This is a genomic window from Salimicrobium halophilum (assembly GCF_900100295.1).
In the GTDB taxonomy this organism is placed as follows: Bacteria; Bacillota; Bacilli; order Bacillales; family Halobacillaceae; genus Salimicrobium; species Salimicrobium halophilum.
In genome coordinates this window covers 1-47,223 of record NZ_FNEV01000012.1, presented here as the reverse complement: position 1 = coordinate 47,223, position 47,223 = coordinate 1, and the positions used below count along the sequence as shown (strand labels likewise).

Annotated in this window: 49 protein-coding genes, 2 tRNA genes and 3 rRNA genes; 4 read left to right on the top strand and 50 right to left on the bottom strand. The window is 47.3% G+C overall.

Translation table 11 applies throughout. From position 1 onward, the window contains the following. From BLQ44_RS14865 to spoIIE, 12 genes are all read right to left on the bottom strand, one after another. A 16S ribosomal RNA gene (locus tag BLQ44_RS14865) occupies window positions 1-113 on the bottom strand; the annotation flags it as partial. A 366-nt stretch (window positions 114-479) separates the two neighbouring features. Further along, window positions 480-1,964, bottom strand: coding sequence for a lysine--tRNA ligase (gene lysS / locus BLQ44_RS14860; RefSeq protein WP_093194682.1), 1,485 nt, complete (start codon window positions 1,962-1,964; stop codon window positions 480-482). A gap of 132 nt (window positions 1,965-2,096) precedes the next feature. Further along, the gene (gene folK, locus BLQ44_RS14855) at window positions 2,097-2,588 is read right to left on the bottom strand and encodes a 2-amino-4-hydroxy-6-hydroxymethyldihydropteridine diphosphokinase (protein ID WP_093194681.1); all 492 of its coding nucleotides are present in this window, start codon (window positions 2,586-2,588) and stop codon (window positions 2,097-2,099) included. Beyond that, the gene (gene folB, locus BLQ44_RS14850; RefSeq protein ID WP_093194680.1) at window positions 2,588-2,950 is read right to left on the bottom strand and encodes a dihydroneopterin aldolase; all 363 of its coding nucleotides are present in this window, start codon (window positions 2,948-2,950) and stop codon (window positions 2,588-2,590) included. Before folB ends, folK begins: the two co-directional genes overlap by 1 nt. Then, entirely contained in the window at window positions 2,943-3,773 is an 831-nt protein-coding gene (gene folP / locus BLQ44_RS14845; protein ID WP_143004726.1) for a dihydropteroate synthase, read from the bottom strand. The genes folB and folP overlap by 8 nt, the downstream gene beginning before the upstream one ends. 108 nt (window positions 3,774-3,881) lie before the next feature. Next, entirely contained in the window at window positions 3,882-4,808 is a 927-nt protein-coding gene (gene cysK, locus BLQ44_RS14840; RefSeq protein ID WP_093194679.1) for a cysteine synthase A, read from the bottom strand. Window positions 4,809-4,907: 99 nt separating this feature from the next. Further along, window positions 4,908-5,795 (bottom strand): Hsp33 family molecular chaperone HslO, encoded by an 888-nt coding sequence (hslO, locus tag BLQ44_RS14835; protein WP_093194678.1) that lies wholly within the window; start codon window positions 5,793-5,795, stop codon window positions 4,908-4,910. Continuing rightward, window positions 5,792-6,592 carry a type III pantothenate kinase gene (locus tag BLQ44_RS14830; RefSeq protein WP_093194677.1) on the bottom strand — a complete coding sequence of 267 codons (801 nt, stop codon included), beginning with the start codon at window positions 6,590-6,592 and terminating at the stop codon, window positions 5,792-5,794. The genes hslO and BLQ44_RS14830 overlap by 4 nt, the downstream gene beginning before the upstream one ends. A gap of 461 nt (window positions 6,593-7,053) precedes the next feature. After that, a complete protein-coding gene (ftsH, locus tag BLQ44_RS14825) occupies window positions 7,054-9,090 on the bottom strand; it encodes an ATP-dependent zinc metalloprotease FtsH (protein ID WP_093194676.1) in 2,037 nt (678 codons plus the stop codon). A gap of 84 nt (window positions 9,091-9,174) precedes the next feature. Beyond that, a complete protein-coding gene (hpt, locus tag BLQ44_RS14820) occupies window positions 9,175-9,720 on the bottom strand; it encodes a hypoxanthine phosphoribosyltransferase (protein ID WP_093194675.1) in 546 nt (181 codons plus the stop codon). Next, window positions 9,713-11,101, bottom strand: a complete 1,389-nt coding sequence (tilS, locus tag BLQ44_RS14815; protein ID WP_143004725.1) for a tRNA lysidine(34) synthetase TilS — start codon at window positions 11,099-11,101, stop codon at window positions 9,713-9,715. Before tilS ends, hpt begins: the two co-directional genes overlap by 8 nt. A 306-nt stretch (window positions 11,102-11,407) precedes the next feature. Further along, on the bottom strand, window positions 11,408-13,792 hold the full coding sequence (spoIIE, locus tag BLQ44_RS14810) for a stage II sporulation protein E (RefSeq protein WP_093194673.1): 2,385 nt from the start codon (window positions 13,790-13,792) through the stop codon (window positions 11,408-11,410). Between the two features lie 223 nt (window positions 13,793-14,015). On the opposite strand from spoIIE, the gene BLQ44_RS14805 reads away from it, so the two are divergent. Continuing rightward, window positions 14,016-14,089, top strand: a tRNA-Met gene (locus BLQ44_RS14805). 5 nt (window positions 14,090-14,094) lie between these two features. Next, a tRNA-Glu gene (locus BLQ44_RS14800) sits at window positions 14,095-14,166 on the top strand. A gap of 209 nt (window positions 14,167-14,375) precedes the next feature. On the opposite strand, the gene BLQ44_RS14795 is transcribed toward BLQ44_RS14800, so the two are convergent. The 24 genes from BLQ44_RS14795 to metG all read right to left on the bottom strand — a co-directional run bounded on the left by BLQ44_RS14795 (window position 14,376) and on the right by metG (window position 37,737). Further along, window positions 14,376-14,765, bottom strand: a complete 390-nt coding sequence (locus tag BLQ44_RS14795) for a S1 domain-containing RNA-binding protein (protein ID WP_093194672.1) — start codon at window positions 14,763-14,765, stop codon at window positions 14,376-14,378. A 77-nt stretch (window positions 14,766-14,842) separates the two neighbouring features. After that, entirely contained in the window at window positions 14,843-15,220 is a 378-nt protein-coding gene (locus BLQ44_RS14790; protein WP_093194671.1) for an FtsB family cell division protein, read from the bottom strand. A 64-nt stretch (window positions 15,221-15,284) separates the two neighbouring features. Beyond that, window positions 15,285-15,737, bottom strand: a complete 453-nt coding sequence (yabQ, locus tag BLQ44_RS14785) for a spore cortex biosynthesis protein YabQ (protein WP_093194670.1) — start codon at window positions 15,735-15,737, stop codon at window positions 15,285-15,287. Then, on the bottom strand, window positions 15,734-16,018 hold the full coding sequence (yabP, locus tag BLQ44_RS14780; protein WP_093194669.1) for a sporulation protein YabP: 285 nt from the start codon (window positions 16,016-16,018) through the stop codon (window positions 15,734-15,736). The genes yabQ and yabP overlap by 4 nt, the downstream gene beginning before the upstream one ends. A gap of 55 nt (window positions 16,019-16,073) precedes the next feature. Then, complete coding sequence (locus tag BLQ44_RS14775; protein ID WP_093194668.1) at window positions 16,074-16,337, bottom strand: RNA-binding S4 domain-containing protein; 264 nt, start codon at window positions 16,335-16,337, stop codon at window positions 16,074-16,076. Next, window positions 16,334-17,785 (bottom strand): bifunctional methyltransferase/pyrophosphohydrolase YabN, encoded by a 1,452-nt coding sequence (gene yabN / locus BLQ44_RS14770; protein WP_093194667.1) that lies wholly within the window; start codon window positions 17,783-17,785, stop codon window positions 16,334-16,336. The genes BLQ44_RS14775 and yabN overlap by 4 nt, the downstream gene beginning before the upstream one ends. After that, on the bottom strand, window positions 17,786-19,297 hold the full coding sequence (locus BLQ44_RS14765) for a putative polysaccharide biosynthesis protein (RefSeq protein ID WP_093194666.1): 1,512 nt from the start codon (window positions 19,295-19,297) through the stop codon (window positions 17,786-17,788). Between the two features lie 440 nt (window positions 19,298-19,737). Next, the gene (locus tag BLQ44_RS14760; protein WP_093194665.1) at window positions 19,738-20,274 is read right to left on the bottom strand and encodes a stage V sporulation T C-terminal domain-containing protein; all 537 of its coding nucleotides are present in this window, start codon (window positions 20,272-20,274) and stop codon (window positions 19,738-19,740) included. Between the two features lie 61 nt (window positions 20,275-20,335). Then, window positions 20,336-23,869 carry a transcription-repair coupling factor gene (mfd, locus tag BLQ44_RS14755; RefSeq protein ID WP_093194664.1) on the bottom strand — a complete coding sequence of 1,178 codons (3,534 nt, stop codon included), beginning with the start codon at window positions 23,867-23,869 and terminating at the stop codon, window positions 20,336-20,338. Between the two features lie 79 nt (window positions 23,870-23,948). Further along, window positions 23,949-24,179, bottom strand: coding sequence for an anti-sigma-F factor Fin (locus BLQ44_RS14750; RefSeq protein ID WP_093194663.1), 231 nt, complete (start codon window positions 24,177-24,179; stop codon window positions 23,949-23,951). Between the two features lie 80 nt (window positions 24,180-24,259). Further along, the gene (pth, locus tag BLQ44_RS14745; RefSeq protein ID WP_093194662.1) at window positions 24,260-24,817 is read right to left on the bottom strand and encodes an aminoacyl-tRNA hydrolase; all 558 of its coding nucleotides are present in this window, start codon (window positions 24,815-24,817) and stop codon (window positions 24,260-24,262) included. A gap of 281 nt (window positions 24,818-25,098) precedes the next feature. Beyond that, entirely contained in the window at window positions 25,099-25,749 is a 651-nt protein-coding gene (locus tag BLQ44_RS14740; protein WP_093194683.1) for a 50S ribosomal protein L25/general stress protein Ctc, read from the bottom strand. A 61-nt stretch (window positions 25,750-25,810) separates the two neighbouring features. Continuing rightward, entirely contained in the window at window positions 25,811-26,767 is a 957-nt protein-coding gene (locus tag BLQ44_RS14735; protein WP_093194661.1) for a ribose-phosphate diphosphokinase, read from the bottom strand. 15 nt (window positions 26,768-26,782) lie between these two features. After that, entirely contained in the window at window positions 26,783-28,162 is a 1,380-nt protein-coding gene (gene glmU, locus BLQ44_RS14730; RefSeq protein WP_093194660.1) for a bifunctional UDP-N-acetylglucosamine diphosphorylase/glucosamine-1-phosphate N-acetyltransferase GlmU, read from the bottom strand. A gap of 269 nt (window positions 28,163-28,431) precedes the next feature. After that, entirely contained in the window at window positions 28,432-28,725 is a 294-nt protein-coding gene (gene spoVG / locus BLQ44_RS14725) for a septation regulator SpoVG (protein WP_093194659.1), read from the bottom strand. Window positions 28,726-28,843: 118 nt separating this feature from the next. After that, complete coding sequence (purR, locus tag BLQ44_RS14720) at window positions 28,844-29,665, bottom strand: pur operon repressor (RefSeq protein WP_093194658.1); 822 nt, start codon at window positions 29,663-29,665, stop codon at window positions 28,844-28,846. Between the two features lie 59 nt (window positions 29,666-29,724). Beyond that, window positions 29,725-30,594, bottom strand: a complete 870-nt coding sequence (ispE, locus tag BLQ44_RS14715) for a 4-(cytidine 5'-diphospho)-2-C-methyl-D-erythritol kinase (protein WP_093194657.1) — start codon at window positions 30,592-30,594, stop codon at window positions 29,725-29,727. Window positions 30,595-30,671: 77 nt separating this feature from the next. Further along, window positions 30,672-30,935: a biofilm formation stimulator Veg gene (veg, locus tag BLQ44_RS14710; protein WP_093194656.1), complete on the bottom strand. Its 264-nt coding sequence runs from the start codon at window positions 30,933-30,935 to the stop codon at window positions 30,672-30,674. Between the two features lie 89 nt (window positions 30,936-31,024). Continuing rightward, window positions 31,025-31,900: a sporulation peptidase YabG gene (yabG, locus tag BLQ44_RS14705; RefSeq protein WP_093194655.1), complete on the bottom strand. Its 876-nt coding sequence runs from the start codon at window positions 31,898-31,900 to the stop codon at window positions 31,025-31,027. 46 nt (window positions 31,901-31,946) lie between these two features. Next, on the bottom strand, window positions 31,947-32,825 hold the full coding sequence (gene rsmA / locus BLQ44_RS14700) for a 16S rRNA (adenine(1518)-N(6)/adenine(1519)-N(6))-dimethyltransferase RsmA (RefSeq protein ID WP_093194654.1): 879 nt from the start codon (window positions 32,823-32,825) through the stop codon (window positions 31,947-31,949). After that, window positions 32,815-33,378: a ribonuclease M5 gene (gene rnmV, locus BLQ44_RS14695; protein WP_093194653.1), complete on the bottom strand. Its 564-nt coding sequence runs from the start codon at window positions 33,376-33,378 to the stop codon at window positions 32,815-32,817. The genes rsmA and rnmV overlap by 11 nt, the downstream gene beginning before the upstream one ends. 122 nt (window positions 33,379-33,500) lie before the next feature. Then, a complete protein-coding gene (locus BLQ44_RS14690) occupies window positions 33,501-34,730 on the bottom strand; it encodes a G5 and 3D domain-containing protein (protein ID WP_176757539.1) in 1,230 nt (409 codons plus the stop codon). Between the two features lie 208 nt (window positions 34,731-34,938). Continuing rightward, window positions 34,939-35,709, bottom strand: coding sequence for a TatD family hydrolase (locus tag BLQ44_RS14685; protein WP_093194651.1), 771 nt, complete (start codon window positions 35,707-35,709; stop codon window positions 34,939-34,941). Between the two features lie 84 nt (window positions 35,710-35,793). Next, window positions 35,794-37,737 carry a methionine--tRNA ligase gene (gene metG / locus BLQ44_RS14680; RefSeq protein ID WP_093194650.1) on the bottom strand — a complete coding sequence of 648 codons (1,944 nt, stop codon included), beginning with the start codon at window positions 37,735-37,737 and terminating at the stop codon, window positions 35,794-35,796. 290 nt (window positions 37,738-38,027) lie between these two features. Here metG and BLQ44_RS14675 point away from each other — a divergent pair, with 290 nt between their 5' ends. Then, window positions 38,028-38,306, top strand: a complete 279-nt coding sequence (locus BLQ44_RS14675) for an AbrB/MazE/SpoVT family DNA-binding domain-containing protein (protein ID WP_093194649.1) — start codon at window positions 38,028-38,030, stop codon at window positions 38,304-38,306. A gap of 62 nt (window positions 38,307-38,368) precedes the next feature. Next, entirely contained in the window at window positions 38,369-38,569 is a 201-nt protein-coding gene (locus BLQ44_RS16405) for a hypothetical protein (protein WP_143004724.1), read from the top strand. A 28-nt stretch (window positions 38,570-38,597) separates the two neighbouring features. Here BLQ44_RS16405 and rsmI read toward each other — a convergent pair whose 3' ends face one another. The 14 genes from rsmI to BLQ44_RS14605 all read right to left on the bottom strand — a co-directional run. After that, window positions 38,598-39,464 carry a 16S rRNA (cytidine(1402)-2'-O)-methyltransferase gene (rsmI, locus tag BLQ44_RS14670; protein WP_093194648.1) on the bottom strand — a complete coding sequence of 289 codons (867 nt, stop codon included), beginning with the start codon at window positions 39,462-39,464 and terminating at the stop codon, window positions 38,598-38,600. Further along, window positions 39,391-39,717, bottom strand: a complete 327-nt coding sequence (locus BLQ44_RS14665; RefSeq protein ID WP_093194647.1) for a GIY-YIG nuclease family protein — start codon at window positions 39,715-39,717, stop codon at window positions 39,391-39,393. Before BLQ44_RS14665 ends, rsmI begins: the two co-directional genes overlap by 74 nt. Beyond that, entirely contained in the window at window positions 39,710-40,450 is a 741-nt protein-coding gene (locus BLQ44_RS14660; protein ID WP_093194646.1) for a tRNA1(Val) (adenine(37)-N6)-methyltransferase, read from the bottom strand. Before BLQ44_RS14660 ends, BLQ44_RS14665 begins: the two co-directional genes overlap by 8 nt. Before the next feature lie 220 nt (window positions 40,451-40,670). Beyond that, on the bottom strand, window positions 40,671-41,012 hold the full coding sequence (gene yabA, locus BLQ44_RS14655) for a DNA replication initiation control protein YabA (RefSeq protein WP_143004727.1): 342 nt from the start codon (window positions 41,010-41,012) through the stop codon (window positions 40,671-40,673). A gap of 16 nt (window positions 41,013-41,028) precedes the next feature. After that, entirely contained in the window at window positions 41,029-41,856 is an 828-nt protein-coding gene (locus BLQ44_RS14650) for a PSP1 domain-containing protein (protein ID WP_093194644.1), read from the bottom strand. A gap of 6 nt (window positions 41,857-41,862) precedes the next feature. Then, the gene (gene holB, locus BLQ44_RS14645) at window positions 41,863-42,852 is read right to left on the bottom strand and encodes a DNA polymerase III subunit delta' (protein ID WP_093194643.1); all 990 of its coding nucleotides are present in this window, start codon (window positions 42,850-42,852) and stop codon (window positions 41,863-41,865) included. A 12-nt stretch (window positions 42,853-42,864) separates the two neighbouring features. Further along, window positions 42,865-43,305: a YaaR family protein gene (locus tag BLQ44_RS14640; protein ID WP_093194642.1), complete on the bottom strand. Its 441-nt coding sequence runs from the start codon at window positions 43,303-43,305 to the stop codon at window positions 42,865-42,867. A 21-nt stretch (window positions 43,306-43,326) separates the two neighbouring features. Beyond that, on the bottom strand, window positions 43,327-43,656 hold the full coding sequence (locus BLQ44_RS14635; protein ID WP_093194641.1) for a cyclic-di-AMP receptor: 330 nt from the start codon (window positions 43,654-43,656) through the stop codon (window positions 43,327-43,329). A 51-nt stretch (window positions 43,657-43,707) separates the two neighbouring features. Next, window positions 43,708-44,328, bottom strand: coding sequence for a dTMP kinase (gene tmk / locus BLQ44_RS14630; RefSeq protein ID WP_093194640.1), 621 nt, complete (start codon window positions 44,326-44,328; stop codon window positions 43,708-43,710). A 6-nt stretch (window positions 44,329-44,334) separates the two neighbouring features. Continuing rightward, a complete protein-coding gene (locus tag BLQ44_RS14625) occupies window positions 44,335-45,762 on the bottom strand; it encodes an aminotransferase class I/II-fold pyridoxal phosphate-dependent enzyme (protein ID WP_093194639.1) in 1,428 nt (475 codons plus the stop codon). A 60-nt stretch (window positions 45,763-45,822) separates the two neighbouring features. Beyond that, a complete protein-coding gene (locus BLQ44_RS14620) occupies window positions 45,823-45,993 on the bottom strand; it encodes a sigma factor G inhibitor Gin (protein WP_093194638.1) in 171 nt (56 codons plus the stop codon). Between the two features lie 130 nt (window positions 45,994-46,123). Further along, window positions 46,124-46,660: a hypothetical protein gene (locus BLQ44_RS14615; RefSeq protein WP_093194637.1), complete on the bottom strand. Its 537-nt coding sequence runs from the start codon at window positions 46,658-46,660 to the stop codon at window positions 46,124-46,126. A 309-nt stretch (window positions 46,661-46,969) separates the two neighbouring features. Then, window positions 46,970-47,084 (bottom strand): 5S ribosomal RNA (rrf, locus tag BLQ44_RS14610). A gap of 51 nt (window positions 47,085-47,135) precedes the next feature. Then, window positions 47,136-47,223: ribosomal RNA gene (locus BLQ44_RS14605) — 23S ribosomal RNA — on the bottom strand; the annotation flags it as partial.

The window sequence follows — 47,223 nt, the reverse complement described above, 5'->3', positions numbered from 1 at the left end:
TCGTTCCACGAGCGTCCGCCCCGAAGGGCTTCAGCTCGCTTCCCGCGCTCGACTTGCATGTATTAGGCACGCCGCCAGCGTTCGTCCTGAGCCAGGATCAAACTCTCCATAAGAGTATTGATTAGCTCAATAGTAATTTTAAAAAAATTGACGCATGGCATAAAACATTGTTCAGTTTTCAAAGATCTACCGTGTCGCTCTCAAAACAGCGACTTAATTAATATATCATGTTGGTGTGTTTTCCGTCAACAACTTTTTATATTCTTTTTCGCTTTCGGTTTGCCGTGAATGGCTTTCCTCAATGCGACGTTTAATAATGTACCATGATTATTCAGGGTGTGCAATAGGTATAAAATTAAAAAATTTTTCTGATAATATCCTTCTTATCATCAACCTTGTTCACACCCTGCTGTGATAGTGTCTATCGATATGATAAAAGAGCAAGTCGCCTATACATAAGCAACTTGCTCCTGGATCATTTATTGTTTCTGTTTCATTTGCGGGAATAGCAATACATCGCGGATCGATGCTGAATTTGTCAAAAGCATCACAAGACGATCGATGCCGATTCCAAGTCCACCTGTAGGAGGCATTCCATATTCGAGGGACTCGAGAAAATCTTCATCCATTAAGTGTGCTTCATCATTTCCTGCTTCCCTTTCTTCTACTTGTGCTTCAAAACGTCTGCGCTGGTCGATCGGATCATTCAACTCAGAAAAGGCATTCGCATGCTCTCTTCCTACGATGAATAACTCGAAACGATCCGTGAATCGTTCGTCTTCCGGATTCTGTTTCGCCAGTGGAGAAATTTCGATCGGGTGACCATAGACGAAGGTAGGTTGAATAAGCTTCTCTTCCACTTTCTGTTCGAAGAATTCATTCATGATGTGACCGAACGTCATATTGTCGTCGACCTCTACTCCGTGCTCATCTGCAAGGCGCTTCGCTTCTTCATCACTCATCTGCTGCCAGAAGTCTACACCCGTTTCCTCTTTAATGGCATCTGCCATATGGAGACGAGCCCACTTCGGCTCCAGATCGATCTCTGTTTCTTCATAAGAAACCTTCGTCGTTCCAAGTACATCTTTAGCGATATGAGCAATAAGCTCTTCCGTGAGGTCCATGATGTCATGGTAGTCCCCGTATGCTTCATACAATTCAAGCATCGTAAATTCAGGATTGTGACGTGTGGATACTCCTTCGTTACGGAAGACTCGTCCGATTTCATATACTTTCTCCAGACCACCTACAATCAACCGCTTCAAGTGCAGCTCGATAGCGATACGCATGTAGAGCTCTGTATCAAGAGCGTTGTGGTGGGTGACGAATGGACGCGCCGCAGCACCACCCGGGATACCGTGCATCATCGGTGTCTCTACTTCAAGGAAACCGAGACCGTCGAGATAACGACGCATCGATTGGATGATTTTACTGCGGGTGATGAACGTTTCCTTACTGTCCGGGTTCGTAATGAGATCGAGGTAACGCTGGCGATAGCGTTGCTCTACATCTTTCAAACCATGGAATTTCTCAGGCAACGGGCGAAGGGATTTCGTAAGCATATGGAATTTCTGCGCTTTAACAGAAAGCTCCCCTACGTTCGTTTTGAACATGACCCCTTCCACACCTACGATATCTCCCATATCTGCAGATTTGAAAAGTTCGTAGTTCTCTTCCCCGATTTCATCCTTACGTACATAAAGCTGGATTTGTCCACTGAGGTCCTGGATATGAGCAAAGCCCGTCTTTCCTTTTCCGCGCTTAGTCATAATTCTGCCGGCTACGATAGCAGGCGCCTGCTGCTCTTCCAGGTCTTCCTTGGAGATCTCTCCGTATTGTTCATGAAGATCTTCAGCCAGATGGGTGCGTTCAAACTTATCACCAAAAGGATCGATCCCCTGTTCTCTATAGCTGTTCATTTTGTCGAGACGGACTTGCATATATTCATTCATCTCTTCAGCCATGTTCTCTCACTCCGTTCTATGTTTGATTTTGCCGCTTCAACGAAGAAAACTGCCAGCATAGCACACTGGCAGTATCGTACTATTGATTAGTATAGAAAAGACGTTCCCGGGTGTCAACGATTAGTACCTTGTTTATAGATACCTGCGAACCGCTGCTACTTCTTCTTTTGAAAGGTCTTCTACCAAAGAATCAACAGTCCTTCCCTCCGGGGGAACACACAGGTCTCTGTTCACATCAGCCAGAGGAACAAGCACAAATGCCCGTTCGTACAGATAAGGGTGAGGCAGCACCAAACGCTCTGTGTTCATCTCTGCGCCTTCAAAAATCAGAATATCAAGGTCTATCGTACGCGGTCCCCATCTAATGCTCCTCACCCGTCCCAATGAATCTTCTACTTCCTGACAAGCATCCAGGAGTGCAAGAGGAGAAAAGGAGGTATCTACCGCAATGACCATATTCAAAAAATCGTCCTGCTCTACGTAACCCACCGGATCCGTTTCATAAATGAAAGACTGCCCGTCCACCGAAATGGCCGGATTCTCTTCAAGGAGGCGGATCGCTTCCTGCAGATACCTTTTCCTCGGAGAGATGTTGGAACCGAGCGCAATATACGCCCTCTGCATCAGCTCTTACTCCGGTAAATTTCAATCGATACGGAATCGTAATGTCCTGGAATCGGTGGGTGAAGCTTATTCACACGTACGAGACATGCTTCAAGCATTCCGAATTCTTCAAAAAGCTTGGCTGCAATTTCTTCTGCCACGGTTTCCACCAGGTTCCGTGCCGGTCCCTCTACAATTTTCTTCGTCACCTCGTGAACCGCTCCATAATCGATCGATTTCGTCATATCGTCGGTTGCGGCTGCTTCCTTCAACTCTGCCTCGAGTTCCAAGTCGACGGTAAAATGCTGACCAAGCTTATTCTCCTCCGGGAACAAGCCGTGATATCCGTAAAACTTCATGCTGTTCAAATATATCTTATCCATCCTGTGTACTCCTTCCCATCATTGCATCCATCATTTTTGTCATGCGCACGATTTCTTTCACATCGTGCACCCTCGCGATTTGAACACCTTGCGCCACTCCATAACACACCGTGGCTCCAGTACCTTCCATTCGTTCAGCCGTTTCCACCTCAAGAACATCTCCGATGAATCGTTTCCGCGATGTTCCGAGCAGAATCGGGTATCCCAGTTCATGAAAATCGGATAGATGGCGCATGACACGAAGATTGTCTTCCTTCGTCTTCACAAACCCTATCCCGGGGTCGAGAATGATGTTCTCTTCCGGCACGCCAGCTTTTCGAGCAATGTGCACGCTCTCTCTAAGGTCCGTTTTCATATCCTCTATAAGGGAGGAATAATTCTTATCCTTGCGGTTGTGCATGAGAACAATCGGTACGTTCAGGCGAGCTGCCACGGAAGCAATTTCGGGATCATGCTTCGCCCCCCATACGTCATTGATCATATCAGCGCCGGCTCTCACCGCCTCTTCAGCAACATTCGATTTATACGTATCAATCGAAATCGGTACAGATACGTGTTTCTTCACTTCTCTTATCACAGGAATAACGCGGGCAATTTCTTCTTCTGCTGCTACCGGTTCATGACCGGGGCGGGTCGATTCTCCCCCGATATCAATGATATGCGCTCCGTCCTTTTCCATCTGAACGGCATGAGATATGGCACGCTCTATCTCATTGTAGTGCCCTCCGTCGGAAAAAGAGTCGGGTGTAACGTTCAAGATCCCCATCACTAACGTTTCTTTATCCAAGGAGTAGTGTTTATTTCCAACTTGTAATACGTTCATTAGATTCACCTGACTTTTCCCGTTTTCTATATCGATAATAACTGATTCAGAAGCAAAAGAAAACTGCATTCCCCTGAAAGGAATGCAGTTATCGCACTTCGGTTGTGCTTACTTGTCGTCGAATTGATATAAAGGAGTAGACAGATATCTCTCCCCATTACTCGGAATGATCGCAAGAACTTTCTTCCCTTTTCCGAGACGCTTTGCGACCTGTTTCGCTGCGTAGATTGCCGCTCCGGAAGATATCCCTCCGAGGATGCCATCTTTCCGGGCAGCTGCTCGCGCTTCCTCGAACGACTGTTCCGTAGTCACCTTAATGATCTCATTATAGATATCCGTATCCAGGATCGATGGAACAAAACCGGCTCCGATCCCCTGGATTTTATGGGGTCCCGGATTACCACCTGAAAGGATCGGGCTATCCTCCGGTTCGACGGCTACGATTTCGATATCTTTGTATTTATCTTTGAGTACTCGGCCGGCACCTGTAATCGTACCTCCTGTACCGATACCAGCAACAAACGCATCAAGCTGATCACCCATCTGTTCCACGATTTCAGGGCCCGTCGTGTTGGCGTGGACTTCTACGTTCGCCGGATTGTCGAACTGTTGAGGCATGAAATAGCCGTGAGCTTCACTCAGCTCCGCAGCTTTTTTGATTGCCCCTTTCATTCCTTCAGGACCAGGCGTCAGTACTAGTTCAGCTCCGTAAGCACGCAAAAGATTGCGACGCTCCTGACTCATCGTGTCCGGCATGACAAGTTTCGCCTGATAGCCTTTGGCAGCAGCAATCATCGCAAGGCCTATTCCCGTGTTACCACTTGTAGGCTCGACAATGATGTCGCCTTCTTTCAATTTCCCTTCTTTTTCTGCCGCTTCGATCATAGCAAGAGCAATCCTGTCTTTCACAGAACTTCCGGGGTTCATATATTCAAGTTTTAAGTAAATGTCTGCGTGGTCTTCTTCTGCACTTCCGTTCAACTTCACTACAGGGGTCTTTCCCACAAGTTCGGTTACGTTATCAGCAATTCTCATCTAACCACTCCTAATTCCCAGTATTTTAATAGGGTTTGACTCTAATCTAAACAAAAAGTCCTTCCATGTCAATTTTTATGTATGAAAAAAAGCAGAGAATTATTCTCTGCTTTCGGAAGTAGACTGGAGATCTCTCAAATCATCAGCTGTGAGCTGGTAGACTTCGTTGCAGAAATGACAGGTCGCTTCCGCCCCTCCATCTTCTTCGATCATTTTATCGATTTCTTCATCACCGAGACTGGCAATCGCCGTTTCGATACGTTCCCTCGAGCAATGGCACTCGAACTCTACCGGAAGAGAGTCGAGGACATTCACATTGTCAGAGCTCAGAATCGTATTGAGCAGTTCTTCCGGTGTCTTTCCTTCTTTTACAAGAGTCGAAACAGGCTTCATCTCAGAAAGTCTGCGCTCGATTTCCCCGATCGTTTCATCCGTTGCTCCCGGAAGCATCTGGATGATGAATCCGCCGGCTGCCATGATCGTGTAGTCTGTATCCACGAGAACACCTGCACCTACAGCGGAAGGCACCTGCTCCGAATTGGCGAAGTAATACGTGAAATCTTCGGCAATTTCACCGGAGACGATAGGAACCTGACCCGTAAAGTAATCTTTCAGTCCAAGATCTTTCACGACGCTGATCGAGCCGCTTGTGCCGACTGCCCGTTTCACATCCAATTTGCCGTGTTCATTGGAATCGAAATCAATGTGAGGGTTCTGGATATACCCACGCACGTTACCATTGGATGCCGCATCTACAATAATGGCACCAGCCGGTCCGTCCCCTTCCACCTTGATCGTCATCTTGTCGTCGCCTTTCATCATCGCTCCCATCATGGAACCGATCGTAAGCGTACGTCCAAGTGCTGCAGAAGTCGTCGCCCATACATCATGACGGCGTCTCGCTTCTTCTACGATATCTGTCGATTGAATAGCGTAAGCACGTACCTGTCCATCAAACGCTGTCGCTCGAATTAAATGGTCTTTCATTGTTTACCTCCTCGGAATATTTCTTTATCCTTGTTTCTATTATAAATGACGTTCAATCCTCTTAATGTCAGGAAAGGATCGACGTGATCGATGGTCCGCGATTCATTGGCTATCAGGTTCGCCAGCCCTCCTGTAGCAATTACGACAGGCTCTTCTCCCTGTGCCGATTCCTTCATTCTGCGAACAACTTCATCCACCTGACCTACATATCCGTAAAACACGCCGGACTGCATAGCTTCTACCGTGGACTTCCCGACGACGTCCTCCGGCTGTTTCATCTCTATTTTCGGCAATTTAGCGGCTTTGGCATACAAAGCTTCCATGGAAATATTGATCCCCGGAGCAATAGCCCCACCGGTATAGCGGCCCTTTTCATCCACATAGCAGTACGTAGTCGCCGTACCGAAATCGATGATTATTGCGGGCGTCGAATAATCCTCGATGGCTCCGACCGCGTTCACGATACGATCCGCCCCTATCTCCGCAGGATTCGGATACGTCATCTCCAATCCTTCTACGACTTGCTCGGCTCCGATGACAATCGGTGTTTTATGAAAATATTTCTCCGCCACAAGTTCAAGCGAATACATAATCGGTGGGACGACGGAAGAAATCGTCACCCCTTCTATATCTGAAAACTCGAGACCTTCATAAGCAAATAAAGACTGGATCAGCATTCCGTACTCATCTTCTGTTTTATGACGGTCCGTCTTGATCCGCCAATGATATTTTAAATCATCTTCATCGAAAACACCTAATACTGTGTTTGTATTCCCTACATCGAGCACAAAGTTCATCGAAAAAGCCTCCATCATTTGTCATTCGGCTCTTATAATATCATAAGGGTATAAAAAGCGGAACCATCCCGCTTAAAAGCTCTGGGCTAAGCAGACCGGTCAGACAAAAGTGCTCTTTCTTTTTTCTGATCCAGTCTGCTTAGACCACGGGATTTTGGATGGTATAGCCAGATTGTTTGAAAAGTGGAATCACCCCGCTTAGAAACACTGGTCATAAGCCTTTGAGAGAGCGCTTCAGGGAGAACTCCCTGGCAGCTTATGAGGCATTTCTGAAAGCTTGACCTGAAAAAATGTCTTATATTTATAGCAATCAGGCATTTCCAGTATGGATATAGGATGAAAATGGATGATAACTTCAATTATGGAACATTTTCTTAAGGAAGATCCTCTTTATTACCTCAAATCTCTCCTACATCCAAAAAGAAAGCTGCACCAAAGGCGCAGCTTCCTGAAATCACACTCTATTCTTTACGCTTATCTTCATCCGTAGACTCATCGCTTGTTTCTTCTGTACCTTGTGTTTCTTCCACAGATTCAGAAGTCTCCTCGTTTGAAGTCTCTTCTTCTTTCGATTGGACGTTCACTTTCATGTCGTCACTCTCTTCAAGAGAAGCGGACTTATGAAGATCAGAGTTGTTCTTCTTAGCCAGTTCTTCCATTTCTTCCTCAGTAGGCATACGACCTTCTTCGAACAGATACTTGATTTCTGTGGCATCCAACGTTTCCACTTCGAGAAGCGTTTGCGCCATCAATTCAAGCTTATCTTTGTTCTCTGTAAGAATATTCTTAGCACGGTCATAGCAATAATTGATGAAGTTCTGAATTTCCCTGTCGATTTCAAAAGCGATCTGATCGCTGTAGTTCTGTTCATTCTGGATGTCACGTCCAAGGAAGACCTGACCACCCTGACTGGAACCGAACTGAAGCGGTCCGAGTTTTTCACTCATACCGTACTCTGTCACCATGCTGCGAGCAATGCTTGTCGCACGTTGGAAATCGTTATGAGCTCCAGTGCTGACCTCACCGAACATAATCTCTTCAGCAACACGTCCGCCAAGCAGACCGGTGATCTTGTCGAAGAGTTCCGGTTTCGTCATGAAGTAACGATCTTCTCTCGGAAGCATTACGGCATAACCGCCCGCCTGTCCGCGTGGAACGATCGTAACCTTATGAACCATATCCGCATCATCAAGCACCATGCCGATAATGGTGTGTCCACTTTCGTGGTGCGCGACGATATCGCGTTCTTTTTTCGAAATGACACGACTCTTCTTCGCAGGACCTGCAATGACGCGGTCGATCGCTTCATCCACGTCCTCCATCTCGATTTTTTCTTTATCCGTACGAGCCGCTACGAGAGCTGCTTCGTTAAGAAGGTTCTCAAGATCCGCTCCGGAGAAACCTGGCGTACGAAGGGCAATCGTCTTCAGATCGACATCTGTTCCCAGAGGCTTATCCTTAGCGTGAACACCAAGTACTGCCTCACGACCTTTCACATCCGGGCGGTTAACCGTAATCTGACGGTCGAAACGTCCCGGGCGAAGAAGGGCAGGGTCAAGGATGTCCGGGCGGTTGGTAGCGGCAATCATGATGATTCCTTCATTCGCTCCGAACCCATCCATTTCTACAAGCAACTGGTTCAACGTCTGTTCACGCTCATCGTGACCGCCGCCGAGTCCGGCACCACGTTGACGACCAACAGCGTCCATTTCATCGATGAAAATGATACATGGCGCATTCTTCTTCGCATTCTCGAACAAGTCACGAACACGGGAAGCACCGACACCGACGAACATCTCAACGAAGTCGGAACCACTGATGGAGAAGAATGGCACTCCTGCTTCTCCCGCTACAGCACGCGCAAGAAGCGTCTTACCTGTACCTGGAGGTCCTACAAGCAGAACCCCTTTCGGAATACGGGCGCCGACTTGCGTGAACTTACGAGGATCTTTCAGGAAGTCGACGACCTCGACAAGTTCCTGTTTCTCCTCGTCTGCACCTGCGACATCTTTGAATCGTACTTTCTTCTTATCATCACTGTACATCTTCGCTTTACTCTTACCGAAGTTCATGACCTTGCTTCCGCCGCCCTGAGACTGGTTCAGCAGGAAGAAGAATAGAATGAAGATGATGACGAATGGAATAATTCCTGTAAGGAATGTCACCCATGCGCTAGGCTGTTCTTCCTCTTCGACGTTCAGGATACTTTGACTCGTAGCCGTCTCCGTCACTTGAGAAATGAACTGCTCGTTCGCAGGAAGGTGCACACTGAAGGAGTTATCTTCCCCTCCGCCTTCTAGTTGACCTTTCGCTACGTACACGTTGTTAACAGGCTGTAAGGTCAGTTCCTGGATTTCTCCATTATCGAGTCTATCTAAAAATTGGTTCACAGAAAGGGTTTCCTGTGGCTCACCTTGACCTCGAAACAGGCTTAGTATGCCGATGATAACGAGGAAGATAAGTAAGTAAAAAATTGTATTTCTGAATATCCGATTCATTGCCTACCTCCTCCTATAGAGAGAAAACTACAGTAAATAGTACCATACTGAATTCGCTTCCTACAAATAATACCTATTGACAGTTTAATTATCTTCCCCGCCATAAATCTCAGGCTTCAACACACCGATGTAAGGCAGGTTTCTATATTTCTCATTGTAGTCGAGGCCATACCCCACCACGAACTCATCCGGCACTTCAAAACCGATGGTATCAGCCTTGATGTCGGCATTGCGCCCTGCAGGTTTATCCAGCAATGTCACAATTTTGATGGAGTTCGCTTTTCTGTATTTGAACAGATCGACGAGATAGCTGAGAGTACGTCCACTATCAATGATATCTTCGATGATCAAAAGGTCGCGGCCTTCCACTTGCGTATCCAGGTCTTTTTCGATTTTCACTTCTCCTGTAGAACGCATTCCTGCATAGCTCGATACATCCATGAAATCCATTTCCAAATGGATATCCATACGCTTTACGAGATCTGACATGAAAGGCATGGCGCCTTTCAGCACACAAATAGCCAAAGGAAAGCGATCCTCATATTCCTTCGATAGTTCTTCTCCTATTTCTCTGCATTTATCCTGTATCTCTTCTTCGGAAATCAAAATCCGTTCAATCTCATTATGCATTACCGTTCCTCCTACCAGATCTGTTGTACTTCAAACGCACCAGTGAATCACAAGAGACTTCCACTGCCGCTTTTTTCACTCCCGGAATCCATAGAATCACACCATCACTATCAGTAACAATCGGCCAGTGATCCCTTTCCTTAGCCGGAATCTTCTGATCGATAAAAATATCCTTTATCTTTTTCGTGCCCTTCATTCCTACAGGCTTCATACGATCCCCGTGCTGCCTCGTCCTTATAAGAAGAGGGAACGTCACGTGAGTTGTATCACATATGAATTCATACAAAGAAGTACCGCCCACCTCTGAAGTTCTCTCCGCGGAAATCTCGGCCCCGCCCCACCAGGCGACACTTTCGTCCGGATAAAGTTCACTAGAAAGGGGGAGATCCCGCTCAGGTCTTGCAAATGTGAACGATACTTGATCGTATGCCCTCGTAATCATAAGCCCTTTCGGAAAATCCAGGGAACTGTTTACGCGACCACCATCCATTAATTGTAAAAATAAATCTTCGTGAATGTAAGTAATATCTTCCACTTGATCATTGTACAGATAGTTTAATATTAGATGAAAGGCTCTTCTTTGTAAAGCAATGGGATGACGTTTGAACGATTTGATGGAAAGGGTAGCTTCCTTATCGGAAACATCCACTTCTTCCATGAGTTCTCCGGCTTTCTCTGTAAGAAACGCTTCCTCTTCGTACCTCCGCTCACTGTAAGCCTGGATATGCTCGTGAAGCTTCGGATTCTGACCTTTCAGGAAAGGGAGAAGCGAGTGTCGGAAAGCGTTCCTGGTGTAGACCGTTTCTTCATTGGAAGGATCGTACCTCGGATTTATCTTCCGGCTCCTGCAGTAAGCCTCGATTTCATCTTTGGTAAGAGGAAGGAATGGACGGATGATGCGCCCTCCTGCGAACTCTCTCGCCACCGGTATACCCGTCACACTCTGAGGGTTCGCTCCTCGCACGAGCTGCATGAACAACGTCTCAGTCTGATCGTCTCCGTGATGACCGAGAGCAAGCGAGTCCGCTCCATACTTGCGCATCACACCCGCGAGCGCTTCATACCTAAGCTCCCGCGCCGCTTCTTGAGTACCTATTCCCTTATCCCGTTTATGTAACTCCACATCAAGAGTGATTTGTTCGAAAGGAAGAGAAAGCTGTTCACATACATTCTCTACATATTCACAATCTCTCCGCGACCCTTCGCCCCGCAATCCGTGATCCACAGAAGCTGCGACTACCGTAAGCGGGGATACCTTTCTCCATTCATTAAGATAATGAAGCAGTGCAAGCGAATCCGGCCCTCCGGAAACCGCGACAACTATCGTGTCCCCTTCTGAAATCAACCCATGTTTCCCGATAAACGCAGCCACTTTTTGCACGTCTGTCACTCCTATTGATTTTCTTCCTCCATCGTATCACCCCACACCCCTAATGAAAAGCGGTGACATCCCGCTCAGGAAATCAGGCCAAGTCCGTGAAAATCCTCTTCAGCTCCGCGAATGAGCGTCGAATCTTGTCGAAGGTCCGTAAACAAACGTCAAAGGTCCGCAAAAACTCCCGGCACGTCCGCACAGGATAACAAAATCGAAATCGCAACTCCCGACTTGCCCGGAATATCTATAGAAAAAAAGACTCCGGTGCACACACCGAAGTCCTGTAAAACATCCCCCTCAGACCAACCTCCACTATTGTGCTGTCGATATCGCACTCCACTGTGGTGTAAAGTGGTCCACTCTCCCTGCAATAATCGTCATGTCATCTTTCAGATCTCCCTGGTTCCTAAGTACCTGTTCCAATAATTCATCAGATGCCTGTTGAGGATCTCTCGTCCTGAGAGCCCTGATTCTATCCTCGAGCCATCCTTCTTTGTCGCCCACCCCCTTCAAGCCTTCGACTACTCCATCACTTACCATGATGACGAGGTCCCCGGCTTTCAGTTCCACTTGCTTCGTTTCCACGTCCACTTCCGGAAGAATACCGATAGGAAGGTTTCCCGCTTCTATCTTGATTAACTCCTTCCCTCTTTTGATATAACTTGGAATGCCACCGATTTTGATGAAACGTGAAGTGGCTTTATGCAGATCGATGACCGCGATATCCATGGTGGCGAATATCTCTTCTGTCGATCGAAGCGACAGGATCGAGTTGATCGTTTCGAGTGCCATCGATTCTTTCAGGCCGGAATGAAGCATCTGTTTTAATAGATGAAGAGCTTCCGCACTCTCCACATGAGCCCTTTCCCCGTTCCCCATCCCGTCACTGATCGCTAAGATCTGCTTTCCTTTCCCTACCTCCATGACCGCGTAACTGTCTCCCGACACGAGCCCTCCCCCTTTGGCCATGTGAGAAATCCCCGGAGATACGGTGAAATTCTTTGCGGACGTGAAATGAAAATGATAAAGCCCTGAGCTCCCGGACTCCGAAGCTTTATTCGTCAATACAATCGTTTCCTCAAGCATGTCCGATAAGTAAGGAGCAATCAGCTTAGCCGCCTCTCCCCGATAATCATCAAAAGCCACCCCCATTTCGATATCTACATTGCCCCGCTCAAGCGAATAGATATCGAGCTTCTTCAGACGGATCGAATCTTCATCGAGTTGCCTCTTGATTCTGTGCTCTATGTCTTCATACTGCTTCCTTTCTTTCATAAGATCTTCAGAGAAGTTCTCCATCACCTCGGATATACCGGATAACTGCTCTGCTACAAAACGTCTGCTTTCGGTGATTTGATGAACGAGATGACGGTTGGCTTCGTGCTTCGTCATTTCTTCCCTCATCACCCGGACGACTTTCTCGGGCTTCACACAGTGCTTCTCCAAATACATGGAAGTGAGCGGCTCCAGTTCATCCTGTTTCTGCAAGTCCCTCTCCAGATTCGTAAACAACTGATAGGTCTGTCCGAATTCCTTCACCCAGCAGTTCTCTTTCTTGAAACAAAGCTGACAGGTGTGGGCGGTGACATCACTGAGCAGGCGATCTTTCTCCATTCCAACATCCTCTCTCCTGCCCTCCCCCGCCTTTTTAAAACTGTGAGCGATCGTCCTGAACACACTCGAAAACCTGTCTATCTGTCTGGCAGTGACGTCGCGAACTTCTTCGACGTACTTATTCCTTTCCAATTCATGCTCCTTCGTTCCGGGAATAAACCCGGCCAGTCGCTCCAACACTTTCCCGGGAACCAAAAAGAACAGAACGACAGCCACCCCTGCGGTTTGCACAGAATCATAAAAAGATAAGTATTCCGGAGTATAAGCACTCATCAATACCGTACCGATGAGGAAACCGATACTTACCCCGAAGCGCCCCCCTTCTCTCAGCATGCCTCCAAGCACCCCTGAAAAAGCGAGGAGGCTCATATGGTACAAGTAATCTGCCTGGGCCAGGCTCAATACGAGGCCGATCACCACGCCTGTCGTAGCGCCGATAGCAGCACCTGCAGCATATGCCAACATTAACAAGAGGACATAAGCCGTGACTTCCGCTAACTGCACGCCTGCTATATTCCAGCCGATCATTCCTGTGAACACAGACGCCACCAGAATAAGGAAGCAGATGACTTCTTCATGGCGCAGGGTAAGAGAATAACGATCCGGTGATAATAAGCGGAGACTCTGCATAAAGATAAGAACAAGAAGCAGGCAAAACAGTGCTTCGACACCGGCAAGCATCCATTCGTACATATAGGAAGGTCCAAACCATATCGCCCGTGCTGTCAGACAGGAAACAGCCGCAACGATAGGCGTCCATCTTGGTGAACGCACAAAAAAGTGAAACAACATGAAGGAAACAAGAGCCACCACCTGAAATACGCCGTATTCGATGCTGAACGTAAAACCGCCAATAGAAATCGCAACAGCAACCGGTAAAAACGCGGACTTTCTTTTCTTCCAGACCACCGCGGCAAAAGCTATAGCAAACGGAGCCATCACTGAGAGAATGACAGCTCGGCTCAACAACAAACCGAGAACCATAATTCCGGCCAGTTCCCATGAAAAAGACTCTTTCACACGTTTCCCGATCATTCCCCTCTTCCTCAGACGTGAGAAGGGGCGGGCTATTACCTCTGCCATACCGTATCACTCCTTTTTCCTGTTATTCATTTAACCACAGGAAAACTGAGGACCTTGTCAAAATAAGAGGAGTGCCGTACCAAAATATATGAGCCTCCTCTCTGTTTTTCACTGTTATTCTGCAAAGAAAGAGAAACGGAATATTCTGATTATGAAAATTTCCTACATAACCGTTGACAGTTTTTTTAGGATTGTGTATTATAATCCCTGTGCTTAAAACAACGGCGGCGTAGCTCAGCTGGCTAGAGCGTACGGTTCATACCCGTGAGGTCGTGGGTTCGATTCCCTCCGCCGCCATACCCGGCCCGTTGGTCAAGTGGTTAAGACACCGCCCTTTCACGGCGGTAACACGGGTTCGAATCCCGTACGGGTCATCATTTAAAACCCCTGTAGAAAATAATTATTTTCTACAGGGGTTTTTTTAGATTAAAGTAACGTTTGATGAGATGGCTCCTGAACTGAATCTCATTAAAAAAAACGCATGGAGACGGATTACAAAGATCCGTTTCCATGCGTTTTCATTTATCGCCGGGACGATTCCGGCTTCGTCTTGCATAGTTCCTCGATTGTCATAGACAGCAAACTACCCTCTCTTAGAGCCGCGGCCTCCGCGTTTCGATTCCGTATGCTTTTTCAGTGACGTCAAACGTTCATCACTGTCTTTCATGAAGCGGTTCATCTTTTGTTCAAAAGATTCTTCCGGCTTACGAGGTTTTTGGGGCTGAGAACGCTTTGGAGTTTCCTTCGCTTTTTTGATGGAAAGACCGATCTTACCATCGTCCCCTACATTAATGACTTTTACTAGTACTTCGTCCCCGCGACTCAGATGTTCATTAATGTCTTTGACATAGTTATCGGCAACTTCACTAATGTGAACCAAGCCGGTCTGCCCTTCCGGGAGCTCGACGAATGCTCCGAAATTAGTGATCCCTGTTACCTTACCCTGCAACTTGCTGCCTACTTCAATGGCCATAAAAAAAATGCTCCTCCTTAAAAGTTCGATAAAAGAATTTCCTACTTAGTTATTATATATAAGCTTGAAAAAAAGTGTCAATATGAAGGTTCTTCATTTGGAAGTTTAAATATGATTTCTCCTTCTTTGGAGAAGAAATAGTTACTTCTGGCGATCTCGAGCACATACTCTTCTTCATTCAGCAGTTCAATCTCTTCCCTCAGGTTTTCTTCGCTTTCCTTAAGGGATCCCATCTCTTCCTGCAACTGTTCATATTCCTCTTTTTTCTCAGCGTATACCATCCGTTGTTGCACGTGATAAATAGCGAGTGAGCTTGTTACGATCAGCGTGAGCAAAGCGAACAAAGCCAGACGGCGGAGAAGTCGCTTCTTCTTTCTCCCCTGTCTCTCTACATGGGCATCGTACTGATCCATGTATGTAGAATCCAGCCGCGTCACCGACTTCTTTTCATTCATAGCTTCACAAGCCTCCTTTCACTCATTATACATGTTTTTTCTTCATTGTAACCTATAAATCCTTTTATTTGCGTAGTATTTTTCTCACATACGCCCGAAGAGCACGCCAGCCTTTGTTCACAGGCATCCACGCTATGTAAGTAATTCCCTTTTTTACAAGCCGATAAACAAAGAGAATCAAGCGTCGAAACGGACGCAGGAGAACACCGACCACTTTGATGATCCCTCTGAAGGTGCGGGTGACGAAAGAAAGGCACTCCAAATAAAAAGGACGAAGAAGTGCCTGATAGAAAGCAAATCCACATCCAAGCGCAAGAAATACATAGATTCGTATAATTCCTTCGTTCACCTGATAAAGCAACCAGAAGATCATCATCCCCTGAAGAATTCCGGCCCCTATTGCCACGAGGACAAATGGACGTACCCTCCACGTACGCCACGTATCCGTAAAAGCTCCCACACCCGCCCCACCGCCTATCATCGCAAACATCGTCCAAAATTGCTCGGTCAATGTCATTGGAACATCCGTCCCCAGAATCCTTTCTCTTTCGATCCGTTCGCCTGCTCTACATAGGCCACTTCCTGGATATAGCCGCTGATCGATACCTCTCCGCCCGTGACGTCCAAGTTCTTCAATTGCAGTTCCCGTCCCCTTACCACCATGTAGCCAAGTACCGTTTCCAGAAGAAATTCTTCGCTGTCAAAGCTGTCCACTTCTTTGATTCCTGTCATCTCGAGTGTCTTTCTATCCTTCAGGTTGATCGAATGTTCTTTTTTTGGCGTCTGTCCCTGTTCCATAAAAAACAGCCCCTTTCTCTAGTACAAGCTATGCGAGAAAGGGGCTGTTTAGAACTCAGTCCTTATTTACGGGTTCTTCTTTTTTGATTTCGTAAAGATCCGCTGCGTCTTCTTTTCGAACGGTTTCTTTCAATTCCTTCACTTCGATCGTCAGGATCTTCTGACCGAATTGAATACGCAATTCGTCTCCGGATTTGAGCTTACTGGCTGCTTTGCCGGGCTGTCCATTAATCTGGATCCTCCCCTGGTCCGCCACTTCCTTCGCAAGTGTTCTCCGTTTGATCAATCGGGCATTCTTCAAAAATTTATCCAATCTCATAAATCGTCTCTCTCCTTCTCTTTTGCTTTGATCCACCACTGTTCCAATTCCTCTAATGGCATCTTTTCTAACCGTTGACCGCTGCGCTCTGCTTCTTCTTCCAAAAAGGTGAAGCGCCTGCGGAATTTTCGGTTCGTTTCCTGTAGTACAAGCTCTGCATCAATCTTGTCGTGCCTTGCAAGGTTAGCGACAGTGAATAGGAAATCCCCGAGTTCTTTCTCCTGTTCGCGTTTCGACTCGGCAGACGTATACTCTTCCCACTCTTCTTTCATTTTATCAAGAACAGCTGCCTTTGAATTCCAGTCGAATCCGACTTTGGAAGCTTTCTTCTGGAGATCGATCGCCTGCAGAAGTGCCGGTGAGTGTTTCAATACGCCGTCGAGAAGCGATTCGCGTCCCGAGGTGTGCTTCTCTTCCTGCTTGATGGCTTCCCAGTTGCGATTGACGTCTTCGGTCGTCTGTACCTGCGTATCACCGAAGATGTGAGGATGGCGCCGGATCATTTTCTCCGTAACAGATCGGATGACGTCATCAATGGTGAAATAACCCTCGTCTTCTCCTATCTGACTGTGGAGCATCACCTGAAGCAACACATCTCCGAGTTCGTCCGCAAGATGCTCGTCATCTTCGGAGTCGATCGCTTCAATCACTTCGTACGCTTCTTCAATCAGATACTTCTTCAGAGACGCATGGGTCTGTTTTTGATCCCACGGACATCCTCCAGGCCCGCGAAGCCTGGCAATCACGTGGCGTAATTCCCCGAACTGATGACTCAATGATTCAGCATTTGCCGGCGGAACGTAGACACTCGTCAAATTATCCACTACCACTTCCCGATCGAGTTCCTCCAGGGAGACCGTTTCAACCCGCTCCTTCTCACTGCCGGCTGCTGTCACAATCGTTACCGGATAGTCGGCCGGTAAATCCTCGAGAAGCGTCAATTTCACTTCAGAGGCGATCATCGTGTCGTACACCTGACAAAACAGGGTGTGCTGACGATACGATACGTCTTTTCTTTCAAAACCGGTAGCATCTATGAACTGCAACCCTTCAATCGGATCGATCCGTAGAGCCTTGAATGTATCGTCGAGGAAACTTTGGCCTCCCTCAACTGTGACTTCTCTATCCTTTTGATCGAGAAGAAGTTGAACCGTACGTTCGGCAACCATCGGGTGACCCGGAACCGTGTAGCAAATATCCGCTGCCTCCGATGCTTCGAGCAACTCTCCGGTAATCGCACGATACACTTCTTCAAAAGAATCGAAGCGCTCATATACTTCATCAAAACTCTTGAATGTTACTCCCTCACTCTGAAGGGATAGAACAGCCGGATGATCCATTGTACGCGTGAATATTCTGTTTTCTCCGGATGTCAGCGTCCGATAGACGCCGAGAGGGAGCTGATCTATATCCCCTGCCCCGAGGCCGATGATTCGTATTCTTCCCATTCAGGAATCCTCCTTCACTATCCATTTTCTCCATTCGGAAGGGACCACCGTGTCAGGGACCGTGCGGAATTGCCTCAGCAAAAAGCCGTAAAGGAAAGCTCCCGCTCCGGATAAGACCAGGACCCATCCCAACAGCACCAGACGACTATCCGGACTGTAGACGGACTGAAGCATCCCTATCACCCCTGCCATACCAAGAAGTGCAGGCAGAAGCCGTCCCTTCCTCCATATGAATAGGTTTCTATGTAGTTTTCTTTTCAGCAATTGTACATGGATGATGACGATGAAGCCAGCTGCGAAAATAGAAGCCAGAGCCGCTCCATATTCGTGGAAGTGCGGAATCAGTATTACGTTCCCTATCACTTTAACTATAAGTCCGCCACATATTACAGCAGCCGTCTTCCCTACATACCCGAGCCCCTGAAGCGCGGAAGCCGAAGTTACGGCTATGGAAACCAGGATGACGTTCACCATTTGCAGTCGAAGAACACCGGTTCCTGAAGTATCCAGATAAAAAAGCCGGTTTATTTCAGGAAACAGAACGAGAAGCCCGACACACGCCGCCGTACTGATCAACAAAGTGATCGTCATCGCCTGAGCTACCGCCTGCTTCGCATTATCCGCCCGTACGACTGCCGGCAATAGCGACAAAGCGACGGAGGAAGCAAGGACGAGCACGAGCTGAATGAGCGGCTGTGCCCGATCATACACTCCTTTCCACTCCCGTGCCTCTGCCACTTTGTACCCGTTCTCCGTCAGAAGCGGGACGAATGTGAAGGCATCAGCGAGCTGCAAAAGAAGCATCAGCATGTAGTTAATACCTATCAGAAGACTATAAAAAACAACACGACGCACATAAAAAAAGCGCGGGATGCTCTCCTTGCCCTTCGTCGAGAAGGCATTTCTGCTCCATTTCCAGCCCAGATATATACAGGAAAGCACCATACCTGTTACTACCGCTGTGGCTGTTCCTGTCCCGATTAGATAGACATCGCCGATCATATAAGCAGCAGCACTGGCTATGAGAATCCCGACGACCCGCACAAACTGTTCGATAAGCTGAGAGACGGCAGAGGTCTTCATATCTTCTTTTCCCTGAAATATTCCGCGCAGTGCAGCTAAAAACGGAACGACCAGGAAGATAAGAAAGGACGCTTCCAGGGACGAAGTCAACTGCTCATCCCCCATAAAACCGGCTATCGAAGAAGCGCTCGCATAGCCGATGGCTGCCAGTGCGAAGAAAAAAGCGGATAGCCAGGTGAGAATGGGTATGTAAAAAGAGGAGATCGACATGGATGCCCCGTCTGCAATAACCCGAGACACAGCTGCGGGTATCCCCTGCAAAGCAAAAACGATACCTATTCCGATGATCGGATAGATCTGCTGATATACATAAAAACCGACATCTCCCCCCAGATTCTGAAGAGGGATCCGATAGCCGGCACTCAATACTTTCCCTATAACCCCTGCCACGAAAAGCCACGCAGCACCTTTCAACCATTTAGAAGACATACCAAAACCCTTTTCTTTTATTATAGCATAGAAAAGCGGGATCACCCTGCTTAGAAACTTCAGTCACAAGTAGACATGAAATGTGGAGCCATCCCGCGTAGAAACCTTAGTCATAAGCAGCCTTGGCTTCTTTTGAGTGCTTTCCCCAAAAAAGGCGAGGCTGCTTATGGCTCCGGTTTCTGGATGGCGCAACTGGACAAATAGAAGAACGGAATCACCCCGCCTAGGAAGTTATCCGACAGAAATTGCATCAAGCAACTACAAAAGTGCCTCATAACTTATAGTATGCTCCATTTTTTCATCCATCTACTCCAAAACTGTCGGATACAAAATCATATACGGTGATTTTGACCTGATTTTGTTCAAAAAGTGTCGCATAAAATCCTAAGCACCGCCCCGGCACACAAAAGCAAACCGGAGATGTCGTGACATCACCGGTTTCATTCCATCTGTTTCCCTATAAAAAGAGCAGCTACCCTCAACGAAAGACCGACCTCGTCTTCCATCGGCGCTCCTTCTGTATTCCAGGCAGCAACGCAGCCAATGACATCTCCATGAGAGAAAATAGGAACAATCATATAAGAAATGAGATCCATTTCTTCACCTTTCACCATTTCCTTCGGTTCCGGATGCTTCTCCATCACCGGCTTCCTTCCGGCCATCGCTTTTTCGAACTCAGCGCCGATTCGCGAACCCTTATATTTCTTCCCGGAAGTTCCGGCAATAGAAACGAAAGCATCGCGATCACTGAATAAAACGGTCATTCCCGTTTCCTCAGATAAAGACGTCGCGTATTCTTTAGCTATTCCCTCAAGCTCCAGGATCGGCGAATATTTCTTCAGAATGATTTCACCTTCCCGGTCGACAAAGATTTCCAAAGGATCCCCTTCCCTGATCCGGAGCGTGCGCCTTATTTCTTTCGGTACGACGACACGCCCGAGATCATCGATCCTTCTGACAATACCGGTTGCTTTCACACGCATTCCCTCCTTTTCCATAGACTGGTCTTAGTATGGATAAAGAGGGAAATCCTATGCATCACCCTTCGTCCCGCATCATTTCAGGAAGACGATCGATGAATTCTTCTATGAGTTCATACCTTCGAGGCTTGGTATTCCTGTCCAGGCGGAACCGGACGTTCAATTGATTTTCGTCCGTGCCAAGCTGCACCATACGACCGTACTGATTCGCCATCTCGAACAGTTTCGCCCCGTCGATCGCCTGGCTCTGTTCTTTTTCCATTACCATTTCGATCATGTGTTTCTTCTCCGTTATTTCTTCGATCCGCGCCTTCTTCGCCTTATGTTTCAACACAGCTACCTTGAATAATTTCTCCACCTGCTCCGGATAATCTCCGAAACGGTCGATCAGTTCATCACGAAGGTCGTGGACATCTTCTTCCGACTCTACGGTCTGGAACCGTTTATACATATCGATTTTCTGTTTCTCATCAGAAATATAGTCACCCGGAAGATAAGCATCGAGATCGAGCTGTAGCTCAGGCTGGAACGGCTGCACGGCTTCGGGTGTTTTCCCTTGCCGTTTCGCTTCGATTGCATCCTTCAGCATCTGGGAGTACATATCGAACCCGACGGAATCGATGAATCCATGCTGCTGGGCACCGAGAAGATTCCCCGCTCCCCGGATCGACAAGTCTCTCATCGCAATCTTGAAGCCGGACCCGAGCTCCGTGAACTCCTTGATCGCCTCAAGACGCTTCTCCGCGACTTCCGTCAGCACTTTGTTCTGCTGGTAGGTGAAATAGGCATAGGCGACACGATTGGATCTACCGACACGGCCACGGATCTGATAAAGCTGGCTGAGACCCATCTTATCCGCATCATAGACGATAAGCGTGTTCACATTCGGAATATCGACACCGGTCTCAATGATGGTCGTGCTGACCAGGACATCATACTCCCCTTCGAGGAACGAGAACATGACGTTTTCAAGCTCCGTCTCATTCATTTGACCATGAGCGAACGCTACTCTCGCCTCCGGTACCAGCTCCGCTATATGCGCAGCCATCCGTTCGATATTCTCCACTCGATTATATAGAAAGAATACTTGTCCGTTACGCGCCATTTCCCTTTCTACCGACTCACGGATGAAAACCGGATTGTACTCGATGACATAGGTCTGAATAGGGAAACGGTTCTCCGGAGGTGTTTCGATGACAGACAAGTCACGAACCCCGAGCATCGACATGTGAAGCGTACGTGGAATAGGAGTGGCCGTAAGTGTCAGTACATCTACGTTCGCTTTCAGCTGTTTGATCTTCTCCTTGTGCTTCACCCCGAACCGCTGCTCTTCATCGACGATCAGAAGACCGAGGTCTTTGAATTCTACATCTTTCGACAGCAGCCTGTGCGTACCGACGACGATGTCGACAAGACCTTTTCTCAATCCTTCCGAGTTCTCCTTCAGCTGCTTCCGTGTCCGGAACCGGCTCATAAGCCCTATATTCACTCCGAAATCCTGCATCCGCTCTGTAAGGGTTTCATAGTGTTGCTGGGCAAGAATCGTCGTCGGGACGAGGATAGCGACCTGCTTACCTTCCGCAATCGCTTTGAATGCAGCACGAAGAGCGACTTCCGTCTTGCCGTAGCCGACATCTCCGCACAGAAGTCTATCCATCGGGCGCACCCGCTCCATATCATGTTTGATTTCTTCGATACACCGGATCTGGTCCGGGGTTTCTTCATAAGGGAATGCTTCCTCGAACTCTTTCTGCATCTCCCCGTCCTGTTCGAAGGAATGCCCCCGGGAAGCTTCGCGTTCGGCGTAGATCTCGATCAGGTCATCCGCAATATCCTCTACCGATGACTGGACACGTCGTTTCACCTTCGCCCATTCCGAGCCGCCGAGTTTGTAGATCTTCGGCTCTTTCCCTTCGGATCCGACATATTTCTGGATCAGATCGATCTGCTCGACAGGTACAAACAGCTTGTCGTTGCCGGAATACTGGACCATGAGAAAATCGTTATGCGTCCCGCCGGATTCGAGCGTTTCTATTCCTAAGTATTTCCCGATCCCGTGATGGGAATGAACGACGTAATCGCCGACGTTCAATTCCTGGTAACTCTTGATTCTCTCGGCATTCGATATCTTTTCTTTCTTTTTCCGCTTCTTCGGTGTACTTTTCTTGAAGAGTTCCCTCTCTGTAAGGACAGCAATCTTGTGAAGCGGCCACTCAAACCCGGCTCGGAGGGTACTATCGACAATCACCGGCGTGGACACCGGAAGTGATACGTCCTCCCCGCCTATGATGGCTTCCATGTCGTAATCCTCAAGCACCGAATGCACTTTTTCTTTACGTTGTTCGTTAGGAGCAGCGATGACCACCGAGAACTCCTGCTTCTGCCACCGCTCCATCTCGTTTTTCAGCAAGTTCATCTGACCGTGGAATTCCTGCATCTGACGCCCGGTAATGTTCACAACATTCCCCGGCTGAGTCGACGGGATGTGGCGCATGAATACAGAAAGGTACACACGCTGGTGCGTCGTTTTGGACCAGATGTCATGCCAGTCATGCGAAATACGGAGATCTCTTACCGTCCGGCCGTTCTCAAGGAGATTACGATGCCATTCGGCTTCTTCTTCATCTAGACGTTGAGCCGTCTCCTGGATCCGACTCATTTCATCGAAGAAGATCAGCCCATCCTCAGACAGATAGTCCAATAGACTTTTCGTATCTTCATAAAAAAAGTTCATGTATTTATACATGTTCTCAAATGGTTCCTGCTGTTCGAGACGTTCTTTATCATGGGAAATTTCTTCATAAAGGGTCTGTTTCGCTTCGTTATCGGACCATTTGCCGATCGTCGCCTGATAGGCATTATCCAATTGATGAAGAGCTCTGGCATAATCCTCGGGCTTCAGAAGCATTTCGGTCGCCGGTTTGATGACGGCGCTTTCAAGTTTTTCTTTCGAACGCTGTGTTTCTACGTCGAACGTCCGTATAGAATCGACTTCTGTATCGAACAACTCAATACGCAGAGGATTCTCTTCGGTAAGCGGATAAATATCCAGAATCCCTCCACGCATGGAGAACTCTCCTGGAGATGAAACCATTCCGACACGCTCATATCCGATTCTAACAAGCTTCGACAAATAGTGATCAAGGTCTATATCTTCACCTGTTGTAAAAGACAGCCGGGCTTCCTGCCAATAGGAAATAGGCGGCATGATACGCTTCAATGCCGCTACAGGTGCTATACATATCCCGGATGCTTCATGCAACCATTCATTCAAAGCATCGATCCTCTGACTTTTCAGTTCAGGACTCGCAATCGCAATCTCAGAAGCGATCAATTCATTGACCGGATAAAGGTGCACCGGACATTCGTCCGACCACTCCTGCAGATCTTCATACAATTGCTGAGCCTGATTCAGCTGGTGGGTGATGAGAAGCACCGGCTTGTCCACCGCTTCCTGTACGATGGAAACGAGCATACTTCTAGAAGTGCCCGACACTCCGGCCACCATCTGTTCTTTCACGCCGCCTTTCACCCCATCAATGATCGATGCGATGTCTTCCTGAGGACGCAAAAAGTCTTTTACTCCATTCATAATAACCATTCCTCCGCCTTTACAGCTTCCTCTTCCCTCTCTCGTTCACGGACGCCCCGTTCGGAAGCGTCTTTAAGTCTCATTGAATAAAATAATACGGATCTCTGTAATGTAAGTAGTTCTGCTGCATGTCCTGGCACTCGTCACATACTACATGAAGTACTACATCCCCGTTATTCTGCACATCCACCATTCTTTCGATATCTTCTGCATCAAGTACATCGAACCCGAGCTTAGATAAAGGAACCTGATCTCCCTGAATGGTAGCAAGATCCCGATCACAATGACGACATGTATAATGTATATGCATAAGATGACCTCCTGAATACAAGCTGTATTTAGTGTGATCATCCAGGGCTCTTCTTATACCGGCCGCAGAACAGAAGCCGTTTATTTATTGAATTCGTTCATCACTTCGTCAAATGACCGGGATATCCAGGCCTCACAAGCTTCTACGGAACGATCTACACTCTCTTCCATGAACTTTTTCTCTTCCTTGCTGAATGTATCGAGAACATGATTGATGACCGACCCATCTTTCGGTTTTCCGATTCCTACACGTAAGCGCTTGAAGTCTTTCGTACCTAGTTGTTCGATGATATCACGGATTCCGTTGTGACCTCCATGACCACCTTTTTGACGAAGACGGATTTTCCCCGGTGCCAAATCCAAATCATCATAGACGACCAGCAGATCCTCTTCTCCGAGCCCGAAATAATCGAGAAAAGCACGCACGGCTTCACCGGACAGGTTCATATAAGTCTGTGGTTTCAGGAGAAGAACTTTCTCTCCGTTCACGTGTTCCGTTGTAAAAAGACCGTTGAATTTCTTTTTCTCCACGGTCCAGTGGTTCCGCTTCGCCAATTCATCAATCACTTCGAAGCCGATATTATGCCTTGTCGCTTCATACTTCTTCCCCGGGTTCCCTAACCCTACTATACACTTCATAAACTGAACTTCCTTTTCTATTAAATGATTATGATTATTATAGCATATAAAAGCGGAGACACCTTGCTCAGCCCTTCTCGCATAAGTGAAAATCAGCCTAAAGAAGCGCTTTTCTTCTTTATGGATGGTTTTCACTTATGTCGCTAAGGGCTAGGTGTCATAGCTAGACATGAAATGTGGAGCCACCCCGCTTAGAAACTTCAGTCACAAGTAGACCGGTCACACAAAAGCGAAAAGAAAGGGCGTGCCCTTTCGGCTACGCCCCCACTTTATCTTTTCTATTAGGAATCTTTGTTTTCGTCGTCGCCTTCGTCCTCATCATCTTTCTCTTTAAGGACTTCCGGTTGCTCGTCCACTTCTTCTTCCGGTTCTTCCGGCATCTCTTCCGGAGGAGTAACCGAAACGATGGTCGTATTTTCATCTTCCAGAATTTCGTAGTTACGTCCTTCCTTCAGATCGCCGACCATGATGCTGTCACCGATTTGAAGCTCAGAAACGTCAACAAGAATTTCTTCAGGGATTTCGTTCGGCTTCGCACGTACAGCAAGTTCATAAAGCGGCTGCTGCAATACTCCGCCTTCGCGCACGCCTTCCGCTTCTCCTGTCGTATGAATCGCAACTTCTACGTCCACATCTTCTTTCATGTTGACGGCATAGAAGTCCGCATGCATCAATTCGTCTTTAAGCGGATCGATCTGGTATTCGTGAAGCATCACGTTCAACGTGTCGCCTCCGTCTACATCCAGAGAGATGATCGCGTTCTTACCGTTGTCTCTCACTGTCTTCAACAACTCAATGCTGTTCACAGAAAGAGTTACAGGGTCTTTTTCTTTACCGTAAACAACGCCAGGTACGTCCCCGCGTTCACGGATTTCCTTCGTTTTAGATGTTAGCAGGTTATCTCTTTTGTTCGCTTTAAGTTTAATAGCCAATTTCATCTACCTCCAATATTTATCGTTAATATATACCCCTTGCTTACACAAGATAAACGTATTAATCGAATAAAATACTTACAGATTGACGCTCATGCACGCGGATAATCGCTTCACTGATGAGAGGAGCCACGGAAAGCGGAGTAACTTTTTCGCTCTTCTTGTCATCTCCGAGTGGAATCGTGTTCGTGACTACCAATTCCTTGATCTCCGAATCGTCGATGCGGTTCATAGCCGGACCGGAGAGTACAGGGTGGGTACAGCATGCATACACTTCCTTAGCTCCGTTCTCGACAAGTGCATTGGCTGCTAAGGTGATGGTACCCGCCGTATCAATGATATCGTCGATGAGAATCGCCGTTTTCCCTTCGATATTCCCGACGATGTTCATGACTTCCGCCACGTTAGGAAGTGGACGACGTTTGTCGATGATAGCGATCGGAGCTTCCAATCGATCCGCCATTTTCCTTGCGCGGGTAACCCCGCCATGGTCCGGAGACACGACTACTATATCATCAAGGTTTTTCTTTTCAAAGTAATCCGTGAGCGTCGGAACCCCTACCAGGTTATCAATCGGAATATCGAAGAAACCCTGGATTTGTGGAGCGTGAAGATCCATCATGATAACACGGTCCGCTCCTGCTGTCTGAAGAAGGTTTGCTACGAGCTTCGCTGTAATCGGTTCACGAGCGCGCGCCTTCCTATCCTGTCTCGCATAGCCATAATAAGGCATAACGATGTTGATGGAATTAGCGGATGCCCGCTTCAACGCATCAATCATGATCAAAAGCTCCATCAAATGCTGGTTGACCGGTGCGCTTGTTGATTGTACGACATATACATCACAACCACGGATACTTTCATCAATATTGATCTGAACTTCCCCGTCGCTGAATGTTGTAACCGTACATTTCCCAAGCTCAATGCCTATATTGTTGGCAATTTCCTCTGCCAAAGCAGGGTTGGAATTCAGGGAGAATACCTTCAATTCCGAATTTCGATAGTCCTTAGCCGCCATGGAACGAACCCTCCATTAATCTTTTTTCATTGATTTTAACTTTTGCGCATAACCTTCTTTGTTCGTCTGTCTTGCTCTTGCGATAGACAGTGAGTCAGCAGGTACATCTTTGTTGATGGTCGAACCGGCCGCTACATAAGAACCTTTCCCGACCGTTACCGGCGCAATAAGGTTCGAGTTGCAGCCGATGAACGCATCGTCCTCGATCGTAGTGAGGTATTTGTTCTCCCCATCGTAGTTTACCGTGATGGTGCCACAACCGATGTTCACGCCTTCTCCTACATCCGCATCTCCGATATAGCTGAGATGAGAAGCTTTGCTTCCTGTGCCGAGCTTCGATTTCTTCACTTCCACGAAGTTACCGACCTTCGCTCCATCTCCGAGTTCGGACTCCGGACGAATATGTGCAAACGGACCGATGTTTACTCGACTGCCGACTCGACTGTCCGCAACCACGCTTTGTTTCACTACCGTACCTTCTCCGATGAAGCTTCGTTCCACGGAGGAATTAGGCCCGATCACTGCATCGTCTTCAATGACGGTATCGCCTGTGATGGTCGTCCCCGGGTGAATCGTAACGTCCCGGCCGATGACCGCCTCCTCACTTATATAAGTGTGAGAGGAATCGATGATCGTAACACCATTCTTCATGTGTTTCTCGTTGATTCTCTCCCGCATAAGCGCTTCTGCTTTGGATAAAGCGACACGGTCATTGACGCCAAGTGCCTCTTTCAGATCATCCATCTGATAAGCACTGACAGCCTCGCCTTCACCCTGAAGGATTTCCATTACATCAGGTAAGTAATATTCACCCTGGGCATTATTGTTCGATACGTTAGAGAGTGCCCTGAAAAGCGACTCATTATCAAAACAGTAGGTACCGGTGTTGATCTCCTGAACCTTACCTTCTTCTTCGGAAGCATCCTTCTGTTCTACGATACGTTCCACATTACCTTCCCCGTTCCGAATAACACGTCCATATCCGTGCGGGTCTTCAGCGTGAGCTGTAAGTACCGTCGCTTTAGCACTCTTCTCTTCATGATGCGAAAGAAGGGATTCGAGTGTTTCGCTCGTCAGAAGCGGCGTATCACCGCAAACGACGACAGTCGTCCCTTTTTTATCAGCAAGGTAGTCCCCTGCCTGTAAAACGGCGTGCCCTGTGCCAAGCTGTTCTTCCTGAATGGCATATTTACTGCTGTCTCCAAGCTGCTCCTGAACAGTCTCTGCTCCGAAACCGACCACAGTAATGATCTCTGATAGTTCCAATTTGTTTAATTGATCTGTTACGTGCTGCACCATAGGCTTTCCGCACACCGGATGAAGAACTTTATAAAGCTTCGACTTCATCCTCGTACCTTGCCCGGCCGCAAGCACTACTGCAAAACGATTGGCCATGAAGTAACCCCCATCATAGTTATCCACTATGAATATTATCTTAAAACAGAATTAATTTCAACATTCACTGAAAGTAGTGATTACAAAAACACAAACATGGGTATATTATAAGCAACAGCAGGCGACAGGCTCTCCTTCCGTATCCTAAGGAAAAACGCCAGAAGCAGCCCCTTCACAAACAAGGGGGCCCTTTCACAAATTCCAGGAACGGAATACCACCCGAGCTAAAAAAAGAACCTAACCGTATCGGTTAGATTCTCTTCTCTCCCTTAAGAAGCGCCTGCTTCCTCATATTCCACTTCATTCGGTTCTTCTGCCCGCTGATACTCCTCGAGCACAGCTTCCTGGATTTTACCTCTGGTACCGGAGTTGATCGGGTGTGCAATATCACGAAATTCTCCGTCCGGTGTACGCTTACTCGGCATTGCGACAAACAGACCATTGTTTCCATCGATGACACGAATGTCATGTACGACGAATTCCTGATCCAAAGTAATAGAAGCAATTGCTCGCATTCTTCCTTCTGTGTTTACTCGACGCAGCCTTACGTCAGTTACTTCCATTATCATTCACCACCTTTGTGTATAGAGAGCTTGTTATATAATTTCTACTCTATAACAAAGATTCCTGCTTTATTTAGAAAAAAATTTACTATTTTCTAATTAATTTGGTAATTCCTTCTTAGGAAAGTCTGCGGAGTAAATTCCCAGGCTGAACCTCGATTTCTTTCGTTCGATCATCTACGTGGAGAATTTGCGTCAATGATACATAATCATCCACTACTCTTTCTTCCTCTTCGTCTTCAGCTTCGGCGAGCACGCCGATTCCTGCCACTTCCGCATCGAACTCTTTCAAGAGGCTTTTCATTCCATTGATCGTACCGCCGGCCTTCATGAAGTCATCAATGATACAGACTCTCGAACCTTCCTCGAGCGAACGTTTCGTCAGGACCATGGTCTGTATCTTACGCGTAGACCCGGAAACATAATTGATACTCACCGTAGATCCTTCTGTCACTTTCGGATCCCTTCTCGCTATAACCACAGGAACATTCAGATGAGTCGCCACTGCATAAGCAAGTGGAATCCCTTTCGTCGCCACCGTCATGACAGCATCAATGTCTTTATCGACGAAAGCAGATGCGAAAAGCTTTCCGATCGTATCCACCGTGCGTGGTTCTCCGAGCAGATCACTCATAAATAAATAACCGCCGGGGAGAAGACGTTCTGTGTCCGAAAGTTTTTCACATAATTCCTCGACGAAGGATTCCCCGTACTCTGCGGAATAGGCAGGGATATACTTGATTCCGCCAGACGCGCCGGCTATCGATTCCAGGTATCCCACCCCTTCCTGACGAAAACGTTCGTCAATGATTGTCAGATCTTCACTGATGGAAGATTTGGCAGACTGGTATTCTTCCACAAAGAAAGGCAGAGATATCAGGGTACGGGGGCGCTCTATGATATAACGGGTCATGGAAACTAAACGTTTACTTCTTTTCATAACTAGAAACTCCTCTGAAATCCGAATATTTTATTTAAATATAACAAAAATGTACGGATTCAATCAAGCGTTTCTTTTGTTCCCAGCAGTCGAACCATATAGACTTCTTCACAAAACCCTTTCAGGTGATTATAAATTCTTCTCGCCTTCACGTCCTGGTCCACGAGTGAAAAGACGGTAGGACCGCTTCCACTCATAAGAGAAGCGTCCGCTCCTGCCTGAAGCATATGTTCTTTCAATTGAGCGACTTCCGGATACTGCTTCACCGTCACTTCTTCGAGCGTATTCCCTATATACTGGCACATGCCTTCATAATCCCCTTCTTCCAAAGCTCTGATCATCGCTCGGGTATCCGGATGGTACGCCTCCTCCACCTTCAAGGATTGATAGATCGTTTTCGTAGAAACCCCTATCGGCGGCTTGGCCAAAACGATCCAACAGGGCGGTGGTGCCGGGATTTCTTCGATCTGTTCGCCTCTTCCGGTTGCAAAAGCCGTGCCCCCGTGCACGCAAAACGAAACATCCGACCCGATCTCAGCCCCGATTTCAGCCAGTTCCTCCGGCGTAGTGTCGAGTTCGAACAGCCTTGCCATTCCCCGTAGCACAGCCGCTGCATCACTGCTTCCCCCGGCCAATCCTGCTGCAACAGGAACATGTTTCGTGAGCGTGATGTAGACGCCCTCTCTTATATCAAAGCGCTCTTTCATTTTTCGGGCAGCCAGGTAGGCGAGGTTCCGTTCATCATTCGGAACATACCGACTTTCCGCTTCTAACACGATTTTATCTTCTTCTAAATATTCGAGTTCAATACGATCCGCAAGATCGATGGTGGTCATCACCATCTCCACTTCGTGAAAACCGTCCTCACGTTTATGTAATACGTCGAGCGACAAATTGATCTTCGCCGGCGCCTTTTCCATTATATACATACCAACACCCACTTAAACGTATATTCTGAGTGAATTGTACCACAAAACGGCAAAACAAAAAGCAGCAAACGATATGTTTACTGCTCCGCTACTGCAACTGGTGGCTGCTCCTCGAAACTGAGTTCCACGGTTTCCGTTAAAACATCCGCGTAACTGTAGGATACTCTCTCATAAGCATTTTCTTCCTGGTCAAGTTCGACAATGAAAACGGAAGGATACGTTTCTGAAAGAATACCTGTACGTTCAATCGTTTTACGTCGACCACCGTTCGCTTTTAGTGTCAGACGGTTCCCGATTTGTTCTTCTAGCGTGTGCTTGATTTCTACCAATGTTTTCGCCACTAGACTCCACCTCACTAAAATGAATTGTAACATATATACAGGAGATGGTCAAATAATCAGTATATTATAGCAATGTTAGAGCGATGATGTCAACTGAACGAATGGGAAAAATCTTCGATCGCCGGCATTCCAATCCGTAACATGCCCCGGGTCTCCACGCCCCCCAAACCATCCGTACCGCTCACCGTGTTCCTTACCACCTGCCATATATCCATATGTTCCATAAAAGAAGTATAGGCAACCCTGGCAGCGATATATACGGGGTCGATCGCATGAATATTCACCCGGGCAGGAGAGCTGGCAAAATTCGCCCCTGCCTGAATCAAATGTTCAAAATGAGACTGGCAGGCACCCGCAAAAATGACGAGCTGGTCAAATCCGGGATATTGCCTTCTTATCGTACGGACCGTTTCTGCATAATAACGGGAGTAGCGGTAAGCCTGGAGATCCGTCTTCTCCCCTTTTCCTTTCAGATAAGCATCATGCCCGGTCAAAATGACAATTTCCGGCTGCACCTTTTCGATCAAAGGAAGAACTTTATCCGGCATTTCTGTTTCTCTGACGTGCTGGCCGTGAACACGGAGCCCAAGTTTTTCATATAAACGGATGCACCTCTTCAAAAAAACGGAGTCTCCATCTATATGAAGGATCCTCGGGGGGACCTGGAAATAATCACCCTTCTTTTCATAAGCATGTTTGGAAGCTTTTTCTTTTCTGGCTTCTTTCAAAAGGCGATAATCCTGCCGGAACAGACGATACGAATAGTCTTCCTGCTCTTCGACCACGTTTTTAAAAGCTTCATAATCCCGATCAGATAGTTTAGAGACATCCTCATAAGGAGCATCTGCCTTCAAACGCAATTCTTCCCCCTGTAAGTAAACATCATCTTCCTGAATATCGATAATGCGAAAGACTACGTCATGATTATAAGAATACCTCGTTACCAGATCTCCCTTTTTCAACATCTCCGGTCACCTCTCTATAACCTATGCGAAGGCCTAAAGATTGTGCCTATTTTCTGACGGAAGTGAAGGTGTTAGCCAACAGAGCGAACTCTTCCATCGTCAACGATTCCCCCCGGCGAACGGGATCGATGCCTATCTCTTCCATGCGCTCACGGATCTCCGGTTTTTCGAGTGTCCCTTTGAAGAAACTGCCTAAGTTATTCATCAACGTTTTTCTCCGTTGTTTGAAGGAAGCCCTGACCATCTCGAAGAAAAACTCCTCGTCCTCTACGTCGACCGGAGGAACCTCCCTCTTCTCCAGGTGCAGAACGGCAGAATCGACGTTCGGCTGCGGGACAAACACGGATTTCGGAACGATCATCGGAATACTCGCTGTGGTGTAGTACTGCACAGCTATGGACAACGAGCCATAACTCTTCGTATTGGGAGAGGCCGACATCCGCTCTGCGACCTCTTTTTGAATCATGACCGTAATACTTTGGAACGGCAGGCGCTCCATCAAAAGCTTCATAAGAATAGGTGTAGTGATGTAGTAAGGAAGGTTTGCAACCACTCTTACTTCCTCGCTTGTGTTAAGCAATTCCTTCACAACCTCTTCTACGTCCGCTTCCAAGATGTCCTGATTAATGACTCTTACATTGCCGTACGGACCCAGTTCTTCTTTCAGAACGGGGACGAGTCGCTGGTCGATTTCGAATGCCGTGACGGATTGTGCATGGAGCGCGAGTTGTTCCGTCAGTGCCCCGATACCTGGACCGATTTCAATCGCTGCCGTATTTTCCGTGATACCTGCGTGATGCAACATATTCTTGAGAATATTCACATCTACGAGAAAGTTCTGACCGAGGCTTTTCTTAAAAGAAAAACCTGCTTTCGCTAAAATTTCTTTGGTGCGACCGGGTGTCGCAATCGCCTTATTTTCCATCTTTCTCCTCCTGGATGATTTCTTTCATCAGTCGATCCACTTCGTCCTTGGTAATTTGAAACATATTCAGCCGACGGACCAATTGTTTAGCATTCGTATGACCGATGTGAAGCCTGTTTCCAAGCTTCTCACGCCTCTGTCTTGAGAGAGGACCTCCAATCAGACCATAGGGAATCAAATCTCCTTTATGCAGATTCCCTTCAGCATCCGGACTCACTTCATACACACGGGAAAGGGCTTCTCGTATATCTTCGATGGAAGCGTGTTCCACCCCTACTCCTTTGTCGTATTTCGCTAGTGCCATGTGTTTCGGCAGGAAAGCATGTTTACAGTCCGGAACGTGTTCAGAAACGATATGCCGGATACGCTTTCCCGGATAATCAGGGTCTGTGAAAATAATGACCCCACGCTTCCTGTTGGCGTGCTCAATCTGCTTCAGCACTTCCTCTCCTATGGCCGAACCGTTCGTCTCAATAGTATCTGCATCGACCGCCAGCTTTATTTTCTGTGTATCGTCTTTGCCTTCGACGACAATGATCTCTTTTACTTTCACTTGTTCTTCCTCCGTTCATATGCTTCTGTAAGCATACCATGTAAGAAAAGCGTAGTCATCCGCTTCTCTTTGAACATGAAAAGAGCAGGGGGAACTCCCCTGCTCTGTTTGGATCACTGGTATTAATCGAGAATCTTCACTTCGACACTGCGACGGCCGAAACTGAATGCTTCTCCTTTGTTTGGAACGTGAAGATCGATACGGTTGCCGTTGATCGCTCCACCTGTGTCAGCGGCTACTGCTGTACCATAGCCTTCTACCCATACTCTAGAACCGAGAGGGATGACGCTGGGGTCAACAGCGACCACTTTCTTGTTCGGATTCGCGTTCAAATTGACTCCGGTTGCTGTAATACCGGAACACCCTGCACAGTCAGCTGTGTAAGCTGTCGCCTCCATTTGCAACGTGCGACTTGCACTGCTGCTGGATGCAGACGAAGAAGCAGAGGAAGAAGAAGCCGAACTGGAATTATTCGTCGTCGTAGCAGCAGCTACTGCTGTCTGACGCTTCGGTTCTTTCGTTCCTACGGCAACTACGCGGTCCTGGCTTTCTTTCTTCACTGTTTCTCCAACGATGACGCGGTGTTCAATCTTCCCGTTGATTTTCGTAATCTGGTATTCCCGTTCTACGATCCCCGGGCTTCCTGCTGAGACGACCTTTTCTTTTCCTTCAAGTAGATTACCATCCTGTTTCGTGACCGTCGGATATTCCATCTCTTCTTCTTTCGTTTTGACGACCCGCTCTACACGAGTGATCGTAACCGGTGTCGATGGATCGAGAGAAGCTGTCGCTTTCGGTTTCAGACGATCATCTCCATCGAGAGAGATAGATTCCTCTTTCAGGAGTTCGTCTACTGTGGAGGCAGTCGTCCATACTTTTTCTTTCTGCGTGCCATCTTTCACCGTAACCTGGAAGGCACGATCGATAGAGATGGTCATGTCGTTTTCAACACTCGCTGATGATTTATGGGATAGCTCGTCGTGATCTTTCATGTCGATCCCTTCTTCTTTCATCAGCTCACCGACCGTGGAAGCAGTCGTGTACACTTCCCTGGTCGACTCCCCATCTGCAACCTGGACGGCTTTCGCCTGGTTGTATTCGATATCCATTCCATATTCAACGGAATCGGACAGCGAATGGGATAATTCATCATGATCTCCTGTTTCGATATTTAGTTCATTTAATAGTTCAGCTACTGTATCGGCATGCGTACGGACCAATTCTTTTTCGCCATTGGCAGATACCTGTACGCTTGTTTTAGTGGAATGAAATACTACGATAGATATAAATGCGATTGTGACCGTGGATACTACGGACATCCATAAAAGCTTAGAAGTAAAAATGCTTTTCACTTTCGTAAGCCTCCCTTCTTTTGAAAAACTCTGCGTCAGATTGTAGTAAGGACATTCGTCCCCGTCAACCAAACTGCTCCCAAGGAAAAAGGAGCCAGTTTGTCTTACACTGACTCCTTTCATTATGCATATTTACCTAGACAATGAACATAACAGGAACATTACAATCCCTGTACAATTCAAGAATCTCTGTAACATTCATGACACATTACGTGTCTATTCTGAAGAATTTCTTCGCATTCTCTGTCGTTCTCTCAGAAACCTCTTCATACGACAGTTCTTTAAGTTCAGCGATCTGCTCTGCAACCAGCGAGACCCAGGCCGGCTCATTTCTTTTCCCGCGATTGGGATGAGGAGCCAGGAACGGACAATCCGTTTCCACCAGCAAATGTTCCATGTCCACTGATTTTGCCACTTCTTTAGGTAATTTGGCATTTTTGAACGTCACAGGACCACCGAGGGAAATCATGAAATTCATATCAATGCATTTGTGCGCAAGCTCCACCGGCCCGTTATAACAATGCATAATTCCGCCGACTTCTTCCGCCTTTTCCTCTTCAAGAAGCTCGACAATATCTTCCGTCGCCTCCCGGTTGTGAATGATAATCGGAAGGTTGACCCTTTTCGCAAGAGCAATCTGTTTACGGAAGACTTCCTTCTGCACATCTTTCGGAGATTTATCCCAGTGATAATCGAGTCCCATCTCTCCGATTGCTACCACCTTCGGATGATCGGCGAGCTCTTCGATCCACTCAAGATCTTCCTCCGTCATATCGATAGCGTCCACAGGGTGCCACCCTACGGCTGCATAGATCCTCTCGTCATTCTCTGCGATTTCGAGAGCCTTCGGAATCGTTTTACGGTCAAAACCGACCACGGTCATATATTCCACACCCGCTTCCCTAGCACGACGGATGGTTTCCTCTCTATCTTCTTCAAATTGATCGGCATTCAAATGGACATGTGTATCAAATAGCATGTTTCGGCCTCCTTTTATTCTCCTTTTGATAAATGCTAAAGAATGGCAAGAAAAAAGGAAAGCCCGGAAGCTCTCCTTTTTCCATCACGTTACTTTTGCGCCGTTCTGAAGTGTCTGATCGACGGAAGCGAGGGACAAATGCCCGTTCTCGTCTTCTCCTGCCAGAATCATTCCTTCCGACAGCTCTCCACGCAGTTTCACAGGCTTCAGGTTACGGATGCAGATCACTTTCCGTCCTTTCAAGTCTTCCGGACTGTAATGTTCGGCGATACCTGAAACAACTTGACGCTGTTCATATCCGAGGTCGAGCTGGATCTTCAGAAGCTTGTTCGCTTTTTTGACCGGTACAGCCTTCGTCACTTCCGCTACACGGAAATCCATTTTCTGAAAGTCTTCGATAGTAGCTTCCGGAAGGTCCTCCGGCTTCTCCGGCCCTGCTGCCGGCTTTCTCATCATATCTTTGATGATCTGTGTTTCTTCTTCCACATCAAGTCTCGGGAAGATCGGTTCGCCTTTTTGGACCGTGGTGCCTTCTTTGATGTAGCTGAAGTCATCCAGGCTTGCCCATTCTTTTCCTTCTTCTTCCGTAATACCGAGCTGCTCGAAGATACGCTCAGGCGTACGCGTCATGAATGGACGAAGCATAATCCCGATATGACGAAGAGAAGAGGCGAGATGAGCCATTACATTCCCAAGACGCTCCTTCTGATTCTCATCTTTCGCCAATACCCATGGCGTCGTCTCATCGATATATTTATTCGTACGGCTAACAAAGCGCCATAGTTCACTAAGCGCAACAGAGAATTCCATGTTCTCGAGATTCTCTTCGACTTTTGCTCTCGTTTCCCGCGCCATCTTCTCGAGGTCTTCATCGACTCCGGTCTCGCCTGGGACGAGTTCAGGGATTTGACCGTCGAAGTATTTATTCACCATGGCTACGGTACGGTTCAGCAGGTTACCGAGATCGTTCGCCAGGTCATAATTGGTACGCTCGACGAATGCTTCAGGTGTGAACACTCCATCCGAACCGAATGGTACTTCACGAAGAAGGTAGTAACGAAGCGCATCAAGTCCATACCGTTCGCTCAACTGGACAGGGTCTACGACGTTCCCTTTGGATTTGGACATTTTTCCGTCCTTCATCAGAATCCAGCCGTGAGCAAAGACTTGTTTCGGAAGCGGAAGGTCAAGTGCCATCAGCATGATCGGCCAGTAAATCGTATGGAAACGGACGATTTCTTTCCCGACAAGCTGAACATCCGCCGGCCAGTATTTACGGAAACGTTCGTCGTCATCCGTATCATAGCCGAGTGCCGTGATGTAGTTACTGAGCGCATCAATCCACACATAGATGACGTGCTTCTCGTTTCCGGGCACTCCAATCCCCCAATCGAATGTCGTACGGGAAATCGCAAGGTCTTCGAGACCCGGTTTTATGAAGTTATTGATCATTTCATTCTTCCGGCTCTCCGGCTGAATGAACTTCGGATTATCTTCGTAGAATTTAAGCAGACGATCCACATATTTGCTCATTTCAAAGAAGTAGGATTCCTCTTTGACTTTCTCGACAGGGCCACCACAATCCGGGCAGTGCCCTTCATCCAGCTGACGCTCCGTGAAAAAGGATTCACAGGAGGTGCAGTACCAACCTTCGTACTCTCCGAGGTAAATGTCCCCTTTTTCCATCAGGTAATCGAAGATTTTAGCTACGACCTGTTTGTGTCGGTCCTGTGTGGTACGGATGAAATCATCGTAAGAGATGTCGAGTTTGTCCCACAGGTCCTGAATACCATCGACGATATCGTCTACATATTCGATCGGACTTACTCCTTTTTCTTCCGCTTTCCGCTGAATCTTCTGTCCGTGCTCATCCGTCCCTGTCAGATACATGACGTCGTACCCTCTCAGACGTTTGTAACGCGCCATAGCATCTCCGGCTACGGTTGTATAAGCATGTCCTATGTGAAGATTACCGCTCGGGTAATAAATCGGAGTTGTAATATAAAATGTATTTTTCTCCTCAGGCATGTAAGTCCCTCCTCAAGATTACGTTCCTTCTCTTAAATAGTCATTCCTAACTTTAAAATATACCGAATATGGAACGCCTCTGTCAAAAAAATCAGAGTCTTCCCTGCCGGATATTAGACGAACAGCCTTCCCTTATGTATCATGTATATACATAAGTAAATAAATTTGTCTAAACTTTTACAGCGTTTTGAAGTAAAAGCAATTGACATCACTGGGAAACCTTGGTATTATAAAGCCGAACCACCGTCGACATTAGGCGACAAACTTTTGAGTTAAGGGGAGAGTTTCACATGAAATCTACTGGTATCGTTCGTAAAGTGGACGAACTGGGCCGCGTCGTAATTCCGATCGAATTGCGCCGTACGCTCGACATCAACGAGAAAGATGCGTTAGAGATTTACGTAGACGACGATCGCATCGTTCTCAAGAAGTACAAGCCTTCCATGACTTGTCAGGTTACCGGGGAAGTATCCGACGACAACATGAAGCTTGCAGGCGGAAATCTTGTCCTGAGCAAAGAAGGAGCAGAACAGCTCGTAAAAGAAATTCAGGGTAAGACAGCCAAGTAATAACCTCTTTTTGAAAGAATGCACTTTTACCAACAGAGAGAAAAGGTAAAAGTGCTTTTTTCATGGGCAAAAATAGGGACAGCTGGCTGCTGTATGCGGACTTGCCGACCGTACTTGCGGACCAGAAGCACTTGTTTGCGGACGTTCGACAAGTATCGACAGTCGTTTGCGGACCTGACTGGAATTTGTGCGGACTCTGCCCGGGTTTCTGCTTCGAAGACCTTTTATTTCATGGAAAGGAAGACCGCCTTTCGTTTATGTGATGCTTTTTAAGCGGGATGACTAAGCTTTTTAGTCTCCAACATGATATTCCCGGTAAACATCACGTTTCGGGACACCTCTGTCCACCGCTGCCTTCTTAATCGCTTCCTTGTTTTTCATGCCTTCTTCTACATACGTATCGACGTGTTCCACCACGGTAAGAGATTCCCACCAGGAAGAGGTGATTTCTGCTTCGCCGCCTTCCACAACAATGCAAAATTCGCCTTTAAGCTCCGTCTCTTCCGCCCACACTGCAGCTTCCTCGAGACTTCCACGTAAAAATTCTTCATATTGTTTCGTCAGTTCCCGGGCTAGAGACACCTTGCGATCGCCGAAAACGTCGTACATATGACGGAGCATCTGCTTCAATCGATGAGGAGATTCATAGAAAACAATTGTTTCCGTGAATGACTTCCACTTCTGAAGCTCCGCTTCCCGGTCTTTCTTTTTACGCGGAAGGAAGCCGTAGTAAAAGAAGTGATCCGTCTTCAACCCGGAACCTACAAGGGCGACAAGGGCAGCGTTCGCCCCCGGAAGAACGACTACAGAAATCCCCTGATCAACCGCTTCTTTAATGATCTCTTCTCCCGGGTCCGAGATACCGGGCATACCTGCATCGCTGACGATCGCTACCGATTCACCATTTTCAAGCTCCCGGATCAATTCCTCGCCCCGGCTTTTTTCGTTATGTTCATGGTAGCTGATGAGCGGGGTCGTGATATCAAAATGCCGGGTTAGCTTTTTGGTATTCCGGGTATCCTCTGCAGCAATTTTATCGACGGAATGTAAAATATTCACCGCCCGATATGTCATATCCTCCAGGTTACCGATGGGTGTCGGCACGATGTATAGTGTTCCCTGGTCGTTCTTCTGTCGGTAGCTCTTTTGACTTCTCATGTTCCTTCCCCTCCCTGATCAGTCGTTCTTTGGACATGCGACTCAATCTCTTAATGCGGTATTCTTCCTTCATCGCCTCGCTCTTCGAAGCAAAACACTTCGAAAACATAAGGGCAAAAGGGCCCCGTCCTCTTGTATACTTCGCACCTTCTCCATTTTCGTGCTTTTTCATACGTGCCTTGAGATCATTGGTGTACCCTGTATAAAATGTCCCGTCTCTGCATTCCAGAATATAAACGTAGTGCTCATCCATACAGCATCTTTTCCGCTTCTTCGGTATACTTTCCTTCTTCATTGTACATATAGAACGGAGAGAGGATCGATAATCCCGACTTTCCATCACGTACTCCCTCAATCAGAATCATATTCGCTTCTTTCCCCGGTTTAGGATACACGAACTGGATCCGCTTCGGTTCGAGTTTGTACGCCCGAAACAGTTCGATGATTTCTATGAATCGTTCCGGACGATGGACCATGGACACCTTTCCGCCGGACTTGGCAAGCTTGGAAGAGGATTCCACCACTTCTTCGAGCGTACAGTACACTTCATGACGGGCAATCGTCAAATGCTCGTTGTCATTCCTCACCACTTCATCCGATGTTTTGAAATAAGGGGGATTCACCGTTACCAGATCGAACTTATCGTTTTTGAAATAATCGGGCATGTCTCTTAGATCTCCATGGATTATGGAAACTCTGTCTTCCGCCTCATTCAGCTTCACATTACGGACAGCCATGTCATAGAGCCGTTCCTGTATTTCCACCCCTGTTATAGGAACCCTGGAATGATTCAGAAAGAAGAGGGGGATCACCCCGTTGCCGGTGCATAAATCAAGGATTTTCCCCTTCGTTTTCGGAAGGTAGGTAAATCTCGCGAGAAGAGCTGCATCCAACGAAAAGGAAAATACGCTCGCGCTTTGGATGATCCTCTTATTCTCTTCGGCCAGTAAATAATCTATTCGTTCATCGTCGTACAAGTGAACCACATGCTTTCTCCTCCTGCCTGGTTATACTAATAAAAGCGGAAGCCCCTTGCCCATCTTCCCAAGTTCAAGTCGAACTTCTAAATGAGATGCTCTTTTCTTATTTCGAATTTCGACTTGTATCTTCGGGGAGATAGGCGCTGGAGCTGGATATTCCTCCACTTTCTATATCTTCTGACACACTAAGAAAAACGGACCTCCCTGAAAACAGGAAGGTCCGATCTCATGAACTGCGATTTAAAAATGACAGACAAAACAAACAATCTTCATCTCTTGGACTTCCGAAATGCAGGTTACAAATGTGAAAGCCTTCTTCATAAAGACGGGCTAAGTTATCATAACCCTCTCCTACGACAGGTCGACGGGAGCTGCCCTCGCCTTGAGCGCTCCCTTCGCTGTCTTCTTGATCCAGACGCTGGCGCAAATGATGATTCTCGATGGAGAGGTGCTGGTTCTCCTCAATCAGCATCGCCAACTGCTCCTTAAGTTCTCCAAGTTGTTGGTGAAGATCTCCAATCTGGGATTCCAGATTGGAGAACTGTTCAATGACTGTCTTTTTGTTCAGCGCGCCTCTCTCCTTGCTACTTTGCACCATTAGTTTCAAGCACCCCTTCATCGATAAGCTCCTGAAGGGAATACTCCAAGGTGTTCTCCTGATCTTTGAATTCGATCTGAACGACACGCTCAAGCATGTTCAGACCTACGACTTTCCCTTCTCCGAGAGACGTAGTGATACGATCGCCAAGATCCGGCAATTCCCGCTTCGCCTCTTCATAATCATCGTTCTCGTACTTCAGGCAGCACATCAAGCGACCGCATAATCCTGAAATTTTAGCCGGGTTCAGGGAAAGGTTCTGATCTTTCGCCATTTTGATGGACACCGGTTCAAAATCACCGAGGAATGTGGAGCAGCAAAGCATACGTCCGCATGGTCCTATTCCTCCGAGCATTTTCGCTTCATCACGGACACCGATCTGTCTTAATTCGATGCGTGTCCGGAAGACAGATGCCAAATCTTTGACGAGAGACCGGAAGTCCACGCGTCCATCGGCTGTAAAATAGAAAACGACTTTATTGCGATCAAATGTATATTCGACATCGACCAGATTCATATCCAGCTTATGTTCCTTAATCTTCTTCTCACATGTATCATAGGCTTCCTGTGCTTGGTCTTTATTCTCCTGGACAGTAAGCTTATCCTTCTCATCGGCTACCCGAATGACTTGTTTTAACGGAAGAACTACATCTTCTTCGTCTACTTCGCGGTTAGAGATGGCAACTTTCCCGAATTCTATGCCTCTCACCGTTTCGACAATGACGTAATCACTCGTCGTCAACTTCAAATTACCAGGACCGAAAAAATAAACCTTTCCTGCCTGCTTGAACCGCACACCTACTACTTCGACCATTCCGGATCAACACCTTTGCAATTGAAGTGTAAGTTGTTCCATCACGAGTGTGGGATGAACGTTCTGATGTATGTGACGTTTCGCCTCCATAATCCTAGCCATACATGCTGTTACCTGCGTGCGGGAGAAACGCATCATCGCGCGTTCTCTCTTTTCTTTCTCCTGGATGAATACGACTGCTTCCTCGCGTCCAAGGTGCTCATGGAGCATGTCTTTGAACCAGAGCATAAGTACATCCAGCCCCCGTTGCAGTGTATCTCTATCGGAAAAATGAGGCATCCACTGATGATTGACAAACAGAAGTGCTTCATTCGGTTTCGATTGAAGTACTTCCGTCAATTGTATCACTAATTTTCGAGCATTGGCAAACCAGTCTCCCTCCAACATCTCGAGAGCTTCCTCCCCATTATTCGTCAATGCGCTGAGAATGGAAGCGTTGGAAGTGGAAATTCCCTGTTCCATAAGAAAATGTTTCATCTTTTCCTGATTCAAGGGCTGAAAGGCGAGTTGCTGGCAACGCGAACGTATCGTCTGAATGATCGCTTCACTATTTTCCGTCAGTAAAATAGCCGTCGTCTCGCGGCTCGGTTCTTCGAGAAACTTCAACAGCCGATTCGATGCATTCACGGTCATAAGGTCAGCGGCTTCGATGACATACACCTTCCGATCAGACTCCAGCCCCGTATATGTGAATTCCTTCTGAAGAGTGAGGATCTGCTCTTTTTTGATAGAAGCGCCGTCCGGCTTGACCCAGTGCAGATCGGGGTGATTTCCTGAATCGATACGCCTGCACTCCCGGCATTCCTGACAAGGCTCTGTATCTATCACGTTCGGACAGAACAACGTCTTCGCCAAAAGACGGGCAGCTTCCCGCTTGCCCGTCCCCCGGTGTCCATAAAAAAGATATGCATGGGCCATTCTGTCTCTCTTGTAACTGTTCATAAGCATCTGTGCCGCGAGCGGCTGTGTCTCTTTCAATTGCCCCCAACGTTCCATGTCAGTCCGTCCTTACGTATATAAATTGATTAGCAGTCCTTTGATTTCTCCGATCAGTCCAAGTAGATCCACTGATTGTTCTTCCTGATCCATTACGGCTTCCGTCAACTCCGCGAGTTTTTCGTCCACCTCTTCGACGATTGTCAGCTTACGGTTCTGTCCCATGCGGCTCCAGCTGTGCGAATGCTTCAGGTTCATTCCATACTGAACAGATTCTTTCACAAAATCACGGATCAGCCGTTTGTACTTCGCCAGATCCCGGAAAGAACGGAAGCGGGCCAGACGCTCACCCTGTGCTGTGATGGTAGTCATCAACCGGTTCAACTGTTGTTGCTGGAGTTGCTGGGACTGAGCCCTTACCATGGAATCGAAGGATTTCGCCTTACCGGTCTGCTGGGTATTATGCTTTTGCTGCGCTTCCATCTGGGTACGCATTTCCTGACTAATCTTCATAAACATACTCCCTTACCCATGTTAAAAATGGAAAAACGATTCGATCGGCAGTACAAATACGTTCGCTCCCCCTACTTCCACTTTCACAGGTTTCGGAATATAAGAGTCGGCGTTCCCCCCCATAGGTGAAATCGGCGCTACCATCTGATCACGCTTAGAGCAGTTTTCTTCGATGATTTCGAGTACCTGATCTACGTCCTCATCATCCACTCCGATCATAAGCGTCGTATTCCCCTCTTTCAGAAATCCTCCGCGTGTAGAGAGCTTGGTTGATTTGTAATCGTGCTCAGAGAGGGCATCTGTCAGTCGATTGGTATCTTTATCCTGGACAATCGCCACAATCATTTTCATGGTTATGCCTCCTCAAACAATTTGTTACCTTCATTATATCAAAACAGTGGCTTACTTATTTGTATGATGCCCGATTGCTTCACGTACCTCGCTGATCACCCGGTCCAGCGGCTGGTCTGCATTGATACACTCGATACGCTCCGGATACTTCGCAGCAAGCTCAAGATAGGCATCGTACACTTTTTTGTGAAAATCGAGATTCTCCATATCCAGACGGTTCTTCTCCCGTGCACTATTGGCATCGATTCTTGCCAGTCCCTGTTCCGGAGTGATATCGAAAAACAGGGTCACGTCCGGCATCCAATCTTCAACAGCGAACTCATTCACGGTCATCACTTCTTCGATGCCAAGACCTCGCCCGACACCCTGATACACGAGACTGGAGTCGACGAAACGGTCACACAAGACAATTTTTCCTTCCCTTAAAGCAGGAATCACTTTCTCTGCAAGATGTTGACGCCTTGCAGCGGCGTATAGTAGAGCCTCTGTCCTGGCGTCCATCTCTTTATGTTCAGGGTCCAGAATGATGTGACGGATCTTTTCGGAGATTTTAATGCCGCCCGGTTCCCTTGTCGCGAGGACATCATACCCCTGGTCTTCCAATTCTTTATGAAGTATGCTGAGAACCGTCGTCTTCCCTGCTCCTTCGCCGCCTTCAAACGTTATAAACATATATACTCACGACCACGCTTCCTCGAATATAGTTAAGCTTGTTTCTATGTTTTCATTTTGGAACGTCGCCTGCTGTTTCAGAAGGATGCTGATCATTTCCACCTGCTCGCTCCGGATCCTTTCCCCTTTGAGAACGATGGGAATACCCGGAGGATAAGGAATCACCGCTTCCGCTGCAAGATAGCCGATCGCGTCCTCCAAATCTACAACAAAGGTAGGCATACGCTCCATTTCTTCGTAGGTTGCGTCCAACTGTCCCACAGCCGGAAACGCAATATCTGCTCCCTTTATTTTAGCATGCTTTTCTTCGTTTTGTAATAAACGACTGACTTCTTTGAAGGCATCTTTATCCTTCGCCCACATCTCAGAAACTTCAAGACCGAACGTCAGAAGCACCTCTTTGCTTGTGGCCATCTCCGGATATACCCCCTGTTCTTCCAACATAGAAGCCAGAGTGAATCCATCTATAGAAGCAGGGCGGATGGATACTTTCAAAAGATCATCTTTTTCTGTACGCGAGGAAACCTCCCATTGATCTGTGAAGGAATCCAGTTCTTCCCTGACTTTTTTCAAAAAGGAGAAAAGGTTTCCTTCTTTCCATTCAGCCAAATAGTTTCTCGCAAGATCAAGACTCGCAAGAATCGGGTAAGAAGGACTGCTGGATTGTACGACCTGAAGCTTGGAACGTAGCCGCTCCCGGGAAACGAGAGACCCCTGTATATGTATATAAGCTCCCATCGTCATCGCCGGTGCCATTTTATGTGCGGATTGCACGACGACATCTGCCCCTGTCGAAAGAGCGTCCTTTGGAAAATTATCATGCAGGGAAAAATGAACGCCGTGGGCCTCATCCACGAGCACAGGCATGCCTTTGTCATGAGCAAACCGGACGATAGCTTCAAGATCATAGGTTCTCCCGAAATAATCAGGATATGTCACAATAAGTGCAGAAGCATCAGGAAATTGTTCATATCCTTCTTGTACACGTTGAGCCGTGAAGTCACTGAATCTTCCCGTTTCCTCTTCCCACTCCGGACTCAGGAAAACCGGTTCAACCCCGGCAAGCTCAAGTCCGTGCATCACAGATTTATGGGCATTCCTCTGAACGAGGACGCGGCTGCCCCGACGACACACAGCAAGAATCATAGCCAGATTTCCTGACGTACTCCCATTCACAAGAAAGTGTGTCTCCTCACTTCCAAAATGATCGCGGGCCAATCCTTCCGCCGCACGGATCACTCCTGCGGGGTGATGGAGATCATCCAGTCCATCAATTTCCGTCGCATCTATTTTCAGAATCTCCCGGAAAATTTCTCTGGCCTCCTTGGGGAAGATCCTCCCGTTCTTATGGCCCGGCACGTGGTAGCTTTCCCTATTCAAATCTTTGTATCTCTGAAGAGCCTCCCATAAAGGGGCTCGATTTTGATCAACCATCCGATCGCTTCCTTTCATATGTTTCTCATCATATCAAAGAAAAAGACTACCTTCTATCGTTCAGAAAGTAGTCGAATAAGAAGCCTGCTTCAGTTTTTCAATGACCTCTCTGTATCTAGGATCTGTTGCCTTCAATTCCAAAAGTTCTTTTTCACAAGTGTGACAGATATAAGCCTGCAGGAAACGGATTCCGTTCTCGGATGTTCGATTGCAAATCGTGCATTTGGCCATGATTTCTCCCTCCTTGCTTTCTAGTATGTCTCCTGTTCTCAGAAAATATACATAACAATCTACTAGAAATCCAAGAAGCTAAAATTTTTCAGGCCAATGATAAGCTCATAGACAAAGAAGCAGTGTCCGGTTATTTCTCATTCAGTTCCTCCAAGAACTGCTCTGCATTGATATAATTGATACTTGTGAGCTCCCCTTCTTCGTTCGTATCCGCCTTGCCTTTGATCTCCATCGTTTCCGTTTTCTCATTTTCCGTGTTCATGTAGGCGAGGGTCACGGTGAAACCGTAATCGCCTTTGTCTTCTTCTAAAGCTATTTCCTCAGGTTCTAGCTTGTAGTTCGGATGAGCCTGCTGCAGGAACATCAAAGCTCCATTCGAGTTCACAAATCCCTCGTAGAATCGATCACTCATATATGGCTTGAAATTCTCCCTGTAATACTCGGAAAGCCTTTCTCCTTTGGTTTGTGCATCACTTGAGAATAGATCTTCATGTTCTTCACCTGGCCCGGTAAATATATGTTCCAAAACGGTTTGAGTGTTTTCCTCAGCGCTATTTTCGCTTTCATCGGCGCTGGCACCATTCTCTTCAGCGTTCGTACAACCGACAGCCAGCAGTAGAGTAGCTACCACCAGAAAGAACATTCCGTACGTCTTCAACCTTTCCATCCAACCACTTCCTCTTTATCTAGTTACTACCTATATACGGAACATCCCCTTCTCCGGTTTCAGGTTAACCATTTTTTTTAAAACAGGGGAAACTTAGTCCGCAACTTTGGGTTGAATATCTATGTAAAAGAGTAAAAAAAGTGTACCTTAACTTTTAGTATAATCCGATTTTCATAAGAATTTCATAAAAGTCATCGCATAAGAAAGGTTATGGTGTGCTTTCTCCCCCAGCACATGCCATAACCATCGGATAATCTACCTCTATGAAACACAAAAAAGCCCAGAGGGGGTGGCCTCTGGGCTTCGTCAATGTGGCAGCGCCCTACTCTCGCGGGGGGTAACCCCGACTACCATCGGCGCTGAAGAGCTTAACTTCTGTGTTCGGCATGGGAACAGGTGTGACCTCTTCGCTACTACCACCACATCACTTTGAAGGATGAACCTTCAAAACTGGATAAGAAACGTTGACCAACGTATAGAGAAGATCTCGATGGATTAGTATCCGTCTGCTGCACGTGTCGCCACGCTTCCACACCGGACCTATCAACCTCTTCGTCTCAGAG

Bases quoted from the DNA above. Each gene is read 5' to 3' on its own strand.
- lysS (WP_093194682.1), bottom strand. From the start codon at position 1,964: ATGGCTGAAGAGATGAATGAATATATGCAAGTCCGTCTCGACAAAATG.
- folK (WP_093194681.1), bottom strand. From the start codon at position 2,588: ATGCAGAGGGCGTATATTGCGCTCGGTTCCAACATCTCTCCGAGGAAA.
- folB (WP_093194680.1), bottom strand. From the start codon at position 2,950: ATGGATAAGATATATTTGAACAGCATGAAGTTTTACGGATATCACGGC.
- folP (WP_143004726.1), bottom strand. From the start codon at position 3,773: ATGAACGTATTACAAGTTGGAAATAAACACTACTCCTTGGATAAAGAA.
- cysK (WP_093194679.1), bottom strand. From the start codon at position 4,808: ATGAGAATTGCTGATAACGTAACCGAACTTGTGGGAAAGACCCCTGTA.
- hslO (WP_093194678.1), bottom strand. From the start codon at position 5,795: ATGAAAGACCATTTAATTCGAGCGACAGCGTTTGATGGACAGGTACGT.
- BLQ44_RS14830 (WP_093194677.1), bottom strand. From the start codon at position 6,592: ATGAACTTTGTGCTCGATGTAGGGAATACAAACACAGTATTAGGTGTT.
- ftsH (WP_093194676.1), bottom strand. From the start codon at position 9,090: ATGAATCGGATATTCAGAAATACAATTTTTTACTTACTTATCTTCCTC.
- hpt (WP_093194675.1), bottom strand. From the start codon at position 9,720: ATGCATAATGAGATTGAACGGATTTTGATTTCCGAAGAAGAGATACAG.
- spoIIE (WP_093194673.1), bottom strand. From the start codon at position 13,792: ATGGCAGAGGTAATAGCCCGCCCCTTCTCACGTCTGAGGAAGAGGGGA.
- BLQ44_RS14795 (WP_093194672.1), bottom strand. From the start codon at position 14,765: ATGGCCATTGAAGTAGGCAGCAAGTTGCAGGGTAAGGTAACAGGGATC.
- BLQ44_RS14790 (WP_093194671.1), bottom strand. From the start codon at position 15,220: ATGAATGAAAAGAAGTCGGTGACGCGGCTGGATTCTACATACATGGAT.
- yabQ (WP_093194670.1), bottom strand. From the start codon at position 15,737: ATGACATTGACCGAGCAATTTTGGACGATGTTTGCGATGATAGGCGGT.
- yabP (WP_093194669.1), bottom strand. From the start codon at position 16,018: ATGGAACAGGGACAGACGCCAAAAAAAGAACATTCGATCAACCTGAAG.
- BLQ44_RS14775 (WP_093194668.1), bottom strand. From the start codon at position 16,337: ATGAGATTGGATAAATTTTTGAAGAATGCCCGATTGATCAAACGGAGA.
- yabN (WP_093194667.1), bottom strand. From the start codon at position 17,785: ATGGGAAGAATACGAATCATCGGCCTCGGGGCAGGGGATATAGATCAG.
- BLQ44_RS14765 (WP_093194666.1), bottom strand. From the start codon at position 19,297: ATGTCTTCTAAATGGTTGAAAGGTGCTGCGTGGCTTTTCGTGGCAGGG.
- mfd (WP_093194664.1), bottom strand. From the start codon at position 23,869: ATGAATGGAGTAAAAGACTTTTTGCGTCCTCAGGAAGACATCGCATCG.
- BLQ44_RS14750 (WP_093194663.1), bottom strand. From the start codon at position 24,179: ATGCATATACATTATACATGTCGTCATTGTGATCGGGATCTTGCTACC.
- pth (WP_093194662.1), bottom strand. From the start codon at position 24,817: ATGAAGTGTATAGTAGGGTTAGGGAACCCGGGGAAGAAGTATGAAGCG.
- BLQ44_RS14735 (WP_093194661.1), bottom strand. From the start codon at position 26,767: ATGGCGGCTAAGGACTATCGAAATTCGGAATTGAAGGTATTCTCCCTG.
- glmU (WP_093194660.1), bottom strand. From the start codon at position 28,162: ATGGCCAATCGTTTTGCAGTAGTGCTTGCGGCCGGGCAAGGTACGAGG.
- spoVG (WP_093194659.1), bottom strand. From the start codon at position 28,725: ATGGAAGTAACTGACGTAAGGCTGCGTCGAGTAAACACAGAAGGAAGA.
- purR (WP_093194658.1), bottom strand. From the start codon at position 29,665: ATGAAAAGAAGTAAACGTTTAGTTTCCATGACCCGTTATATCATAGAG.
- ispE (WP_093194657.1), bottom strand. From the start codon at position 30,594: ATGTATATAATGGAAAAGGCGCCGGCGAAGATCAATTTGTCGCTCGAC.
- yabG (WP_093194655.1), bottom strand. From the start codon at position 31,900: ATGTTGAAAAAGGGAGATCTGGTAACGAGGTATTCTTATAATCATGAC.
- rsmA (WP_093194654.1), bottom strand. From the start codon at position 32,825: ATGGAAAATAAGGCGATTGCGACACCCGGTCGCACCAAAGAAATTTTA.
- BLQ44_RS14685 (WP_093194651.1), bottom strand. From the start codon at position 35,709: ATGCTATTTGATACACATGTCCATTTGAATGCCGATCAATTTGAAGAA.
- metG (WP_093194650.1), bottom strand. From the start codon at position 37,737: ATGCCTGAGGAGAAAAATACATTTTATATTACAACTCCGATTTATTAC.
- BLQ44_RS14675 (WP_093194649.1), top strand. From the start codon at position 38,028: ATGAAATCTACTGGTATCGTTCGTAAAGTGGACGAACTGGGCCGCGTC.
- BLQ44_RS16405 (WP_143004724.1), top strand. From the start codon at position 38,369: ATGGGCAAAAATAGGGACAGCTGGCTGCTGTATGCGGACTTGCCGACC.
- rsmI (WP_093194648.1), bottom strand. From the start codon at position 39,464: ATGAGAAGTCAAAAGAGCTACCGACAGAAGAACGACCAGGGAACACTA.
- BLQ44_RS14665 (WP_093194647.1), bottom strand. From the start codon at position 39,717: ATGGATGAGCACTACGTTTATATTCTGGAATGCAGAGACGGGACATTT.
- BLQ44_RS14650 (WP_093194644.1), bottom strand. From the start codon at position 41,856: ATGGTCGAAGTAGTAGGTGTGCGGTTCAAGCAGGCAGGAAAGGTTTAT.
- holB (WP_093194643.1), bottom strand. From the start codon at position 42,852: ATGGAACGTTGGGGGCAATTGAAAGAGACACAGCCGCTCGCGGCACAG.
- BLQ44_RS14640 (WP_093194642.1), bottom strand. From the start codon at position 43,305: ATGAAGATTAGTCAGGAAATGCGTACCCAGATGGAAGCGCAGCAAAAG.
- BLQ44_RS14635 (WP_093194641.1), bottom strand. From the start codon at position 43,656: ATGAAAATGATTGTGGCGATTGTCCAGGATAAAGATACCAATCGACTG.
- tmk (WP_093194640.1), bottom strand. From the start codon at position 44,328: ATGTTTATAACGTTTGAAGGCGGCGAAGGAGCAGGGAAGACGACGGTT.
- BLQ44_RS14625 (WP_093194639.1), bottom strand. From the start codon at position 45,762: ATGGTTGATCAAAATCGAGCCCCTTTATGGGAGGCTCTTCAGAGATAC.
- BLQ44_RS14620 (WP_093194638.1), bottom strand. From the start codon at position 45,993: ATGGCCAAATGCACGATTTGCAATCGAACATCCGAGAACGGAATCCGT.
- BLQ44_RS14615 (WP_093194637.1), bottom strand. From the start codon at position 46,660: ATGGAAAGGTTGAAGACGTACGGAATGTTCTTTCTGGTGGTAGCTACT.